A 55,714-nucleotide genomic window follows, 5' to 3' on the forward strand; every position below is an offset into this window, starting at 1 on the left:
CCATGCGCTGATCGGGCCGAACGGCGCGGGCAAGTCGACGCTGTTCGGCGTGATCGCGGGCGCGACGCGGCCGACGCGCGGGCGCGTCGTGCTGCACGGCGTGGAGCTGCGCGGACGCGGGCCCGTCGCCGCGAGTCGCCTCGGCGTCGGCCGTAGCTTCCAGCAGACCAGCGTGTTCGCTCGCCTCACCGTATTCGACAACCTGCGCTGCGCGGCGCTGCATGCGCCGGCCGAGCGACGGCGCTGGTGGAACCGGCTGCGCGAATCGGCGTCGGTCGATGCCGCGGCCGCGCGCGTGTTGCGCGAGATCGGCCTCGACGCGTGGCGCGACAAGCCGGCCGGCGAGCTGAGCTATGCGGAGCAGCGCGCGCTCGACCTCGGGATCGCGCTCGCGAGCGGCGCGCGCACGCTGCTGCTCGACGAGCCGACGGCCGGCATGAACCGCGAGCAGGCGGCGCGGATGATCGACCTGATCCGCGCAACCACGCAAGGCCGCACGGTGCTGATGATCGAGCACGACATGGACACGGTGTTCGGCTTCGCGGAGCGGATCACGGTGCTGGTGCGCGGCGCGGTGATCGCGACCGGCGCGCCCGATGCGATCCGCGCCGACGCCGCCGTGCGAGCCGCGTATCTCGGCGAAGGGTTCGCATGAGCGCGCTGCTCGAGATCCGCGGCCTGCGCGCGGGGTACGGGATGCAGCCCGTGCTCGACGGCGTCGATCTCGCGCTCGCGCCGGGCGAGACGCTCGCGCTGCTCGGCCGCAACGGCTCGGGGCGCTCGACGCTCGCGAAGGCCGTGACGGGGCTGGTGCGCACGGCCGGCTCGGTGCGCATTGCCGGGGTCGAATGCGCGGGCGCGCGCCCCTTCGAGATCGCGCGGCGCGGCGTGGCGTACGTCGCCGAGAGCCGCGACGTGTTTCCGTTGCTCACCGTGCGCGACAACCTGCGGCTCGGCCTGCGCGGCGCCAGTGGCGCGGCCGAACGTGCGGCGCTCGAACGGCTGCTGGAACGCTTTCCGCTGCTGGCCGCGCGCGCGGACGTGAAGGCCGGGCGGCTGTCGGGCGGCGAGCAGCAGGTGCTTGCGCTCGTGCGCGCGCTCGCCGGCAAGCCGCGCGTGCTGATCGTCGACGAGCCCGCGGAAGGGCTCGCGCCGCTCGCGGTCGACGAGGTCGGCGCGTGTCTTGCCGGGCTGCAGGCCGACGGCGTCGCGATCGTGCTGATCGAGCAGCGGCTGCAGCTCGCGCCGCGCTTGACGCGGCGCGCGGCGGTGATGGGGCGGGGCAGGATCGTCTACGACGGGACGCTCGACGGCCTGGGCGGCGCGGTCGCGCAGGCGTGGCTGAGCGCCGGGTGATGACCGGGGCCGGCGCCCCGAGGTTGCCCGCTTCCGCCGCGTCGAAACCGGGGACGGGCTGCGCGTCGCGATTGTTCGGCTGCTCCCGCCACTCAATTCGTCTCGTGCCGCTTTATCGACGCCGCCCAAGCGTCTAGATTTCCTCAATCGCCGGCCGCTCGCTTCACGACGACGGCTGGTCCGACCCTGGTGTGATTCTGGACTGAGGAAAGCAATCATGAGCAAGCTTGCGGGCAAGGTAGCGATCGTAACGGGCGGTTCCAAGGGCATCGGCGCCGGGATTGCCAAGGCGCTGGCCGCCGAGGGCGCGTCGGTCGTCGTCAACTATGCGAGCAGCAAGGCGGGCGCGGATGCGGTCGTCGGTGCGATCACCGCCGCCGGCGGCCGCGCGGTTGCCGTCGGCGGCGACGTGTCGAAGGCGGACGACGTGCAACGCATCGTCGACACGGCCATCGAGACGTACGGCCGCCTCGACGTACTCGTCAACAATTCCGGCATCTACGAGTTCGCGCCGATCGAGGAGATCACGGAAGCCCATTTCCGCAGGCACTTCGATACGAACGTGCTCGGCGTGCTGCTCACGACGCAGGCGGCCGTGAAGCACCTCGGCGAGGGCGCGAGCATCATCAACATCAGCTCGGTGGTGACGAGCATCACGCCGCCGGCGACCGCCGTCTACAGCGGCACGAAAGGCGCGGTCGACGCGATCACGGGCGTGCTCGCACGCGAGCTCGGCCCGAGGAAGATTCGCGTCAATGCGATCAACCCGGGCGTGGTGGTCACCGAGGGCACGCACAGCGCGGGCGTCATCGGTTCCGACTTCGAAACGGGGGCGCTCAGCCAGACGCCGCTGGGCCGTCTCGGGCAGCCGGACGACATCGCCGCGATCGCGGTGTTCCTCGCGTCGGACGAGGCGCGCTGGCTGACGGGCGAGCGCATCGTCGCGAGCGGCGGCATGCGCTGAGCCAAGGGGCCGGCTCGCGCGCATCCCGCTATTTCTGCTCGAGCATCCACTCGTGCGCGGGATCGTTCTTGAAGTGCCACGCGCGCGTCGGCCCGGCCATCACGTTCAGGTAATACGACTCGTACCCGTAGGGCACGACGACCGGGTGATAGCCGCGCGGCACCAGCACGACGTCGTGATCGCACGCGGCCATTGATTCGTCGAGGTCGCGCTCGTCCGTGTACACGCGCTGGAACACGAAGCCTTGCGGCGGATGCACGCGATGGTAGTAGGTCTCCTCGAGCGAGCTCTCGAACGGCACGTCGTCGGTATCGTGCTTGTGCGGCGGATAGCTCGACGAATGCCCGGACGGCGTGCGCACTTCGACGACGAGCAGCGACTCGGCGGGCTCCGTCTGCGGAAGGATGTCGCACACGTAGCGCGTATTCGCGCCGGTGCCGCGCACCGAGCGCTTCATCTGCGACGGCCTGATCACGCGCGCCGGATATTTCCCGGTCGCGGGCGCGGTCGCGACGCCGAGCTCGGCCGCGCGCGCCGCCGCGACCGTGACGCGCACGCTCGGCGGCAGATACAGCGCATATGGCGCGACGCCGTCGAACACGCTGTCGCGCGAGCCGAGATCGGTCCAGCGCGTGCCGTCTGCCGCGGTGATGTCGACGCTGCCGGTCAGCACGACGATGCACGTTTCGCGCGCGGTCTCGTGCAGTTCGACCGTTTCGCCGGCCGCGAGCCGGTGCGCGGCGAAGCCGACGTGCCGCCAGTGCGCGGATTCGGGCGTGACGCGCGCGATCGTCGGTCCGTCCGCTGCGCCTTTGACGAGCAGGCTCATGCCGCCTCCTTGTGCGAATCGAGCGGCGCGTCGACGAGCGCGCGCAGCGTGCGGTAGCCCTTTTGCGCGTACGCGTAGCTCGGCGCGACGACCGGGTCCTGTTCCGCCTCGACGACGAGCCAGCCGCGATAGCCGTGCCGCTTCAGCATGTCGATCAGCGTCGCGAAGTCGACCGAGCCGTCGCCCGGCACGGTGAACGCGCCGTTGATCACCGCGTCGAGAAAGCTCCAGTTGCGGTTGCGCGCAAGCCGGATCACGGCCGGCCGCACGTCCTTGCAGTGCACGTGGCACACGCGCGCGATGTGGCGCTTCAGCACCTCGGCCGGATCGCCGCCCGCGAACGTGATGTGGCCCGCGTCGAACAGCAGGCCGACCGCGTCGCTCGTCACGGCCATCAGCCGGTCGACGTCGGCGGGCGTTTCGACGTATGCGCCCATGTGATGGTGATACGCGACGCGCACGCCGCGGCTCAGCGTGTAGCGCGCGAACGCGTCGAGCCGTTCGGCATAGCCGTCCCATTGCGCGTCGGTCGTGAAGCGCGGCCGCTGATACAGCGGCACGGGCGCGCCCTGGATCGTGTCGGCGACTTCGCCGTAGACCATCACGGTCGCGCCGTTCTGCGCGAGCAGGTCGAGATGCGGGCCGACCGCGGCGATTTCCTCGTCGACGCCGCGCTGCGCGAGCCGGCCCGAGTACCAGCCGGACACGAGCGACAGCCCGTACTCGCCGAGCAGCGCCTTCAGCGCCTGCGGCTCGCGCGGGAACTTGTTGCCGAGCTCGAAGCCGGCGTAGCCGATGTCGCGGCCTTCGGTCAGCGCGACGGCGAGCGGCGTCTCGCCGCCGAGCGACGGCAGGTCGTCGTTCATCCACGACAGCGGATTGATGCCGATGCGGAATTCGAATTGACTCATGTCGGAGTTCCTGAACGGGAGAGGGCGGGCGCGCCGCCCGCGCGGGCGGCGACCTGCTTGTCGTATGCGCTGCGCGCGTCGCGCACCGCTTCGCGCGACGACACTTCGGGCACCGCGACTTCCCACCACCAGCCGCCTTCGGCCGTGGTGCGCGCGGGATCGGTGTCGATGCAGATCACATAGGTGCGGTCCGCGGCGCGCGCGCGTTGCAGCGCGGCGTCGAGCGCCGCGACGTCGGCGACGTGCTCCGCTTGCGCGCCGAGCGCGCGCGCATGCGCGGCGAAGTCGATCGCCGGCGCGCCGGGCGGCCCTTGCAGGCAATCGTCGAGCAGGTTGTTGAACGGCGCGCCGCCGCATGCCTGCTGCAGCCGGTTGATGCAGCCGTAGCCGCGGTTGTCGAGCACGACGACGATCAGCTTCGCGCCGAGCATCACCGACGTCGCGATCTCGCTGTTCATCATCAGGTAGCTGCCGTCGCCGACCATCACGATCACGTCGCGCTCGGGCCGCGCGAGCTTCGCGCCGAGGCCGCCGGCGATCTCGTAGCCCATGCACGAGTAGCCGTATTCGACGTGGTACGCGCCCGGCCGCCCCGCGCGCCACAGCTTGTGCAGCTCGGCGGGCAGCGTGCCGGCCGCGCACACGACGATGTCGGCGTCCGGTGACGCGCGATGCGAGCGCTGCACCGCGCCGATCACGTCGGCGTCGTACGGCAGCGCGCCCGCGCGCGGCGGCGCGTGGGTGATGCGCGACACCGCATCGCGCCACCCGGCCGCAAGTTCATGCGCGCGCGCGGTCCACGCGCGTTCGGCGGACCAGTCGTCGAGCAGCGCATCGAGCGCGTCGAGCGCCGCGCACGCGTCGGCTTCGACCGCGCACGCGTGATGCTTGAGCGCGTCGAACGCGTTCGCGTTGATGCCGATCACCGTCGCGTCCTTCGCGAACAGCGTATTCGAGCCGGTCGTGAAATCCTGCAGCCGCGTGCCGATCGCGAGCACGCAGTCGGCGTCGGCCGCGAGCGCGTTCGCGGCGGGCGAGCCCGTCACGCCGAGCGCGCCCGCGTTGAGCGGATGATCCCAGCGCAGCGCGCCCTTGCCGGCCTGCGTCTCGCCGACCGGGATGCCGCGCTGTTTCGCGAACGCGGCGAGCGCGTGCGTGGCGCCTTCGCTGTACAGCACGCCGCCGCCGGCGACGATGAACGGCCGGCGCGCGGCGCGCAGCGTCGCGAGCGCGGCTTCGAGTTCGGCGGGCACGGGCGCGGGCGCATGGAACGACACGGTGCGCGGCGCGAAGAACGCGGCCGGATAGTCGTAGGCCATCGCCTGCACGTCCTGCGGCAGCGCGAGCGTGACGGGGCCGCACTGCGCGGCGTCGGTCAGCACGCGCAGCGCGCGCGGCAGCGCGGTCAGCAATTGCGCGGGATGGACGATGCGGTCGAAGTAGCGCGACACGGGCCTGAGCGTGTCGTTCGCCGACACGCCGCCGTCGTGGCCGTCCTCGACCTGCTGCAGCACCGGGTCCGGCGCGCGCGACACGAACACGTCGCCGGGCAGCAGCAAGAGCGGCAGGCGGTTCACGTGCGCGAGCGCGGCGGCCGTCACGAGGTTGGTCGCGCCGGGGCCGATCGACGTCGTCACGGCCATCATCCGGCGGCGGAAGTGCGCCTTCGCATACGCGATCGCGCTGTGCGCCATCGCCTGCTCGTTGTGCGCGCGATAGGTCGGCAGCACGTCGCGGTGCTGGTACAGCGCCTCGCCGAGCGCGGCGACGTTGCCGTGGCCGAAGATCGCGAATACGCCGCCGAACAGCGGCTCGGTGGCGCCGCTGCGGTCACCTGTCTCGACCCGTTGCGCGGCGAGGTAGCGCACGAGCGCCTGCGCGGCGCTCAGGCGGATCGTGCCGTTGGAGGATGCGTTCACGATAGGCTCCTGAAGGGAGACGCGGGAGGGCACGGGATGATGCATCGGGCCTCCTTACGCGACGCGGCGCGCGGCCGGCATGCCGTGACGCGCGGCGCGCCATGCGCCGATCAGCGTCTCGAACGTCGCGCGCACGCGGGTGACCAGCGCCGCGTTGTCGATCTCGCCCGCGAGCCACGCGCGGCTCGGCTCGTGGAAGATCGTGCGGCCGACCGTGAAGCCGCGGCAGCTCGCCGACGCCGCGGCGGCCGGAAAGCCGCGCGTCAATTCGTCGACGGGCGCGGACAGCCCGAGCAGCACGACGCCGCGGCAATGCGGGTCGCGCTCGGCGATCAGCGCGTCGATCGCGCGCCATTGCGCGGCGTCGAGCGGCGCGAGCTTCCACCATTCGGGGCAGATGCCGAGGTTGTACAGGCGCTTCAACGCGCGGCATACGACGTCGGGCCCTTGCGGCAGGTCCGGGCGGCGCGGCGGGATCACTTCGAGCAGCAGTTCGTGGCCGCTCGCCTGCACCGCGTCGTACAGCGTGCGCAGCTGCGTTTCCTGCTCGATGCGCTGCTCGACCGGCTCGTCCGGGTGGAATTGCACGAGGCATTTCGCGACATGCTCCTGCGGCCAGCTTGCGAGCGTCGTGCCGACCGAGCGGCCGTGGTCGAATTCGAGCGGCACCGAGCCGGGCAGCTCGACCGGCCGGCCGATCCACCAGCCGCGCCCGGTGGCGACGTTCAGCGCGTCCTGGCCGTAGCGGTCGTCGATCAGCACGCCGATCCGGCCTGCGAGGCCGAGCTGCGCTTCGGTCTGCGCGACCGCGTCGACGAACAGGCGCTTCAGCGCATCGATGCGTGCGAGCGGCGCGCCGGTCTGCTGCGCGAGCTCGAAGAACTGGTTGCGATGGTCGAACGCGAAGCCGAGCACCTCGTCGCGCGGCACGCGCGGCGGCGTCACGCGGTGCAGCCGCGCGAGCGTCTTGTCGAGATCGGGACGGCGCATCTTCACGGGGTCGCGCCGCGCTTCGTCCAGGAAGTACCCGAGCTCGGCCGGCGTCGGCATCGCCGGCGAGCAGCCGTGGCGCGACACGACGAGCGCGCCGCACGCGTTCGCGGTGCGCGCGGCGTCCTCGAGCGAGCGGCCGCGCAGCCATTGCGACAGGAAGCCGGACGCGAACGCGTCGCCCGCGCCGAGCACGTTCATCACGTCGACCTCGACGCCGCCGACGATCGCCAGCGCGTCGAGCGACGCCGGCACCTGGCCTTCGACGATCGAGCAGCCGAGCGGCCCGCGCTTCACGACGAGCGTCGCGCTCGTGACCGCGCGCACCATCGCGAGCGCGTCGAGCAGCGTGTCCTTGCCGCCGGCGATGCGGAATTCCTCCTCGGTGCCGATGATCAGGTCGAAGAGGGGCAGGATGCGCTGCAGGTGCGCGGTCACGCCTTCGTTCGCGATGAAGCGGGTCTCGCCGTCGGCCTTGCCGGTCAGCCCCCACAGCACGGGCCGGTAGTCGATGTCGAGCACCGTGCGCACCTGGTTGCGGCGCGCGTAGTCGAGCGCGCGGCGGCTCGCGCGGTTCACCTGCTCGGTCGAGAAGTGGGTGCCGGTGATCAGCAGCGCCTTCGCGGACGCGATGAACGCCTCGTCGAAGTCGCCTTCGTCGAGCGCCATGTCCGCGCAGTTCTCGCGATGGAAGATCAGCGGGAACGTGTCGCGATCCTTGAGACCGAGCAGCACCAGCGCGGTCAGCCGGTCCGGGTCGGTGCGCAGGTGGCTCGTGTCGCAGCCTTCGCGCTCGAGCGTCTCGATCAGGAAGCGCCCCATGTGGTCGTGGCCGACGCGCGACAGCATCGACGCTTTGAGGCCGAGCCGCGCGCAGCCGAACGCGATGTTGCCCGACGAGCCGCCGAGGTATTTCGCGAAGCTCGACACGTCCTCGAGGCGCGCGCCGACCTGCTGCGCATAGAGGTCGACCGCGACGCGCCCGATGCAGATCACGTCGAGCGGCCGGTTCTGCGCAAAGGTGTGGGAAGTCAGTGCCATGGAAAATCCTCGGTTAGATCACCGCGCCGTCGAGCTCGCTGATCATCTTCTGCATTTCGGCGCCGCCGGCCATCATGTCGAGCACTTCATCCTTGCTGATCGTCTCTTTCGTGAAGGTGCCGAGCGAGCGGCCGCGGTTCAGCAGCGTGAACGAATCGCCGATCGGGTACGCGTGATGCACGTTGTGCGTGATGAAGATCACCGAGATGCCTTTCGCGCGCGCGGTGTGGATCAGCTTCAGCACGTTGAAGCTCTGCTTCACGCCGAGCGCGGCGGTCGGCTCGTCGAGGATCAGCACGCGCGCGCCGAAGTGGATCGCGCGGGCGATCGCGAGGCATTGCCGCTCGCCGCCCGACATCGTGCCGATCGGCTGGTGCGGGTCGCGCACGTGGATGCCCATCTCGGCGAGCTTCGCGCGGGCGATCTCGGCGCTCGAATCGAGGTCCATCACGTTGAGGAAGCCGAACAGCTTCTTCTGCGGCTCGCGGCCCATGAAGAAATTGCGCGCGACGGACAGGAGCGGCACGAGCGCGAGATCCTGGTAGACGGTCGCGATGCCGAGGTCGAGCGCGTCCTTCGGCGACTCGAAATGCACGGGCTGGCCGTCGACCAGATACTGGCCCTCCGACGGCGCATGCACGCCCGCGAGCGTCTTGATCAGCGTCGACTTGCCGGCGCCGTTGTCGCCGAGCAGGCAGTGCACCTCGCCGCGCTTCAGGCGCAGCGTCACGTTCGACAGCGCGATCACCTTGCCGAAATACTTGCTGACGTTCTCGAGCGCGAGGATCGTGTCGTCGCCGGTCTGTACAGTGGACATGGCAAGCCTCCCGTTACGATTGCGACACGCGCCGGCGCACGTAGTGATTGAACAGCACCGCGATCAGCAGCATCACGCCGAGGAACACGCGGAACCAGTCGGAGCTGATGTTGGTGTACGTGATGCCGATCTGCACGACGCCGAAGATCAGCGCGCCGAACGCGGCGCCGACGACCGAGCCGTAGCCGCCCGTGAGCAGCGTGCCGCCGATCACGGCCGCGATGATCGCCTCGAACTCCTTCTGCAGCCCGCGGTCCGCGGCGGCCGAGCCGATGTCGGCGACCTGCAGCACCGCGAACAGGCACGCGCAGAACGCGGTCAGCACGAACAGCGAGATCTTCACGCGGCGCACGGGTACGCCGACGTTCTTCGCGGCGTTCGCGTCGCCGCCGACCGCGAGGATCCAGTTGCCGTAGCGCGTCTTCGCGAGCACGAACGCGCCGATCGCGGTGACGGCGAGCCACCACAGGATCACCTTCGGCACGCCCGGCACCAGCGGCTCGCCGGTGTCGAGCGTGCGGCCGAGGCCGTGCTGCGCGAGCCAGCGGAACAGGTCGTGGAACGCGACGCCCTGGAACAGCGTGTGCGCGAGCCAGTCCTCGCGCGCGATGTCGCCGAGCCCCGAGATGATCGTGCGGTCCGCGAACATGATCGACAGCGCGAGCGTGAGGCCGCGCAGGATGAACAGGAACGCGAGCGTGACGATGAACGACGGCAGCCGCGTGCGCATCACGAGGTAGCCGTTCAGCGCGCCGAGCGCCATCGAGCCCGCGAACGCGAAGATCACCGACGCCCAGATCGGCCAGTGGAAGTACGCGGTCGGGATCGCGACCATCATGCCCGCGAAGCCGATCATCGAGCCGATCGACAGGTCGAATTCGCCCGCGACCATCAGCAGGCATGCGCCGACCGCGAGGATGCCGAGGTAGGCCGCGACCTGCGACCAGTTCATGATGCCGTCGAGGTTGAACATGCCCGAACCGCCCGCGCCGAGCGCGAACACCGCGAACACGAGCACGGCGCCGGAAATCGCGGCGAATTCGGGACGGTTGAGGAAGCGCTGGAACCACGCTTCGTTGCGCACGCGCTCGTCGGCGCGCGCCTGCGGCTCTCGCGCATGCGCAGGCAGAGGCTTACCGGCTACACCCATGATGTCTCCTTGATGCCCGGCGGGCGGGGCGGGGGGGCCAGCGTCGCCGGTGAAGCGCGCGGCGCTCGGCCGCGCGACGAATGGATCGGCCGAGCGTCAGCGATACTGGCCCGCGTACTTCACGACCTTGTCGAGGTTGTCCTTCGTGATGAAGCCGGGGCCCGAGCGGATGTTCTTCGGGCCGTACGAAGGCTGCAGGCCGTAGGTCGACATGCGCGCCTGGAACTTCGGGTTCGCCTCGAGGAGCTGGCGGATCTTCGCCGGGTCGGTCGTCTTGTTCTTCTTCACGATCGCGAGCACGGCGACCGGGATGTAGCCCTGCAGGTACGGCTGCTGGTCGATCGCGAACTGGATCGTGCCCGCGCGGATCGCCTTCGCGATGTCGTCCGAGAAATCGAACGTCGCGAAGTAAAGCTTGCCGCCGAGCCCCATCTGCTGGACCGCCTTCAGCGATGCCGCGGCGGGCACCGGGCCGAGCGTGAGGAGCGCCTGCGTGCCCGGGTGGTTGCGCAGGTAAGCGCTGACCTTCGACTGGATCTCGGTCGGGTCCTGGCCCGAATCGATCGTCGAGGACCTGTAGTCGGCGCCGATCGCGTCCGCGAAGCCGCGGCAGCGGTCGAACGACACACTGTTGGTCGCGAGGTGGTTCACGCACAGGAACGACTTCACGCCCGCGGCCTTCGCCTTCTCGCCGGCCGCGCGGCCCGCGAAGTATTCGGGCTGGCCGACGTGCATGATCGCGCCGAGCTGCGCGCTCTGTTCCTCGGTGCCCGAGTTGATCGTGACGAGCGGGATCTTCTTCGCGGTGACCTTGCCGAGCGAGCTCTTCAGCACGTCGTAGTCGGCGATCGTCGTGATCACGCCGTCGTAGTCGCGCGCGGCCGACTGCTCGATCAGACGCGCCATGTCCGCGATGTCGCCGTTCGGCGGATTGCGGTAGTCGGTCTTCACGTCGAAGTCCTCGTCGGCCTGCTTGATCGCGTTCTTGATCGTGTTCCACCACGAATCGGAATCGGGCGCGTGGCTCACCAGCGCGAAATGGCCGTCGGCCTGCGCCGCCGGCGCGGCGAGCCCGGCCGCCGCCACGACGGCGAACGTTGCAGCGATGGCCCGGACGGCAGCCTTGCCCAAGCAAAGTCTCATGTCTCCACCTTTCTCTGTCTGTCGTTCTTGGATCGACGCGGCGCGGTGATGCGCGGTGATGCAAAGCCGCCGCGTTCACGAGCAAGCGTAGGTCAAGTCGACAGCGAATGCAAAGAAAATTTTATTTATAGATTTGATGGAAAATTTGTTCCATTTCGAGGGGCGCGTGTCTATACTCGGTTCATGAAGGAGACGACACAACCCGGCGCGGGCGGCCCGCCGCGCCTTGCGAGCCGACCATCCCATGCAAGACGATTCCACTCCCGCCGCCGCCGACGCGCCCGGCGTCGACGCACTGCTGCGGCGCATCACCGACGCATACGATTCGCTGCCGCGGCAATTGAAGAGCATCGCGTCGTACATCGACGAGCACCGGGCGAGCGTGATGATGGACCGCACGAGCGATATCGCCGAGCGCTGCGGCGTGCATCCGTCCGCGGTCGTGCGCTTCGCGCAGCGCTTCGGCTTTTCCGGCTTCTCCGACCTGCAGGCGGTGTTCAGGGACGCGTACACGGGCCAGAACCCGACCGCGCAGAGCTACCAGCAGCGCATCCGCCGGCTGATCGACGAGACGGCCGGCCCGCTGTCGGGCGGCTCGGTCGCGCGCGAGTTCATCGACGCGTCGCGCGCGGGGCTCGACGAGCTGGCGGCCGGCCTCGACGACAGCCAGTTCGACGCGGCGGTGACGATGCTCGAGCGCGCCGAGAACATCTACGTGATCGGCGTGCGCCGCTCGTTTCCGGTCGCGAGCTACATCGTGTATGCACTGCAACATACGGCCAAGCGCGTGCATCTCGTGTCCGGCCTCGGCGGGATGTATCGCGAGCAGATCCGCAGCGTGCGCAAGGGCGACGTCGTGATCGCGATCAGCTTCGCGCCGTACGGCAAGGAAACCCAGTACTGCCTGCGGGCGGCGCGCCACAACCATGCGGAAACGCTGGTGATCACCGACAGCCGCCTGTCGCCGCTCGTGCGCGACGCGGGCGCCCATTTGCTGGTGAAGGAGGGGAGCGCGTTCGCGTTCCGTTCACTGACCAGCACGATCTGCCTGTGCCAGGCGCTGTTCATCGCGCTCGCGTACCGGCTGGAATTGAACGTCGAAGAAGCGAAAGAGACTGGAGGATACGATGACTGACCAACGGGCGACCCTCGACGTCGCCGTGTTCGGCGCGGGCCGGATCGGCCGCATTCACGCAGGCAACCTCGCGCGCCAGCCGGGCGTGCGGCTCAAGTACGTCGTCGACGTGAACCGGGCGGCCGCCGAGGCGCTCGCCGCGCAGCACGGCGCGCGCGCGGTCGATCGCGACGCGGCGCTCGGCGACTCGATGGTCGGCGCGAGCGTCGTCTGCTCGAGCACCGACACGCACGCGGACCTGATCCTGCAGTCGGCCGCGGCAGGCAAGCATGTGTTCTGCGAGAAGCCGGTCGACCTGAGCGTCGAGCGGGCCCGCGCGTGCGAGCGGGCGGTTGCGCAGGCGGGCGTCGTCTGCATGATCGGTTTCCAGCGCCGCTTCGATCCGACCTTCGAGGCGGTCAAGGCGCGCATCGACGCGGGCGAGATCGGCACGCCCGAAATGCTGGTGGTCACGAGCCGCGACCCGGGCGCGCCGCCCGTCGACTACATCAGGCATTCGGGTGGCATCTTCAAAGACATGCTGATCCACGATTTCGACATCTTCCGCTGGATCCTCGACGACGACGCCGACACGATCCACGCGACCGGCAGCTGCCTGTCCGACCCGGCGATCGCCGATGCGGGCGACCTCGATTCCACCGCGGTGACGATCCGCACGAAGCGCGGCCGGCTGTGCCAGATCAACACCGCGCGCCGCGCCGCATACGGCTACGACCAGCGCTTCGAGGTGCTTGGCAGCGACGGGATGCTGCAGGCCGGCAACGTGCGGCCGACGGAAGTGACGGGCTATTCGGCGCGCGCGGTGTCGACCGATCTGCCGGAGGCGTTCTTCCTCGAGCGCTATCGGGTGGCCTATGCGCGCGAGATCGAGCACTTCTTCGCGGCGGTCGCGCGCGGCGAGCCGGTGCGCACGACGGTCGCCGACGGCGTGAAGGCGCTCGAGCTCGCGGAGGCCGCGACCCGTTCGTGGCGCGAAGGGCGTGCGATCCGGCTCGGCGGCGCCGACTGACCCGGGGAGGGCGAGCTGATGACTTCATCGACCCGACCCGCGCCGGTGCGCATCGGCATCGCCGGCCTCGGCCGGCTCGGCCGCCGCCACGCGGAAAACCTCGCGCGCCGCGTGCCGGGCGCGGTGCTCGCGGCCGCGTGCAGCCCGGTCGCCGACGAATGCGCATGGGCGCGCGACGCGCTCGGCGTGCCGCGCGTGTATGAGGATTTCGCGTCGTTCGTCGCCGATCCCGACCTGGACGCGGTGTGGCTCGTCACGCCGTCGGCGCTGCACGCGGACCAGATCGTCGCCGCGCTCGCCGCGGGCAAGCACGTGTTCTGCGAGAAGCCGCTGTCGCTCGATCTCGCCGAGTGCGAGCGGGTGCTCGCGGAAGCCGCCGCGCGGCCGCACCTGCAGGCGACGATCGGCTTCATGCGCCGCTTCGATCCGAGCTATCGGGATGCTTACGAGCGGGTCGCGGCCGGGCAGATCGGCCGGCCGTTCCTGGTGCGCTCGCAGACCTGCGACCGGAACGACCCCGACGGCTTCTTCGTGCGTTTCGCGCCGACGTCCGGCGGGATCTTCCTCGACTGCACGGTGCACGACATCGACGTCGCGCGCTGGCTGCTCGGCGGGCCGCGCGCGAAGCGCGTGTTCGCGGCCGGCACGATCGCGCTGCACGACGGGCTGCGCGCGTGCGGCGACGTCGACAACGGCGTCGCGATCTGCGAGTTCGACGACGGGCGCCTCGCGATGTTCTACGCGTCACGCACGATGGCGCACGGCAACGACACGCACTCGGACGTGATCGGCACGGCCGGCGCGCTGACGATCGGCGCGAATCCGCGTGCGAGCCGCGTCGAGATCTACGATAAGTTCGGCATCCGCAATACGTGCACGCCGACCTTCTTCGAACGCTTCGAGGAGGCGTTCCTGCTCGAGGCGCAGGCGTTCGTCGCGGCGGTCAACGGTGTGCGCGACACCGGCGCGGCGACGCTCGCCGACGCGCTCGAGGCGACGCGGATCGGCCACGCGCTGCGCGCGGCGCTCGAAACCGGTCGGTCGGTCGACCTGTAGCGGGGAGCGCGGCTGGAGAGCGTGCTGCCCGGGGCCCCGACATCCCCGGCGGCACTGCGGTAAAATCGCCGCTTCCTCCAGCGCCGCATGCGGCGCGCCATTCGAAGGTCGAAAGCCGATGCAGATTCACAAGGAAGTGGATGCGCGCGGGCTCAATTGCCCGCTGCCGATCCTGCGCGCGAAAAAAGCGCTCGCGGACATGGAAAGCGGGCAGATCCTCAAGGTGCTTGCGACCGATCCCGGCTCGCAGCGCGATTTCGCCGCGTTCGCGAAACAGACGGGCAACGAGATCGTCGAATCGACGACCCAGGACAAGACCTTCGTGTTCCTGATGCGCCGCCGCTGACAGGCGCCGCCCGGGTTCCGGCCGCGCCCGCCCGGGCGCGGCCCTGTTTCTGACAATTCTTAAACCTCGCTGTGCCGCGCGCTGCGTATACTGACCCGGCCGGTCGTCCGCACTCAACGGATGCATCGGCTGCGGTACGTCGATTCGAGGCGGGCACGGGGGCCATGCCTGACGCTGCCGTCGTACACGGGGAGAGGACATGCCCTTCAGACCGGGGACCAGTCGAAGTCCGTCGGAAGCGAAACACACCGCGCCTGCGTGCGCAACCGGGTCGTGCCGAGTCGAGCTCGACCCGCGGCACGACCGTCATGCGCGCGCCGCGCTGGAAGCCTATGCGGATTCGGTCGCGGCGGAGATGCCGTGGCTGGCCGAATGGCTGCGCGACGCGCTGCCGGACGGGGAAGCCGGCGTCACGCAGTGCGCGGCGACCGTCGAACGCGTGTTCGACCTGGCCCATGCGTGGGCGGCAAGTCAGCCCGATTACGCCGCCGCGGCATGGGAGCGGGTGCGCGGGCAGTTGCTCGGGTTGCTGCGGCAGCCGTCGCAGCGGCAGCCTGCGCCGCAGGCCGACGTACCGGTCGATGAGCCGGACGACTGTGCGGCACGGGTCGAATAGGCGCGCCGATTGCGTTTCGGGAAGGATTATTCGAAGAAAGGGCGGCCTGCCGCGCAAATCCTTGGCGAATTTCATACTACTATGGTGGAATCGCCGGCTCGTCCGCGCCCCGTTTTTGAGATATTGGCCGGGTTCGTCCGCTTGTGCGCATGGCGCGCGCTGCGGGAACGCGGCCCGTCGCCGGGCCCGGCGCCAGCCACCGGCGGCGCGGTGAGCGCGAGGAGCCGAACTGGATTTCGTTTTGCGGGGTGCTATGAGAATTGCTGTACTGGATGACGACCCGGCCCAGACGGATTTCGTCAGTCAAACGCTGACGGCCGTGGGCCATACCTGCTACGCCTTCAAGGAAGGCAAGGCGCTGAAGAAGCGCTTGCAGCGCGAAACCTTCGATCTGCTCGTGCTCGACTGGAACGTGCCCGACATGTCCGGCGAAGAGGTGCTGAAGTGGGTGCGCGCCAATCAGACCGAGCACAGTCTGCCGATCATCTTCATGACGAGCCGCGACGACGAGGCGGGAATCACGCAGATTCTCAACGCCGGCGCGGACGATTACGTCGTCAAGCCGGTGTCCGGCCCGATCCTGCGCGCGCGCATCGGCTCGCTGCTGCGCCGCGCGTATCCGGTCAACGTCGAGGCGGCGGTGCGCGAATTCGACCAGTTCCGCTTCGACGTGAACCTGAAGCAGGCCTACGTCGGCGACAAGCCGGTGAGCCTCACGCAGAAGGAATTCGAGCTCGCGCTGCTGCTGTTCCAGCACCTGGACCGGCCGCTGTCGCGCGCGCACATTCTCGACCTCGTCTGGAAACAGGCGACCGACATCCCGTCGCGCACGATGGACACGCACATCTCGATGCTGCGCACGAAGCTCGGCCTGCGCCCGGAGAACGGCTACCGCCTCGCGCCGATCTACGGCTACGGCTACCGGCTCGAGCGGGTCGGCCAAGGGGAAACGGAGTGATCATGGGGAGCGCCCAACGCACGTCAGGCGTGCCGAGCCTGCGCGGGGCGCGTTTGCGCGCCGTGGCCCTCGGCGCGGCGTGCCTGCTCGCGGCGGCCGTCGCGGTCCAGCCGGCGGCCGCGCAGTCGCGGGCCCGCGCGGCCGGCAAGACGGTCGTCTATACGACGCGCGCCGGCGACACGCTGTATGACGTCGCCGAGCGCTACCTGCAGGGCCCGGACGACTGGCAGGTGCTCGCGCAGATGAACGGCGTGCCCGCGCCGAAGCGCCTGCAGCCCGGCATTGCGCTGAGGCTGCCGGTCGCGCGGCTGCGCAAGGAGCAGCTGTCCGCCCGCGTCGTCGCGGTGCAAGGGGGCGCCGAGCGCGCGTCCGGCGGCGCTTTCGCGCCGCTTGCGGTCGATGCGACGCTGACCGAAGGCGACCGCGTGCGCACCGGCGCGAACGGCTTCGTGACGCTCGAGCTCGCCGACGGCACGCATCTGAGCCTGCCGCCCGACAGCCAGCTCGACCTGAAGACGCTGCGCCGCACCGTGCTGACGGGCACCCTCGACCGCGAATTCGAACTGACGCGCGGCACCGTCGACAGCGAAGTCACCCACCTGAAGAAGCGCGACGACCGCTTCCAGATCCGCTCGCCGTCGGTCGTGGCCGGCGTGCGCGGCACGCGCTTCCGGGTCAACTACGACACCGCCGGCAACGCGACGACGCGCGTCGAGGTGCTCGACGGCGCGGTGGGCGTCGCGCGCAGCCAGCGTCCGGCGGACGCGACGCTCGTGCCCGCGAACTACGGCAGCGTCGCGACGTCGTCGGGCGCGATCGGCGCCCCGGTCCAGCTGCTGCCCGCGCCGGCGCTTGCGGCGCCGGCCAAGGTGCAGGACGAGCCCGACGTCGCGTTCGAGCTCGCGCCGCTTGCCCGCGCCCGCGCGTATCACGTGCAGCTCGCGCATGACGCCGGGCTGCTCGACCTGTTCAGCCAGACCCGCACGGATACGCCGCGCGCGGTGTTCCGCAACGTGCCGGACGGCACGTATTTCGTGCGGATCTCGGCGATCGACGAGAACGGTCTCGAAGGGGCGCCGCGCACCTATGCGTTCGAGCGGCGCCTGATGGGGCTCGACGCGACCGCGACGCCCGGCCCCGGCGGCTACGAGTTCCGCTGGTCGTCGAACGGCGGGGCCGCGAACGCGCGCTACCGGTTCGTGCTGTCGAGGTCGAAGGACCTGAGCGCGCCGGTCGTCGACGAGGTCGGCCTGCAGGCGCGGCAGATCATCGTCGCGCATCTGCCGCCCGGCGAGTATTTCTGGGCGGTGATCGTCGAGGAATTCGACGGCGGCCGCTTCTACGAGAAGACGAGTCCGGTCGGCGCGTTCACGCTGTCGCGCTGACCCGCGGCGCATGAAACCCGACTCCGTTTCCCCGCGGCGGCGGCTTGGCCGCCGCTTCCTCTTCGAATGGATCGCGATCGGCTGCCTCGGGATCGCGGTGATCCTCGCGTGCGCGCCCGGGCGCGCGTCGACGAGCGTCGACGGCCTGATCTACGACCGCCTGCTGATGCTGCGCAGCCTGCCGCTGTCGCCCGACATCGTGGTGGTCGACATCGACAACCAGAGCGTCGCGGCGCTCGGCCGCTGGCCGTGGCCGCGCGACGTGCATGCGCGGCTGCTCGACGCGCTCGCGCGCGCGAAGCCGGCCGCCGTGGTCTACGACGTGCTGTTCACGGAGCCGTCGGCGGACGATCGCGCGTTCGCGGACGGGCTCGGCCGGGTGCCGACCTTCCTGCCGATCCTGCTGAGCCCCGAGCGCGCGGACGGCACGCGCACCGTCGATCCGCCGGTGCCGGCGCTCGCGGCGCGCGCAGCAGGCCTCGGCCACATCAATCTCGAAGTCGATCCCGACGGCATCGTGCGCAGTGTCGCGCTGTTCGAAAGCGACGGCCGCATGCGCTGGCCGCAGCTGATGGTGCCCGTGTTCGACGCGCTCGGGGCCGGCAGGCTGCACCCTGCAAGCGGCGCGCCGCTCGCGCGCGCGCACGACCTGTCGCGCGACGCGCGCGGCGAGGGCCGCTACCTGATCCCGTTCAGCCGCAACACGCCCGCGTATCCGACGCTGTCGTTCGACGACGTGCTTCACGCTCGCGTGCCGCCGGACGCGCTGCGCGGCAAGATCGTCGTCGTCGGCGTGACCGCGTCGGGCCTGTACGACCGTTTCGCGACGCCCGTGTCCGGCGACTTCGGGCCGCTCGCGGGGGTCTACATCCATGCCGGTGTGCTCGACATGCTGACGACCGGCCGGGCGATCTCGCCGGTGTCGCGCGTGGGGCTGTTCGTCGCGTCGCTGCTGCCGCTCGCCGTGCTGCTGGCCGGCTTCCTGATGCTGTCGCCGTGGCGCGCGCTGCTGCTGACGCTGAGTCTCGCGGGGCTGGCCGTCATCGCGAGCGCGGCGCTGCTGTACGAAGGGCGGCTCTGGCTGTCGCCCGCGCCGGCGATCTTCGGGCTGATTGCCGTGTATCCGATCTGGAACTGGCGGCGGCTCGAGATGACGATGTCATACCTGCGCCGCGAGCTGCAGCGGCTGGCCGACGAACCGCACCTGCTGCCGGAGGCGCCGCGCACGCAAAGCGTCGGCGGCGACGTGCTGGAGCGGCAGATGGCGCTGATGGCGCAGGCCGCGCAGCGCGTGCAGGACATGAAGCGGTTCGTATGGGACAGCCTCGACAGCATGCCCGAGCCGATCTTCGTCACCGACCTGGCCGGCACCGTGCTGATCGCGAACCACGCGGCCAAGCGCTACGGGGCGCGGCTCGCGCTGCCGCTGCCGGAGGGGCGGCCGCTGCGCGCCGCGCTCGGCGAGCTGGCGTTCGTCAAGACGGTCGACGGCAACGCCGGGCACGACGCAGCGATCAGCCAGCGCTGGCCGGCCGCGCTCGATCCGACGCTCGAGGCGGACAACGATGCGATGGAGCGGGGCATCGAGGTGCGCGATCGCGACGGTCTCGATCATCTGCTACGCTACGCGCCGTGCACGAACGCGCAGGGGCGCGTGACCGGCTGGATCGCCGGCCTCGTCGACGTGACCGAGCTGCATGCGGCCGAGCGCCAGCGCGAAGAAGCGCTGCACCTGCTGTCGCACGACATGCGCTCGCCGCAATCGTCGATCCTCGCGCTCGTCGAGATCGAGCGGCAGCGCATCGAGTCCGACGACATGCGCGGGCTGCTCGCGCGGATCGAGCGTTATGCGCACCGCGCGCTGTCGCTCGCCGACGAGTTCGTGCAGCTCGCGCGCGCGGAATCGCAGGCATACCAGCTCGAGGCGACGAATTTCGTCGACGTGCTGATCGACGCGAGCGACGAGGTGTGGCCGCAGGCGCAGGCCAAGCGCATCCGCATCGACACGGACGTCGGCGGCGAGATGTGCTGGGTGCGCGCGGACCGATCGCTGATCACGCGCGCGTTCGTCAACCTGCTGAACAATGCGGTCAAGTACAGTCCGACGGACACCGTGATCGCGTGTACGCTGTCGATCGGGCACGCGTCGAAGCGGGTGTTCTGTACGATTCGCGATCAGGGGTACGGCATTGCGCCGGAAGACCAGCGGCATCTGTTCGAACGTTTCAAGCGGTTCCATGCCGGCGAGCGGCCCGAGATTTCGGGTTCCGGGCTCGGCATGGCATTCGTGAAGACGGTCGTCACGCGCCACGGCGGCAGCGTGACGGTCGAAAGCGAAGTGGGCGTCGGCACCGCGGTGACGGTGGCGCTGCCCACGATCGACGAGCCGTCCGCCTGACAGGGCCGGGCGCGGCGGCAAGCAATGGGGAAAGTCATGAAACACGAATGGGCGGCGGCCGCGCTGGCGGCGGCGCTGTTGACGGGTTGCGCCGGCGTGACCACCGGCGTGAGCGCGGTCGGGCGGCCGGACGCATTCGCGTCGGGCGCGCACGGCTATGGTTTCGTGCGCACCGACGCGCAGGCGGGCGATGAGCAATACGCGCAGATCGAAGCGCTCGTGCACGACGAGCTCGCGCGTCGCGGGTTCGATGTGCAGCCGCTCAGGGACGCGCGCTACCGGCTGTCGATCGCCTACGCGACGCAGCCTGCGGCGGTCGCGGCCACGGCCGAGCGGTGCGGCGGCGCGAGCAGCGCGTGCGTCGCGGTCGACGGGCCGGCGCCATTCGGGCTGCCGTTCGCCGGCAAGGTCTATCGCCACGTGCTGACGCTGCGGTTCGTCGATGCGAAGTCGGGCGCGGACGTTTACCGCGTGTCGGCCGCGCTGCGCGATCGCGAGCCGGGCGCGCAGCATGCCGCGCCGGCGCTCGTGAAGAGCGCGCTCGCGAAGCTGCCATTCGAGGCGGGCACAGGCTGGCTCGTCGAAACCGAAACGAAAAAAGACGACGCGGGCGGCATGCCGGGCGTCGTCTCGGTGAAGCCGGCCGCCGCGCGCTGAGCGCGCCGGCAGCCGCTGTGTCAGGTTGCGGGGCCCGCGGTGCCGCGGGCCCGTGCCGCAGTTACGCGGCGGGCTGCGTCACGCCGCGCGTGCGCAGATACTCGTCGAACTCCGTGCCGACTTCCGGGTGGCGCAGCGCGAATTCGACGGTCGCCTTCAGGTAGCCGAGCTTGCTGCCGCAGTCATAGCGGGTGCCCTGGTACTTGTACGCCAGCACCTGCTCGTCGGCGAGCAGCGCCTCGATCGCGTCGGTCAGCTGCAATTCGCCGCCCGCGCCCGGCTTCAGCGCGCGCAGGTGCTCGAAGATCCGCGGCTTCAGGATGTAGCGGCCGACCACGCCGAGGTTCGACGGCGCGACTTCCGGCGCCGGCTTCTCGACGATCGCCGACATCTTGATGATCGACTCTTCCCATTCCTTGCCGTCGACGATGCCGTACGACTTCGTCTCCGACGGCGGGATCTCTTCGACGCCGATCACCGAGCTGTGGTAGTGGTCGAACACGTCGACCATCTGCTTCATCACGGGCGGGGTGCCGTCGAGCAGGTCGTCGGCGAGGATCACCGCGAACGGGTTGTCCGCGACGAGCTTCTCCGCGCACAGCACCGCGTGGCCGAGGCCGAGCGCTTCCGGCTGGCGCACGTAGAAGCAGTCGACGTGGCTCGGCTTGATGCTGCGCACCAGCTCCAGCAGCTTTTCCTTGCCGCGCGCCTCGAGCTCCGCCTCGATTTCGTATGACTTGTCGAAATGGTCCTCGATCGCGCGCTTGCTGCGACCGGTGACGAAGATCATTTCCGTGATGCCGGCGGCGATCGCTTCCTCGACCGCGTACTGGATCAGCGGCTTGTCGACGACCGGCAGCATCTCCTTCGGGCTGGCCTTCGTCGCGGGCAGGAAGCGTGTTCCGAGGCCGGCGACCGGAAATACTGCCTTGGTGACTTTCAACATGATCGGACCTTTGTTCCTGTAATCGACACTGCGGGTTATGTTCGCGCCCGCATTATAGTGAGCGCAAACAGCCTTACGGATTGTTACGCCGGCAGCCGCTCGAGCTGCGCGCTGAGTTTCGCGAGCGTGCTCTGGAATTCGGCGAGGCGCTTCTGCTCCTGCTCGACGACCGCGGGCGGCGCTTTCGCGACGAACGCCTCGTTGCCGAGCTTTGCATTGCACTTCGTGATCTCGCCCGTCAGGCGCGCGACTTCCTTCGACAGGCGCTCGCGTTCCGCGGCGACGTCGATTTCCACCTTCAGCACCAGCTTGTTCTGGCCGACGATCGCGATCGGCGCGCCGTGCGCTTGCTGGTCGAGCGCCGCTTCGTCCGCGAGGATCTGCACGTCGGACAGGCGGGCGAGGGCCTGCACGTACGGTGCGAACGCACGCAGGCGCTCAGCTTCGCCCGCCGCGAGCAGCGGCACCTTGGTCGCCGGCGACAGGCTCATCTCGCCGCGCAGGTTGCGGCACGCGTCGATGATCGCCTTCAGGTCGGCCGCCCATTGCTCGGACGCCTCGTCGATCTTCGACAGGTCGGCGAGCGGGTACGCCTGCGTCATCAGCGATGCCTCGCCCTCGGCCTTGCCTTGCGGATAGCGGCCCGCGAGCGGCGCAACCTTCTGCCACAGCGCTTCCGTGATGAACGGGATGATCGGGTGCGCGAGGCGCAGCACCGTTTCCAGCACGCGCAGCAGCGTGCGGCGCGTCGCGCGCTGCTGCGCGGGCGTGCCGGTCTGGATCTGCACCTTCGCGAGTTCGAGATACCAGTCGCAGTACTCGTCCCAGACGAACTTGTAGATGCCGTTCGCGATGTTGTCGAAGCGGTAGTCCGCGAAGCCCTTCGCGATGTCGGCCTCGGTGCGCTGCAGCAGCGACACGATCCAGCGGTCGGCCGCCGAGAAGTCGAGATAGCCGCCCGGGCCGCAGTCGCCCGCGCCGCAGACTTCCGGCTTGTCGAGCCCGCAGTCGTGGCCTTCGCAGTTCATCAGCACGAAGCGCGTCGCGTTCCACAGCTTGTTGCAGAAGTTGCGGTAGCCTTCGCAGCGCGCGAGGTCGAAGTTCACGTTGCGGCCGAGCGTCGCCATCGACGCCATCGTGAAGCGCAGCGCGTCGGTGCCGAACGCGGCGATGCCGTCCGGGAACTCCTTGCGCGTCTTCTTCTCGATCGTCGCGGCCTGCTTCGGGTTCATCAGGCCGGTCGTGCGCTTCGCGACCAGCGTCTCGAGGTCGATGCCGTCGACGATGTCGATCGGGTCGAGCGTGTTGCCCTTGCTCTTCGACATCTTCTGGCCTTCCGCGTCACGCACGAGGCCGTGCACGTAGACGGTGTGGAACGGCACCTTGCCGGTGAAGTGGGTCGTCATCATCACCATCCGGGCGACCCAGAAGAAGATGATGTCGAAGCCGGTGACGAGCACCGACGACGGCAGGAAGTGCGAAAGCTCGGGCGTTTCGTTCGGCCAGCCGAGCGACGAGAACGGCACGAGCGCCGACGAGAACCACGTGTCGAGCACGTCGGCGTCGCGCTTCAGCGCGCCCGCGTAGCCCTTCGCGGCGGCCTGCGCGCGCGCGTCTTCCTCGCTGCGCGCGACGAACACCTCGCCGTTCTCGCCGTACCACGCGGGGATCTGGTGGCCCCACCACAGCTGGCGCGAGATGCACCAGTCCTGGATGTTCTCGAGCCACTGGTAGTAGGTGGTCGTCCAGTTTTCCGGGACGAACTTGATCTGGCCGTTGCGCACGACGTCGAGCGACGTCTCGGTGATCGACTTGCCCGGGTGGAACGTGCCTTCCGGCGCCGGCTTCGTCATCGCGACGAACCACTGGTCGGTCAGCATCGGCTCGATCACGACGCCCGTGCGGTCGCCGCGCGGCACCATCAGCTTGTGCGGCTTCACGGATTCGAGGAAGCCCTGCGCGTCGAGGTCGGCGACGATCGCCTTGCGTGCGTCGAAGCGGTCGAGGCCGCGGTATTGCTCGGGGCCGTTGTCGTTGATCTTCGCGTCGAGCGTCAGGATCTCGATCGGCGCGAGCTGGTGGCGCAGGCCGACCTGGTAGTCGTTGAAGTCGTGCGCGGGCGTGACCTTCACGACGCCGGTGCCGAATTCGAGGTCGACGTAGTCGTCGGCGATCACCGGGATCTCGCGATCGGTCAGCGGCAGCTTCACGAGCTGGCCGATCAGGTGCTTGTAGCGCTCGTCCTCCGGATGGACCATCAGCGCGACGTCGCCGAGCATTGTCTCGGGGCGGGTGGTCGCGACGGTCAGCGTGCCCGAGCCGTCGACGAGCGGGTAGCGGATGTGCCACAGGTGGCCGTTCTCTTCCTCGCTCGCGACCTCGAGGTCGGACACCGCGGTCAGCAGCACCGGATCCCAGTTGACGAGGCGCTTGCCGCGGTAGATCAGGCCCTGTTCATAGAGCGTGACGAACACGTCGCGCACGGCGGCCGACATCTTGTCGTCCATCGTGAAGTATTCGCGCGACCAGTCGGGCGACGCGCCGAGGCGGCGCACCTGGCCCGTGATCGTCGAACCCGATTGTTCCTTCCATTCCCACACGCGCTCGACGAACTTTTCGCGGCCGAGGTCGTGGCGTGACACGCCCTGCGCGTCGAGCTGGCGCTCGACGACGATCTGGGTCGCGATCCCCGCGTGGTCGGTGCCCGGCACCCACAGCGTGTTCTCGCCGAGCATCCGGTGGTAGCGGGTGAGGCCGTCCATGATCGTCTGGTTGAACGCGTGCCCCATGTGCAGCGTGCCCGTGACGTTCGGCGGCGGCAGCTGGATCGAGAAATCGGGCCGGTCCGGATCGAACGCCGGGGCGGCGTAGCCGCGTTTTTCCCACTCCGGCCCCCATTGGGACTCGATGGTGTGGGGTTCGAAACTCTTCGCCAGCGTGCTGTCGCTCATGGTCGGAAATCTGCTGAAAATTGCGTGAATTGGATACGTAAACCGTGAATTATAAATGGTTGCGCATCGGCCGGTCACCGCCTGGCGCGCCGACGGGTCGCGCGGCGCCGATCCCGGCAAGTCGCGCGGCGGATTTATAATGTCGGGCCTACGTTCCACCGCACGCCCGTTGCCACTCCATGCCCGATCTGCTCGCCAACCTCAACCCTGAACAATATGCGGCCGTCACGTTGCCGAACGAACCGGCGCTGATCCTCGCGGGGGCGGGCAGCGGCAAGACGCGGGTGCTGATCACGCGGATCGCGTGGCTGATCCGGCAGGGCTACGCGTCGCCCGCGACCGTGCTCGCCGTCACCTTCACGAACAAGGCCGCGCGCGAGATGATGGCGCGCCTGTCGGCGATGATGCCGATCGATACGCGCGGGATGTGGATCGGCACGTTCCACGGCCTGTGCAACCGGATGCTGCGCGCGCACTACCGCGACGCGGGCCTGCCGCAGACCTTCCAGATCCTCGACACGTCCGACCAGCTGTCCGCGATCAAGCGGCTGATGAAAGGCGCGAACATCGACGACGAGAAATACCCGCCGAAGAACGTCCAGTACTTCATCAACAACGCGAAGGAGCAGGGGCTGCGGCCGGACAAGGTCGACGCGACCGACAGCTTCAACCGCAAGTTCGTCGAGATCTACCAGGCGTACGACCAGCAATGCCAGCGCGAGGGCGTCGTCGACTTCCCCGAGCTGCTGCTGCGCTGCTACGAGCTGCTCGCGCACAACCCGCCGCTGCGCGCGCATTACCAGGCGCGCTTCAAGCACATCCTCGTCGACGAGTTCCAGGATACGAACAAGCTGCAGTACGCGTGGCTCAAGCTGCTCGCGGGCGGCCAGAACGCGATCTTCGCGGTCGGCGACGACGACCAGTCGATCTACGCGTTCCGCGGCGCGAACGTCGGCAACATGCGCGACTTCGAGGACGAGTTCCGCGTGCGCAACCTGATCAAGCTCGAGCAGAACTACCGGTCGCACGGCAACATCCTCGACGCGGCGAACCACCTGATCTCGAACAACGCGCACCGCCTCGGCAAGAACCTGCGCACCGACGCCGGCCACGGCGAGCCCGTGCGCGTGTACGAGGCGACGACCGATTCGCAGGAAGCCGGCTGGATCGTCGAGGAGGTCCGCTCGCTGATCAATACCGGGATGGCGCGCAGCGAGGTCGCGATCCTGTATCGCAGCAACGCGCAGTCGCGCGCGATCGAGCACACGCTGATGACGGCCGGCATCCCGTACCGCGTGTACGGCGGCCTGCGCTTCTTCGAGCGTCAGGAAATCAAGCACGCGCTCGCGTATCTGCGCCTGATCGACAACCCGAACGACGACACCGCGTTCGCGCGCGTCGTGAACTTCCCGACCCGCGGCATCGGCGCGCGCTCGATCGAGCAGCTCGCCGACGCGGCGCGCCTGTACGGCTGCGCGATGGCCGCGGCGATCCCGTACGTGACCGGCAAGGCCGGCTCGAGCCTCGGCGCGTTCGCGAACCTGATCGCGAAGATGCGCGCCGACACGCAGCAGATGAGCCTGCCGGAGACGGTCGAATACGTCGTGCGCGCGAGCGGCCTCGCCGATTTCTACCAGGGCGAGCGCGAAGGCCAGGACCGCCTCGAGAACTTGCAGGAACTCGTCAACGCGGCGACCGCGTTCGTCGGCGAGGAAGGCTACGGGCTCGACACGCCGGCCCGCTCGATCCCGCTGCGCGCGGGCGCGATTGCCGCGCCGGAACTCGGCGCGGAGCCGGATGGCGCTATCGTCGACGTGCTCGATCCGGCCTCCCCGGGCGACCCCGCGCAGAACCCCGACACGATGACGCCGCTCGCGGGCTTCCTGTCGCACGCGTCGCTCGAGGCCGGCGACAACCAGGCGCAGGCCGGGCAGGACGCGGTGCAGCTGATGACGGTGCATGCGGCGAAGGGCCTCGAATTCGCGGCGGTGTTCATCACCGGCCTCGAGGAGGGGCTGTTCCCGCACGAGAACAGCGTGCTCGAATCCGACGGCCTCGAGGAGGAGCGCCGCCTGATGTATGTCGCGATCACGCGCGCGAAGGAGCGGCTCTACCTGTCGTTCGCGCAGAGCCGGATGCTGCATGGGCAGACGCGCTACAACGTGCGCTCGCGCTTCTTCGACGAGTTGCCGCAGCACGTGCTGAAGTGGCTGACGCCGAAGGTCGAGGCGGGCGCGCGCTGGGGCGGCGGCCGCAGCGACAACGCGGGCTGGGGCCGCGACTGGTTCGCGCGGCCGGGCGCCGGGCGCGAGCAGGTCGTCGACGCGGCCGTGTCGGCGCCGCTGCCCGCGTTCGCGAACCAGCAGCGCGCGGCCGACACCGGCTTCCGGGTCGGCCAGCAGGTGTTCCACACCAAATTCGGCGAAGGCACCGTCACCGCGCTCGAAGGCAACGGCGCGGACGCGAAGGCCCAGGTGAAATTCAAGCGGCACGGCGAGAAATGGCTCGCGCTCGCGGTCGCGAAACTGCAGGCGGTGGAATGAGCATGGATATCAAGGCTTCGTCGCCGGGCAAGCCGCTCGGCATTCTCGCCGCGCTGCCCGAGGAGCTCGGCGACCTGATCGCCGCGATGCGCGCCGAAGGCGCGGTCGACACGGTCACGCTCGGCCGCCGCGACTATCACGTCGGCACCGTGCACGGCGCGGCGTGCGTCGTCACGCTCGCGCGGATCGGCAAGGTGGCGGCCGCCGCGACGGTCAGCGCGCTGATCCACGTGTTCGGCGTCGCGGGCGTCGTGTTTACGGGCGTCGCGGGCGGCGTCGCCCGCGCGGTGCGGGTCGGCGACGTCGTCGTCGCGGATACGCTGCTGCAGCACGATCTCGACGCGTCGCCGCTGTTCCCGCGCTACGAGGTGCCGCTGCTCGGCGCCACGCATTTCGACACCGACGCCGAGCTGTCCGCGCGGCTCAAGGCCGCGTGCGCGCAGTTCATCGCGGAAGAGGGCGGCGCGCTCGCCGAACGCTTCCGGCTGGCCGGCGCGCAGCTGCGCAACGGGCTCGTGATCAGCGGCGACCGCTTCGTGTCGAGCGAGCGCGAGGTCGTCGCGCTGCGCGACGCGCTGCCGGACGCGCTCGCGGTCGAGATGGAAGGGGCCGCGATCGCGCAGGTATGCGTCGAGCACGGCGTGCCGTTCGCGCTCGTGCGCACGATCTCGGACACCGCCGACGATCACGCGACCCAGTCGTTCTCGCATTTCCTGTCGGAAATCGCGAGCAGCTATTCGTCCGGCATCCTCAAGCGTTTCCTGACGCTGCATGCGGCGACGGCGGCCTGAGCGCCGCCGTCGTCCTGTCTCCCGCGAACCCGGCGCGCATCGCCGCGCGCCGGGTTCGCGCATGTGGCCTCACGCCTGCTACGCGCGCCGGCTGCCTTCGAGGTTCGGCAGGAACACCGTCAGCACGCCGATGAGCGGCAGGAACGAGCACACCTTGTAGACGAACGCGATGCTCGTCGCGTCGGCGAGCTGGCCGAGCACCGCGGCGCCCACGCCGCCGAGCCCGAACGCGAGGCCGAAGAACAGCCCCGCGACCATGCCGACCTTGCCGGGCATCAGCTCCGTCGCGTACACGATGATCGCGGCGAACGCGGACGCGAGCACGACCCCGATGATCACCGTCAGCACGCTCGTCCAGAACAGGTTCGCGTACGGCAGCAGCAGCGTGAACGGCGTGACGCCGAGGATCGACACCCAGATCACGTACTTGCGGCCGATGCGGTCGCCGACCGGCCCGCCGATCAGCGTGCCGGCGGCCACGGCCGCGAGGAACACGAACAGGTGGAACTGCGCGGCCTGCACCGACAGGTGGAACTTGTCGATCAGGTAGAACGTGAAATAGCTGTTGATGCTCGCGAGATAGAAGTACTTCGAGAACACGAGCAGCACCAGCACGCCGGTCGCGAGCATCACGCGGCTGCGCGGCAGCGTCGCGTGCGCGGCTGCCGCGCCCTTCTTGCGCATCGACGGATGCCGCTTGTACCAGTGGCCGATCCGCGTAAGCACGACCATCGCGACGAGCGCGGCGGCCGAGAACCACGCGATGCTCGGCTGGCCGTGCGGGATCACGACCAGCGCGGCGAGCAGCGGCCCGAGCGCGGAGCCCGCGTTGCCGCCGACCTGGAACACCGACTGCGCGAGCCCGTGCTGGCCGCCCGATGCCATCCGCGCGACGCGCGACGATTCCGGATGGAACACCGACGACCCGCAGCCGACGAGCGCCGCGGCGACCAGCAGCACGCCGAAGCTCGGCGCGACCGACATCAGCAGCAGCCCCGCCAGCGTGAAGCCCATGCCGACCGGCAGCGAGTACGGCTGCGGGCGCTTGTCGGTATAGAGGCCGATGAGCGGCTGCAGCAGCGACGCGGTGATCTGGTAGGTCAGCGTGATCAGGCCGATCTGCGCGAACGACAGCGCGAATTGGCTCTTGAGCATCGGATAGATCGCGACGATCAGCGACTGGATCATGTCGTTGAGCAGGTGCGAGAAGCTGATCGCGCCGAGCACCGGATAGACGGTGCGGGCGGCTGGCGCGGCAGGCGCCGCGTGCGGCTGGGGAGCGGCCGGCGCGGCCTGGCCGGCGGCGCGCGTGTCGAGGCTGGTTTCCATGTGAGCTGAGCGGGTTGGGGTAGCGGGACGCGCTCGATGCGGGACGGCGCGTTTGGGTCGTTGCAGCGTCAAGCGAGTGTAATGTGGCGGATTGTGAATGTCCGGCCAAGTTTTGTCGCAAATCAGACATTGAGGGGCACATCGCCGGTCGCGCGCCTTTTTGGCCGGGTATAACGCTCGCGGTGTGCGCCGTGTCGGGCTGCGTCGCGCCGGATGCGCGTTTTACCGGACTCAAGGAATGCCGCCGGCTGCCGTAGAACCGACGAAATAACCAGACGGGCGCGCCGCCCCGGACGCCGGCCACGAGCCGCGCCGGGGCGGACGCGCGGGCGCGACAGCCATCGCGGTGACGCCGGGACCGACCTTTCCGGCAGCGTGATCAATATGGGGACTCTATCGATGAATGCAGCTTCACTGCGTCCGCAGGCGGGCGCTCCTGTCGACGCGCCGGGCGACGGCGCCAAGCGTGCCGCCCGGCGCGCGCGTCAACCCTGGAGCGTCAAGGCGACGCTGCGCGCCGCGTTCGCGGTGCTGCTGGCCGGCACGCTCGCGATCGGGGTGTTTTCGCTCGCGCAGATCAGCCGCCTGAACGGCTCGATCTCGTCGGTCTACGAGCAGGGGCACGTCGCGAGCCGCGCGGCGCAGGAAGTGCGGGCCGAAGTGCTGCGCGCGAGCCGCGCGCAGAAGATGCTGCTGACCGCGACGACCGCGAAGGAGCGCGACGAGCTCGGCGCCGAGATCGACGCGGGGCTCGCGTCGATCGGCAAGGCGCTCGGCGCGCTGCAGCGCTATGCGGATCCGGCGGATGCGGACGATTCGGCGCGGCTGCGCGCGTTCGCGTCGGCAGTCGGCGGCTGGAGCGGCCATCTGCGCGATTTCGTCACGCTGGTGCGCGCGCAGCCGCTCGACCTGTCGCAGATGAACTGGCAGGTCGGCACGCAGGACGTGTCGCTGCTCGTCGAGACGGGCAAGCTCGAAAAGCTCGTCGCGGAGCTCGTGAAGACGCGCGGCGCGAAATCGAAGGCGACGCTCGATGCGTCGTCGACGATCTTCTCGTCGTCGTTCGCGATGATCGCGGCGTCGACCGTCGCGCTGATCGTGCTCGCGATCGTGATCGCCGAGCGGGTCGTGCGCCGCCTCGTCGCGCAGCTCGGCGGCGAGCCCGCGTATGCGAAGGCGATTGCCGCGGACATCGCGCGAGGCGACCTGACGCAGTCGATCGCGCTCGGCAGGCGCGACCGCGACAGCATGGTCCGCGCGCTGTCCGACATGCAGGCCGGGCTCGCGACGACGGTCTCCGAGATCGCCGTCAGCGCCGAGGCGATCGCGGCCGCGTCCGGCGAGATCTCGATGGGCAACCTCGACCTGTCGCAGCGCACCGAGCAGCAGGCGGTCGCGCTCGAGAAGACCGCGGCCAGCATGGAGCAGCTGACGTCGACGGTGCGCCAGAACGCCGAGAACGCGCGGCAGGCGAGCGCGCTCGCGGAGAACGCGTCGACGGTCGCGGAGGCGGGCGGCGAGGTGGTCGACCGGGTCGTCGCGACGATGAGCGAGATCGACGAGAGCGCGAAGAGCATCCGCGACATCATCGGCGTGATCGAGGGCATCGCGTTCCAGACCAATATCCTCGCGCTCAACGCGGCGGTCGAGGCGGCGCGTGCCGGCGAGCAGGGGCGCGGCTTCTCGGTGGTGGCGGGCGAGGTGCGCTCGCTCGCGCAGCGTGCGGCGACCGCGGCGAAGGAAATCCGCGCGCTGATCGGCGCGTCGGTCGAGCGCGTCGCGAACGGCGCGGCGCTTGCGCACGACGCGGGCCGCACGATGGGCGACGTGGTGCGCGCGGTGAAGCGCGTGACCGACATCATCGGCGAGATCTCGGCTGCGTCGAGCGAGCAGAGCGCGGGCATCGACGAGATCGGCCGCGCGGTCACGCAGATGGACGCCGGCACCCAGCAGAACGCGGCGCTCGTCGAGCAGGCGGCTGCCGCGGCGCGCGCGCTCGACGATCAGGCGCAGGCGCTGAAGGCGCTGGTCGGGCGCTTCCGGTTCACGGCGCCTGCCGGCGCGTGACGCGCGCGGCAGGCGCCGGCAGGGTATTGCGGCGGCCCGGCGGGCCGCCGCGCGTTACGACTTCTTCTTCTGCTTGTCCGGATCGATGATGACCGTGCAGGTCGTGCCGGCCGACAGCAGCACGCCGTCGGGCACCTCGTCGATCTTGATCCGCACCGGCACGCGCTGCGCGAGGCGCACCCAGTTGAAGGTCGGGTTCACGTCGGCGACGAGGTCGCGGCTTTGCGGATTGTCGCGGTCGAAGATGCCGCGCGAGATGCTCTCGACGTGGCCCTTCAGCACGCCGCCGCTCATCAGCCGCATTTCGGCCGGCGCCCCGACGGTCACGCGCGGCAGCTTGGTTTCCTCGAAATAGCCGTAGACCCAGAACGACTGGCTGTCGACGATCGCGAGCTTGGCCTGGCCGGCCACCGCGTAGTTGCCCTTGAACGTCTGCAGGTTCGTGATGTAGCCGTCGACCGGCGCGACGACGCGGGTGCGCTCGAGATTGAGCTTCGCGGCGTCGAGCGCGGCGAGCGCCTGCTGGTACTGCGCGTCGGCGCTCGTCGCGCTGTGCGCGGCGTTCTCGCGGTTTTCCTTCGACACGACGAGCGCGTCGAGGTCCGCTCGGCGGGCCGCGTCGTCGCGGCGCATCTGCAGTTCCGCGCGGCGGGCGGCGACGGCCGCCTGCGCCTGTTCGACCGCGATCTGGTAGTGCGACGGGTCGATCTGCATGATCAGGTCGCCTTTCTTCACGAGCTGGTTGTCGTGCACCGGCAGCTCGACGATCGCGCCCGACACGTCCGGCGCGACGTTGACGATCTCGGCGCGCACGCGCCCGTCGCGCGTCCACGGATCATCCATGTAGTGCACCCACAATGAGCGCCCGATCAGTATCGCGACGATGAGGATGACGGCCGTCGCGACGAAGCCGAAGAGTTTTCGCAGGATCATGATGGTGGTGGTTCAACGGTAAACGGCGAGGCTCAGCCCGCCGCAGATGCAGACGAGAAGGCAGGCCCGGAACAGCGACGGGTGCCAGACGAGACGGTAGAGCCCGGTGTAGGCGAGCAGCCGGTCGACGGCCCACGTCGCCAGCGCGCCGATGACGAACATCAGCACCACCGTGGGCATGTAGGCATCGAGGATGGCGAGTTCACGCGGCATCATGACGAGGTTCCTTGTTGGGGGGCGCGGCCGCGGTTCAGCGACGCGAGCGGCGATTCGGGATCGAGCAGCGCGGTGCGCACGAAGTGCAGGTGGCTCAGGATGCGCTGCAGCCGGTGGCGTTCGTCGCGCGGCGGCGCGAGCGCGATAAGCGCGACAAGCGCCTGCCGGGTCGCGTCGATCGCCGCGTTGGTGGCCTCGAGCGTCGCGTCGAAGCGGTCCGCGGCCGGTTTCTCGAACAGCGCGGAGAGGGCGCCGCGCATTGTGTCGGTCGCGCGGCGCCACGGCGTTTCCGGCGCGTAGTGCGGGTCGGCCGGCAGCGCCGCGAGTTCGTCGCGCAGGTCGATCGCTGCATTGCCGGCCTCGAGCACCGCGAACATCCAGCGCAGCGCGTCGCGCTGCACGTCCGGCTGATCGGCCGACAGCGTGTGCGCCTGGTGCATCAGGTCGCGCGCGCCGCTCTCGAAGCGGGTGCGCAGGCCGGCGAGGCGCGCATGGCAGGCCGCGACCGCCTGGTGACGCAAGTCCGCGAACAGGCGCTTCTTCAGCCACGGCGCGGTCGGCGGGAACAGCACCGCGAACGCGATCGCCGACACGAGCATCGACAGCACGAGCGCGAGCGCGTCGTTCATGAACCCGCTCGGGTCGTAGTGAATCAGGTTTTCCGGGCCGGCGAGCGTGCAGAAGAAGATGCAGTAGCCGACGCCGTAGCCGGCGGTCTTCGGTTTCATCGACAGGTACAGCCCGAGCGCGAGGAACGGCGCAAGCCCGACGCACAGCATCACGAAGCCGTCGACGCGCGGATAGACGCCGAACATCGCGATCAGTCCCATGAACGACGCGAGCACGGTGCCGAGCGCCATCTGGTAGGCCATCGTGGTCGGCCGCGGCATCGACGACGCGAGCGCGCAGATCGCGGCCGCGTTCAGCACCATCGTCACGCCGTTCGGCCAGGCGGTCTGGATCCAGAACCAGCTGAGCACGAGCATCACCGTCGCGGTGCGGATGCCGGCGATCAGCGCGGCGGTCAGGTTGGTGCGCGGCTCGTAGCGCTCGATCCAGCGCTCCCGCTCGTGGTTCGCGGTCGCGAGCGACGCATAGGTCGCCGCATACGCATGCAGGTCGGTGATGAAGCGGTACAGCAGTTCCGAGGCGGTGTCGAAGTCGAGCAGCGGGCAGTCCCGTTGCGTTTCGAGTTCGGCGCGCGTCGCGCGGATGCGGCGCGGCAGCGCGTCGCGCCACGCGAGCAGCTGCTCGGCCGCCTGTGCCGCATCGGCCGACGAGCGCACCGGTTCGCCGCCGCGCGTGAGCAGCGGGGCGATCTCGCGGAAATACGGTTCGATCGCGTTGATCGCGGCGCTCGCACCGGCCGCGTGCAGCCGGTTCATCAGCTGGTGCAGCGCATGGAAGCGGCTCGATGCGCTCATGAACTCGCTGTTCAGGCGCGCGAGGCGTCCGCTCCTCATCCGTGTGTCGGGGTCCTCGAACACGGCCATGCTGCGTGCGGCCTCGAAGCCGACCACGTCGGCGACGAAACGGGTGTGCACGCTTTCGATGTGCGCGCGGTCGAGGTGGCCGGACAGCGCCGACGCGACGTAGTCGACGAACGCGCCGAAGCGCCGGCGCACCGTCGTGCGCATCTGCTCGCCGGTGGTCTGCGGAAACACCAGCGCGCTGACGACGCCGGCCGACACGATCCCGACCACGATCTCGGCGGCGCGGGTCATCGCGGTCATGAACGCGCCGTCCGGGTGCTGCGACGCGGGCAGGCCGATCAGCGCAGCCGTGTAGCCGGCGAGCAGGAAGCCGTAGCTGCGGAAGTTGCGGTTGCGCGCGGCGCCGGCCGTGCACATCGCGACCCACAGCGCGACCGCCAGCAGGAACGGCAGCGGCTGCTGCGGGAACAGGCCGACGAACGCGAGTGTCGCGATCAGCCCGAAGAAGGTGCCGGCAAGCCGGTAGAAGCTCTTCGCGAACACGGCGCCGCTTTGCGGCTGCATCACGATGAACACGGTCGTCATCGCGGTCTTCGGCGCCGGCAGGTCGAGGCGCATCGACACGCCGAGCGCGATGAACGCCGCGAGCAGCGCCTTGGCGAGATAGAGCCAGGCGACGCCGTCGGTGCGGGCCCAGTCGCCGATCGCGGCGAGCCACGCCGATGGCGGATTGCCGGCGGGCGGGGAGGCGGAGGAGGTGGCTGGCATGACGAGCGCTCCGCGTTACCGGGCCGCCGGCGCGCGGGCCGAGTCGGCGCGCGCGAGCGGCGCGGTGCCCGTGGCTTTCGGATTCGACGCAGCGGCAGCCGGCGCCTTGGCGGCCGACGCAGCGGCGCCCGGCACATCCTCACCCGTCTCGACGCCGCCGCCGAGCGCGGCCATCAGCGCCGCGTGCGCGGACAGGCGCTCCGCGTCGATCCGCGCGGCCGTTTCCTGCGCACGCAGCAGCTGCTGCTGCGCGACCAGCACGTTCACGTAATCGGTCAGGCCGCGGCGGAAGCCTTCGCGCGACAGCTGATAGCTGCGGTCGTTCGCGGCCACCGAGCGCGCGGCATCCTTCTTCTGCGTATCGAGCGAGCGGATCCGCACGACCTGGTCGGCGATGTCCTTGAGCGCGCCGACGATCGTCTGGTTGTAGTGCTCGACCGCCTGGTCGTAGCCGGCCGACGCCGCGCCGAGCTGCGCGCGCAGCCGGCCGCCTTCGAAGATCGGCAGCGACAGCGCCGGGCCGGCAGTCCAGCCGCCGTTCATCGCGCGCAGGAAGTCGGCGAACGGCGCGGTCACGCCGAAGCCGCCGACGGTCGCGAGCAGGTCGATGTTCGGATAGAACGCGGCCTTCGCGACGTCGATGCCGCGCGCCTGCGCGTCGACCGTCCAGCGCGCCGCGACGACGTCCGGCCGGCGGCCGAGCAAATCGGCCGGCAGCGCGGACGGCAGGCCGGCCGGCGCGTCGAGCGCGAGCTTCGGCCGCGCGATCGAATCGCCGGCGCCCGGCCCCTTGCCGGCGAGGGCGGCGAGCTGGTGGCGGGCGAGCTGGATCGCTTCCTCGTACGTATCGATCTGGCGTTCGTAGTCGGGCAGCGTCGATTCCGCCTGGCTGACCTCGAGCTGCGTGCCGAGGCCGGCCTGCAGCCGCTTGCGCGCGAGATCCGCGAGCGCGTGCTGGCGTTCGAACGTGTCGTGCGCGAGGTCGAGCAGCGCGTAGTTCATCGACAGTTCGACATAGGCGCGCACGACGTTGACCTCGAGCTCGAGCCGCGCCGCGCGGGCGTCGGCCGCGCTCGCGTGCGCGACGTCGAGCGCGCGCTCGGTCGCGTTCTTGTCCTTGCCCCACAGGTCGAGGTGATACGACAGGCCGAGCGTGCCGGTGTTGTTCCAGGTGTCGGCGTTCGCGAGCGGTCCCGGGCCGTAGAACACGTTGTCCGGCCAGTGCTGCCGCATCAGCGACAGGTTGCCGTTGATCTGCGGCAGTTCGGCCGAGCGGGCGACGCGGGCCATCGCCTGCGCCTCGCGCACGCGCGCTTGCGCGGCGGCGAGCGTCGGGTTGCCGGCCTGCGCGGCGGCGATCCACGCGTCGAGCTGCGGATCGCGGTACGCGCGCCACCAGTCGGCCGCGGGCCAGCCCGCGTCGCGGTCGGCCGCGCGGATGGCCGCCCCGGCGTCGAGCGCGCCCGGGTCGACCTGCGTGGACTGCGGCTTGTTGTCGCCCATGCTCGCGCATCCGGTCATTATTAATGAGACTGCAAGAACCGCGACTGCGAGCGTCCCTTTTATTGCCGGAGACTGCACGATTTTCTCCCTTTCGGATATAGATGAGCCGACTGGGATTATATTTTTAGGCAATTGCTGAATATACGGACAACGGTGCAAGTCATTTTTACAAAAGCTGAGATAATATTTGTTGGTGAGCGTGTAACAATCCTCCCCGATTCTCACGGGTAATGGCATGGATACGTTACAAAACATGCGGGTATTCATGCGCGTGGTCGACGCGGGCAGTTTCACCGCGGCCGCGCAGCAGATGAACTCGACGACCGCCTATACGTCGCGCGCCGTTTCGGACCTGGAGGCGCACCTGCGCACGCGGCTCCTGAACCGGACCACGCGCCGCATCGCGCTGACCGAGGCCGGCGAACGTTATCTGCAGCGCTGCGAACAGATCCTCGCGTATGTCGACCAGGCCGAAGCGGAGGCGAGCGATGCGCATGCGCGTCCGTCGGGCAAGCTGAAGGTGCACTGCGTCACGAGCCTCGGCCAGCACTATACGGTGCCGGCCGTGTCGCGCTATCGCGAGCGCTATCCGGACGTGCACGTCGACCTGACGCTCGCGCAGCGGATGCCGGACCTGCTCGACGAGGGCTACGACGTCGCAATCGTCGTCGGCCGCGATCTGCCGGATTCCGGCCTCGTGTCGCAGCGGCTCGGCGAATCCTACAGCGTCGTCTGCGCGTCGCCGCGCTACCTCGAGCAGCACGGCGTGCCGCAGCAGCCGCAGGATCTCGCGCGTCACACCTGTCTCGGCATGGTTGCGCCGGGCCTTCACTACGACGACTGGACGCTGTCCGGGCCGAACGGCGACGAGCACGTCGCGCTGTCGGCGCCGCCGTTCCGCGTGAACGTCGCCGAGGCGCTCGCGGTGGCGGTGCGGGAAGGGATGGGCATCGGCGTGCTGCCGATCTACTCGGCGATCGCCGGCCTGCGCAACGGCCATTTCGTGCGCGTGATGCCCGAATACCGGTCGCACGTGATGAACATCTACGCGTTGTATCCGTCCCGTCAGTATCTCGACGCGAAAATCCGGACCTGGGTCGATTTCCTGCGCGACGAGCTGCCGGCGACGCTCGACGCCGACGAGGCCGCGCTGGAGCAGTTCACGCGCGCGACATGACGTCGCGGGGGCGCGAAATCTGACGAGATTTGTCGTTCGCGCAACACTTTTTTACGGTCGTCCGGCGGACAGTTTGATACTGTCTGGCTCAGAGTGATCTGCAGCAATACGGAGAAGCAATGGATACGCACCTGATGATCGGCCTTGGAATCCTGTTCGGCGTGATCGGCGCCGTCGCGTCGCGCGACCTGCTGCGCGCAATGAAGGCGCGGCTGCAGCCGGCGCCGGTCCGGGTGCGGTCGGCGTCGGAAGCCGCGCGCCGCCTCGGGCGCTGAAGCGCCGGGGCGGCAGGGCCGTCTAGCAGGCGGCCGCCTCGCGGTTGGCCGCCCCGTCAAGCACCACGACCTTGTCCCACGCGAACGCGGTGTTTTCCAGTTCGCCGGTGCGCCGGCGAATGTAGCCGCGCGGATTGCAGACGACGCGCGTGCCGCCCTCCGTCACGTAATCGAATGAAGTATGCGTGTGGCCGTGCGCCCAGAGGGCGACCGGCGCGCGCACCAGCCCCGCCAGATCGTTGACGAACCCGGCCGAGACCGGATCCTGCGCATAGCGCTCGGCGAGCGAGCGCCGGTGCGGCGCATGATGGGTCACCACGATCGTCCTGCCGGCGAACGGCACAGCCAGCTGCGCCTCGAGCCACGCCCGCGAGCGGCGGTGCAGCGCAAGTGCATCGGCCGGCGTGAAATCGCGCTCCGGCGCGTCGCCGCCCGCATGGACCGCCGCGTCGTGCGGCCACGTCACCTGGATCAGTCCCTTGAAATCGAGCATCACGCGCGACGCCGCGTCGATCGCGCGCGCGACGCTCGCGTCATCCGCGCCGAACAGCGCGAAGTCGGTCCACAGCGTCGTGCCGAGCACCCGGAAGCGCCCGGCCGGATCGACGTAAACGTCGTTGTTCAGGTAATGCACGTTGTCGAGCGCGCGCGCCGCGTCGCGCATCGCCGCCTCGAGCGCGCCGAACTCGCCGTCGTAGTACTCGTGGTTGCCGGGAACGTAGATCACCGGCACCTCCGGGTCGAACGTCTCGGCGGCCCAGCGCAGGCCCTCCGCGCGGTTGTGGATGTCGCCGGCCAGCACGACGAGATCCGCGTCGGCATGGGGAATCACGTCGGGCAGGTTGCTTTCGAGATGCAGGTCGGACAGCACGCGGATCTTCACGAACGTCGCTCCGAAAGAACTGGCTTCAGCGTAGCACTTTGCCGGGGTTCATCAGGCCACGCGGATCGAGCGCGGCCTTCAGCGCGCGCATCAGCCCGATCTCGACCGGCGACTTGTAGCGCTGCGCATCGTCGATCTTCAGCTGGCCGATCCCGTGTTCCGCGCTGATCGTGCCGTGATGGCGGTGCACGTTGTCGTAGACGATCCGGTTGACCGGCGCCTGGTATTCGGCGAGGAACGCCTTCGGGTCGCCGCCGGCGGGCGTCTGCACGTTGTAGTGGAGGTTGCCGTCGCCGAGATGGCCGAACGTCACCATCCGCGCGCCCGGCGCCGCCTGCTGGATCGCCGCGTCGGTTTCGTCGATGAAGCGCGCGATCGACGAGATCGGCACCGCGATGTCGTGCTTGATGTTGAGCCCTTCGTCGGCCTGCGCGAGCGGGATGTGTTCGCGCAGATCCCAGAACGCGCGCGACTGCGCGAGGTTCTCCGCGACCACCGCGTCGACGACGATGCCGGCCTCGAACGCGTCCTCCATCAGCTTCTCGAACAGCGCGCGCGCGTGCGCTTCGCTCTCGTTGTCCGACAGTTCGAGCAGCACCGTTTGCGGGTGCGTGCGATCGAACGGGTAGCGCAACTGCGGATAGTGCTTGCCGACGAGCTGCATGCAGAAATCCGACATCAGTTCGAAGCCCGTCAGCAGCGGCCCGGCCGCGCGCTGCGCAAGCGCGAGGAAGTCGAGCGCCGCATGCGGCGATTCGAGCGCGGCGAGCGCCGTGACCTGCGCGGCGGGCTGCGGATGCAGCTTCATCACGGCGGCGGTGATGATGCCGAGCGTGCCTTCGGCGCCGATGAACAGGTCGCGCAGGTCGTAGCCGGTGTTGTCCTTGCGCAGCCCGCGCAGGCCGTCCCAGATCTCGCCCTGCGGCGTCACGACCTCGAGCCCGAGGCACAGCTCGCGCGCGTTGCCGTAGCGCAGCACCGCGGTGCCGCCGGCGTTGGTCGCGAGGTTGCCGCCGATCGTGCAGCTGCCCTCGGCCGCGAGGCTCAGCGCGAACAGCCGGCCGGCGTCGCGCGCGCGGGCCTGCACGTCGGCGAGGATCACGCCGGCCTCGACGGTGATCGTGTTGTTGTGCGGATCGAGCGCGCGCACGCGATTGACGCGCACGAGGCTCAGCACCGCCTGGCCGCCGCTCGCGTCGGGCGTCGCGCCGCCGGCGAGGCCCGTATTGCCGCCTTGCGGCACGAGCGCGACGCCGTGCGCGTTCGCGAGCTTCACGAGCGCCGCGACTTCGGCGGTGTCCGCCGGTTTCAGCACCGCGCACGCGGTGCCTTTGTAGCGGCGGCGCCAGTCGGTCAGGAACGGCTCGGTGTCGTGCGCGTCGGTCAACACGTAGTCCGCGCCGATCGCGTCGCGGCAGGCGGAAACGAAAGCTTCGGAAGAATTCATGGCGGTCGGTCGCGTAAGGATCAGGGCGCGGCGCGCGATTTTTTCGCCGCGCGTTTGAACGGCGCGACGTACGCAAGCGCCGCCGCGAAGAAGCCGACGGCAAGCGCGGTCTCGCACCAGCCGAGCGTCGCGGACAGGCCGCGATCCGACATGCCGCGCACGACGCCTTCGGCGAGATAGACGAGGATCAGCATGCTCGCCCATTGCATCGTATAGATGTTACGCCGCCAGACGCCGGGCAGCGCGAGCGCGAGCGGCACCGCCTTGAGCATCAGCGCGGACCCGCCGGGCCGCAGCGGCGCGAGCCGCAGCTCCCACGCGAGCGACAGCGCGATCAGCGCGACGAGGCAAGCGGCGGCGGCCAGTGCGTAGCGCGGCCGTGCGGCCGGAGCGGGACGGGCGGGCTCGGGCGGATTCATGCGGCGGCCTGCGCGTCGGCGAGGGCGGCGGCCGCGCGGGCCAGCCGGGCGCCGAGCGCGGCGGCGAGCGCCTTTTCGTCGGCGGACAGCCCGCCGGGCGCGGCGCGCTCGTGCCGCGACACGTGCGACGCGCCGTACGGCGTGCCGCCCGTCTGCGTCGTGCTGAGCGCGGATTCGGTGTACGGGATGCCGACGATCATCATCCCGTGATGGAGCAGCGGAAGCATCATCGACAGCAGCGTCGATTCCTGGCCGCCGTGCAGGCTGCCGGTCGACGTGAACACGCACGCGGGCTTGCCGGTCAGCGCGCCGGACAGCCATTGCGGCGTCGTGCCGTCGAGGAAATACTTGAGCGACGCGGCCATGTTGCCGAAGCGGGTCGGCGAGCCGAGCGCGAGGCCCGCGCATTCCTCGAGATCGCGCAGTTCGGCGTACGGCGGGCCGTCGTCCGGGATCTCGGGCGCGGTCGCCTCGCATACGGCCGACACGGGCGGCACGGTGCGGATGCGCGCCTGCATGCCCGGCACGCTGTCGATGCCGTGCGCGATCGCGAGCGCGAGATCGCGCGTCGCGCCGTGACGGCTGTAATAAAGCACGAGGATGTCTTTCATGGGCAAAGGGGCGTTCTCGCGGCGGCGCATGTGCGCGCCGTGCGCGAACCGCCCCTGCCGGATTGAGCGGCTATTATAGGGGCTGAAGCCGTCGTGCGAAGCGACGGTGCGCGCCGCGTGGCGCAGCGGACGTCGAAGGAGGAAACCGTTTGTCGAAGTTGAGCGTCGATCTCGACACCATCAAGCGCCTCGCGCGCTTCGCCGCGAAACGCAGCGCCGAGGACCGCATCCCGCAGGTGGCGGGCAGTCTCACGTTCACGACGATGCTGGCGCTCGTGCCGCTCGTGACGGTGGCGTTCGCGCTGTTTACCGCGTTCCCGATGTTCGCATCGTTCCAGATCTCGCTGCAGGGGTTCCTCGCCGATCACCTGATGCCGGCGCAGTTCAACATCCAGATATTCAAGTACCTGAACCAGTTCGCGTCGAAGGCGAAGGGCCTGACGACGGCGGGCCTGATCGTGCTCGTCGTCACGTCCGTGATGACGATGATGACGATCGAGTCCGCGTTCAACCTGATCTGGCGCGTGCGCAAGCCGCGGCCGTTCGCGCAGCGGGTGCTCGCGTACTGGGCGCTGATCACGCTCGGGCCGCTGCTGTTCGGCGTGAGCCTGTCGATCTCGTCGTTCCTGTTCACCGAGTCGCTCGCGTTCACGGGCGCGGCGCCGACGACGTCGGTCGTCGAATGGCTGCTGACCTTCGCGTCGCTGCCGCTGACGGTGCTTGCATTCACGCTTCTTTACGTTTATCTGCCCAATTGCACGGTCGCGTGGCGCGACGCGGTGGTCGGCGGCCTGTTCGCGGCGATCGCGTTCGAGCTCGCGAAGCGCGGCTTCGGCTACTACGTGCGGCGGATCCCGACCTACACCGCGGTGTATGGCGCGTTCGCCGCGCTGCCGGTGTTCCTGCTGTGGGTGTACCTGAGCTGGTTCATTGCGCTGCTCGGCGGGATGGTGACGTCGGCGTTGCCGGCGATCCGGGTCGGCCAGTTCCATCGCGTCCACTATCCGGGCAGCGACCTGCTCGACGGGCTGGAGCTGCTCGCGCGGCTCGCCGAAGCCCGCGAGGCCGGCAAGTCCGGCTATTCGGCGATGCGGCTCGCGGCGATGCTGCGCTGCGACATGGAAACTGCGCAGCGGCTGCTGGCGCTGATGGAGGAGCACGAGTGGGTCGCGCGGCTGGATGGCGGCAACGGTGCGCAGCGCTACGTGCTGCTCGCGAACCCCGAGCAGCTGACGCTCGCGCAGCTGTTCGACGTGCTGGTGATCGACCGGACCGAGCTGACCTACCAGCTGCAGCGGCGCCGCACCCATGTCGACGGCGCGGCCTTGCTCGCGGTGCTGTCGAGCGACCGCTTCGACGTGTCGCTCGCGTCGCTGATCGCCACACACCGGCACGCGGGCGCGCATCCGGCCGCCGCGGCGATCGCGCCCGCGCCGGGGAGTGCGGACCCGCACGCGCGGCCGCCCCGCACCGCGTGAGCCGCCGTCACAGCGGGATCTTGCCGGTGCAGATGTCCCTGAACATCACCCAGTCGCCCATCAGGCTGTAGATCGGGTGGCGGAAGGTGGCGGGGCGGTTCTTCTCGAAGAAGAAGTGCCCGACCCACGCGAACGCATAGCCGCACACGACGGCGGCCGGCAGCCAAAGCCAGTCGCCGGTCGCGATCGCCATCGCGACACAGCCGATCACGCCGAGCGAGCCGATGAAGTGCAGCCGCCGCGACGTCAGGTTCTGGTGTTCGTTCAGGTAGTACGGGTAGAAGTCAGCGAAGCTGGCGAAATGCTCCGTATGCGAATGCGCCATGGCCGTCTCCTCGGGCCGCTGTCCATGAAGTCATTGTGCGGCGAGCGGCGGGCGGCCGCAAGCGGGCGCTGGAGCGGGTTCCCGACGTCCGCGCCGAATGCCCGGGGCTGTTGCCCGCGGCATGGCCGGCAGCCCGCCGGAGGCGTGCCCGGCCGGCCTCCGCTTTCCTTTTGACAGGCTTTCCGATAGGATCGAAAGCCGGTTTTGCATATATGCATGAGGGGACTACGATGCGCGTCAGCGATATTCTGAAAGTCAAGGGCAACACGCTGTTCACGGTGACGCCCGATACGCCGCTGCGCGAAGCGGTTGATACGATGGCCGAACACGACATCGGCTCGCTCGTCGTGATGGAGTACGGCGATCTCGTCGGGATGCTGACGTTCCGCGAGATCATCCTGCGCCTGCGCGAAAACGGCGGCGCGATCGGCGAGGTCCAGGTCCGCAAGGTGATGGACGAGCCGCTCACGTGCACGCCCGAAACGGACGTCAACGAAGTGCGCCGGATGATGCTCGAGCGTCACGCGCGCTACATGCCGGTGCTCGACAAGAAGGTGCTGATGGGCGTCATTTCGTTCTACGACGTCGCGAAGACGGTCGTCGAGGCGCAGAGCTTCGAGAACCGGATGCTGAAGGCGTACATCCGCGACTGGCCGGAGCCGGAATCCGAAGCCCGCAAGCCGGTCGCCGGCTGAACGCCGCGCCCGCGCCGCCCCATCCGGCGCGGGTGCATCCGTCCAGCGCGGCGGCGCGGGCCAGGCCTGCGCCTGCGGCGCTGCCTTTCCTCCGATAACCAGGGCCCGCGCAGCTTCGCCGAGACGACGCGCGCGTATTCCGCATGAGCGATCACACGTCAGTCTCGTCAGAGCGCCGCAGCGAACGGCGCGCGCACGCCTCCCAGTTCGACCTGCTGCGCGAACGCCGCTTCGCGCCGTTCTTCACGACCCAGTTTCTCGGCGCGCTGAACGACAACGTCTTCAAGATCGGCTTCACGTCGCTCGTCACCTATCACACCGCGCGGTTTTCCGGCGTCGATGCGAAGACCGCCGCGTTCCTGATCTCCGCGATCTTCATCCTGCCGTTCGTGCTGTTCTCGGCGACGTCCGGGCAGATCGCCGACAAGTACGACAAGGCGCGCCTCACGCGCTTCGTGAAGTCCTTCGAGATCGTGCTGATGCTCGTCGGCGCCGCCGGCTTCGTCACGCACAGCGCGGCGCTGCTGTACCTGTGCACGTTCATGATGGGGATGCATTCGACGCTGTTCGGGCCGGTCAAGTATTCGTACCTGCCGCAGCACCTGGGCGAGCACGAGCTGGTCGGCGGCAACGGCCTCGTCGAGATGGGCACCTTCATCGCGATCCTGATCGGCACGATCATCGGCGGCGCGGCCGCGGGGCTGGCCGGCCGCGGCGAGCTCGTGCTCGCGGTGAGCTGCGTCGCGATCGCGCTCGCGGGGCGCATCGCCGCGCAGCGCGTGCCGCCGACGCCCGCCCCGCAGCCCGATCTCGTGATCAACTGGAACCCGGTCAGCGAAACGTGGCGCAACCTCGGGCTCGCGCGCCAGAACCGCACCGTGTTCCTGAGCCTGCTCGGCATCTCGTGGCTGTGGTTCGTCGGCGCGACGTTCCTCACGTCGTTCTTCAATTTTGCAAAGGACGTGCTGTCCGCGAGCCCCGACGTCGTCACGATCCTGCTCGCGACGTTCTCGGTCGGGATCGGCATCGGCTCGCTGCTGTGCGAGCGGCTGTCGCAGCGGCGCGTCGAGATCGGCCTCGTGCCGCTCGGCTCGATCGGCATCAGCGCGTTCGCGATCGAGCTGTATTTCGCGAGCCATGCGCTGCCCGCGCCCGGACACCTGCTGTCGGTCGGCGAATTCCTGGCCGGCGCACGCCACTGGCGCATCCTTGCCGACCTGTTCCTGCTCGCGATGTTCGGCGGCTTCTACAGCGTGCCGCTGTACGCGCTGATCCAGAGCCGCAGCGCGCCGACGCACCGCGCGCGGATCATCGCCGCGAACAACATCCTCAACGCGCTGTTCATGATCGTGTCGGCGGTGATGGCGATGGCGCTGACCAAGGCGGGCGTCAGCATTCCGGGCATCTTCCTCGTCACCGCGCTGCTCAACGTCGTGGTCGCGGCCTACATCTACCTGCTCGTGCCCGAATTCCTGCTGCGCTTCGTCGCGTGGGTGCTCGTGCATACGTTCTACCGGATCCGGCTCGTGCACGCGGAGCGGATTCCGGAAGAAGGGGCGGCGGTGCTCGTCTGCAATCACGTCAGCTATGTCGACGCGCTGGTGCTCGCGGCCGCGAGCCCGCGTCCGATCCGCTTCGTGATGGATCACCGGATCTTCAGGACGCCGTTCGCAAGCTGGGTGTTCCGGCACGCGAAGGCGATCCCGATCGCGCCGCGTCACGAGGATCCCGAGATGCTCGCGCGCGCGTACGACGCGTGCGTGGCCGCGCTGCAGGAAGGTGAGCTGGTATGCATCTTCCCCGAGGGCAAGCTGACGAAGACGGGCGACATCAACACGTTCCATCACGGCGTGACGGAGATCCTGAGCCGTACGTCGGCACCGGTAATTCCGATGGCGCTGCGCGGCCTGTGGGGCAGCGTATTCTCGCGGCACGCGGACGCGCGCTGGCCGCGGCCCGTGACGCGCGGCGTGATGAGCCGGCTGACGCTTGCGGTCGGCGAGCCGTTGCCGGCGGCGCTCGCGACGCCGGAGGCGCTGCAGGCTGCGGTGGCCGAATTGCGCGGCGCGCGCAAGTAGCGGCGGGCACGGCGGGGCCGCATCGCGCGGCCCGCGCTGCCGGGACGGCTGGCATAATAGCGGCTTGGCTAAACCTTTCGACCGGCGAACGATCGATCTACCCGCGTGTCGGCGGGCGGCGCATCGCTTTGCCTATCTCTCTTTGGGCGGTTCCACCATGTCCGGCAATACCCTCGGCACGCTTTTCACTGTCACGACCTTCGGCGAGTCGCACGGTCCCGCGATCGGCTGCGTGATCGACGGCTGCCCGCCGGGCATGGGGCTGACCGAGGCCGACATCCAGCAGGAGCTCGACCGCCGCAAGCCCGGCACGTCGCGGCATGTCACGCAGCGGCAGGAGGCCGACGAGGTCGAGATCCTGTCGGGCGTGTTCGAAGGCGTCACGACCGGCGCGCCGATCGCGCTCCTGATCCGCAACACCGACCAGCGCAGCAAGGACTACGGCAACATCGTCGAGACGTTCCGGCCCGGTCATGCCGACTACACGTACTGGCAGAAATACGGTGTCCGCGACTATCGCGGCGGCGGCCGCTCGTCCGCGCGCCTGACCGCGCCGATCGTCGGCGCGGGCGCGGTCGCGAAGAAGTGGCTGCGCGAGCGGTTCGGCGTCGAAGTGCGCGGCTGCATGAGCGCGCTCGGCGAGGTCGACGTGCCGTTCGTCGACTGGTCGCACGTGAGCGAGAACCCGTTCTTCGCGCCGAACGCCGACGTCGTGCCGCAGCTCGAGGCATACATGGACGCGCTGCGCAAGGACGGCGACTCGATCGGCGCGCGCATCGACGTCGTCGCATCCGGCGTGCCGGTCGGCTGGGGCGAGCCGGTGTTCGACCGGCTCGACGCGGACATCGCGAAGGCGATGATGAGCATCAACGCGGTGAAGGGCGTCGAAATCGGCGCGGGCTTCGCGAGCGTCGCGCAGCGCGGTTCCGTGCACGGCGACGAGCTGACGCCGGACGGTTTCGTCGGCAATCACGCGGGCGGCGTGCTCGGCGGCATCTCGACCGGGCAGGACATCACTGTGTCGATCGCGATCAAGCCGACGTCGAGCATCCGCACGCCGCGCCGGTCGATCACGAAGGCAGGCGAGCCCGCGACGGTGGAAACGTTCGGGCGTCATGATCCGTGCGTCGGCATCCGCGCGACGCCGATCGCGGAATCGATGCTCGCGCTGGTGCTGATCGATCACGCGCTGCGCCATCGCGCGCAATGCGGCGACGTCGAAACGCAAACGCCGAAGATCGCCGGCAGCGCGACCTGATATGGCCTGGGACCTGGGCGCCGCTGTGTAGAAGGCCGGCCGTCGAATCCATGTAAAACGGGGTGTTGCGTCGAGCAGCACCCCGTTTCGTTTGGGCGGCGAAAAAAAACGCCGCTCGAGGCGGCGCTTTCCGGCGCATTACATATTCGGGTAGTTCGGTCCGCCGCCGCCTTCCGGCGTGACCCACACGATGTTCTGCGTCGGGTCCTTGATGTCGCAGGTCTTGCAGTGCACGCAGTTCTGCGCGTTGATCACCAGCCGGTCGCTGCCGTCGTCGTTCTTCACGAATTCATACACCGCCGCCGGGCAGAACCGGCCTTCCGGCCCCGCGTACGTGCGCAGGTTCACGTCCACCGGCACGTTCGCATCCTTCAGCGTCAGGTGCGCCGGCTGGTTTTCCTCGTGGTTCGTGTTCGAGATGAACACCGACGACAGCCGGTCGAACGTCAGCTTGCCGTCCGGCTTCGGATACTCGATCGGCTCGCACTGCGACGCCGGCTTCAGCATCTCGTGGTCCGCGTGCTTGTGATGCAGCGTCCACGGCACGTTGCCGCCCATCACCTTCTGCTCAAGGCCGACCATCAGCGTGCCGAGGTACAGCCCCTTCGCCATCCACTGCTTGAAGTTGCGCGCGCGGTACAGCTCCGTGTACAGCCACGATTGCTTGAACGCATCCGGATACGCGTTGAGCTCGTCGCTCTGACGGCCGGCCTGCACCGCGTCGAACGCCGCGTCGGCCGCCAGCATGCCGGTCTTGATCGCCGCGTGGCTGCCCTTGATCCGCGACGCGTTCAGGAAGCCCGCGTCGTCGCCGATCAGCGCGCCGCCCGGGAACACCGTCTTCGGCAGCGACAGCAGCCCGCCCGCGGTGATCGCGCGCGCGCCGTACGATACGCGCTTGCCGCCTTCGAGGAACGCGCGGATCGACGGGTGCGTCTTGTAGCGCTGGAATTCCTCGAACGGCGACAGGTACGGGTTCGTATAGCCGAGGCCGACCACGAAGCCGACCACGACCTGGTTGTTGTCCATGTGGTACAGGAACGAGCCGCCGTAGGTATCGGACTTCAGCGGCCAGCCGGCGGTGTGGATCACGAGGCCCGGCTTGTGCTTGGCCGGATCGATTTCCCACAGTTCCTTGATGCCGATCCCGTACGCCTGCGGATCGGCGTTCGCGTCCAGCTTGAACTTCGAGATCAGCTGGCGGCCGAGATGGCCGCGGCAGCCTTCCGCGAACAGCGTGTACTTCGCGTGCAGCTCCATGCCGAGCTGGAAGTTCTCGGTCGGCTCGCCGTCCTTGCCGATGCCCATGTTGCCGGTCGCGACGCCCTTCACGGAGCCGTCGTCGTTGTACAGGATCTCGGCGGCCGGAAAGCCCGGGAAGATCTCGACGCCCAGCGCCTCGGCCTGTGCCCCCAGCCAGCGCGTGACGTTGCCGAGCGAGATCACGTAGTTGCCGTGATTCTTGAAGTTGTCCGGCAGCGCCCAGTTCGGCGTCTGCATCGCGCTCTTCTCGGACAGGAACAGGAAGCGGTCTTCGGTCACCTCGACGGTGAGCGGCGCGCCCTGTTCCTTCCAGTCGGGGAACAGCTCGCTGATCGCGCGCGGGTCCATCACCGCGCCCGACAGGATGTGCGCGCCGATTTCCGAGCCCTTCTCGAGCACGCAGACGCCGATCTCGGCGCCTTTTTCAGCGGCGAGCTGCTTGAGCCGGATCGCCGCGGACAGCCCGGCAGGGCCGCCGCCGACGATCACGACGTCGTATTCCATCGATTCGCGCGGGCCGTATTGCGCGATGAGGCTTGCGGGGGTCATTGGCGTTCCTCTAACCGTTAGAATGCTTTTATTCGGGAGCGTATTGTCTGCGAAACGAAACGCTTGCCGCAACAGCATGCGGATAGATTAGCACGATCGTTCTATTTTTGTGCTAGGGTTATGCCGCATGGGCCAGGCCGTCCGCGGCGGAGAAACGACATCGAAAGGGGTGTGCAATGGGTCGGTCGATCAATCTGGAAGGCAAGGTCGCGTTGGTGACGGGCGCTTCGAGCGGGCTCGGCCAGCGCTTTGCGCAGGTGCTGTCGCAGGCGGGCGCGAAGGTCGTGCTCGCGAGCCGGCGTGTCGAGCGGCTCAAGGAGCTGCGCGCGGAGATCGAGGCGGCGGGCGGCGCGGCGCACGTGGTGTCGCTCGACGTCACCGATGTCCAGAGCATCAAGGCGGCCGTCGCGCATGCCGAAACGGAAGCCGGCACCATCGATATCCTCGTCAACAATTCGGGCGTGTCGACGATGCAGAAGCTCGTCGACGTGACACCCAGCGAATTCGAGTTCGTGTTCGACACGAATACGCGCGGCGCGTTTTTCGTCGCGCAGGAAGTCGCGAAGCGGATGATGATGCGCACCAACGGCAACGGCAAGCCGCCTTACAGGATCATCAACATCGCATCGGTGGCCGGCCTGCGCGTGTTCTCGCAGATCGGCCTGTACGCGATGAGCAAGGCCGCGGTCGTGCACATGACGCGCGCGATGGCGCTCGAATGGGGACGTCACGGCATCAACGTCAATGCGATCTGCCCGGGTTATATCGATACGGAAATCAATCACTATCTGTGGGAAACCGAGCAGGGCCAGAAGCTGCAGTCGATGCTGCCGCGCCGGCGCGTCGGCAAGCCGCAGGATCTCGACGGGCTGTTGCTGCTGCTCGCGGCCGACGAGTCGCAGTTCATCAACGGCTCGATCATCTCCGCCGACGACGGCTTCGGCCTCGCGTGACCGGACGATTCACAGCAACAGCAACACTCAGCAACACAGATGACTGCAATGAGCGATTACTCCCCTGTTTTCGAGATGTCGATGCCGATCCGCTGGGGCGACATGGACGCGTTCGGACACGTGAACAACACGGTCTATTTCCGCTACATGGAACAGGCGCGGATTTCCTGGTTCGAGACGCTCGGCGTCGCCGGCGGCAACGGCGAAGGGCAGGGGCCGGTCATCGTGACCGCGTCGATGGAGTTCCTCAAGCAGTTGCACTACCCGGGCGACGTGATCGCGAAGATGTCGGCCGCGAAGCCGGGGCGCAGCAGCTTCGATACCGGCTTCGAGCTGACCCGCGCCGATGATCCGCACCACGCCTACGCGCGCGGCAGCGCGCGCTGCGTGTGGGTCGACTATGCGCTCGGCAAGTCGGTGCCGTTGCCGCAACTGCTGCGCGACACGATCGAGCGCGCGCTCGCCGCAAAGATCGGCTGAAGTCCGGGCGCGACGGCCTGCCGTCGCGCCGCTCAATGGCCGAGCAGGCGCTGCAGCAGTTCGGCCGTATTCCCCGTCCCGTATTTGCGCATCAGCCGTGCACGATAGATGTCGACCGTGCGCGAGCTGATGTCGAGCACCCGGCCGATCTGCTTGCTCGTCTTGCCGGTCGCGAGTTGCGCGGCGATCTCGCGCTCGCGCGGCGTCAGCTCGACGGCGACCAAACGGGTCGCGCTCAGGTCCTCGAACGTCCAGACGCCGGCCGCGAGCGGCGCGGTGCGATCCAGCGCGCGGCCCGTCACGTGGCACCAGAACAACTCGCCATCGGCGCGCTTCATGATCCGGTCGTCCGCATAGCTGCCGTTCACGACCATCACCCGCGAAATGCGCTCGCCGATCCGCTGGAATTCGTCCGACGACGGGTAGAGCACCTCGTACGATTTCCCGATCAGGTCGGCGCGCGTGCAGCGGAAGATCGCCGCGACCGCGTCGTTGCAATCCTCGATCACGCGGTCGCGCGACATGACGAGGCCGATCGGCGCGAGATGGAAGGCGGTCTGGTAGTCGAGGGCGGGCATGGAAGCGGGCGAGCGATGGCAAATGCTTATGTATTTTTGCGTATTGTGCCGCATCCGCGCCGCATCGTACCCTTTCAGGCATCTCGCGGCGCTTGCCGCGGCATAAGAAGAAGCGCGTCGTCACGGCAGGCTTGGCCGTGCATGCATAGAATGATGCGGCGGGCTCGTGAGCCACGCCGGCGCGCGCACCCAGTTTCGCTGGTTTCCATAGAGGAAGGGACATACAGATGAATAAAGTCTATCCAAGCGCGGCGGCCGCGCTGGAAGGGATCGTCCAGGACGGACAGACCTTCGCGGTGGGCGGCTTCGGCCTGTGCGGCATTCCCGAGGCGCTGATCGGCGCGTTGCGCGATTCGGGCGTCAAGGGCATCACCTGCATCAGCAACAACGCGGGCGTCGACGGCTTCGGTCTCGGCCTGCTGCTCGAAACGCGCCAGATCAGGAAGATGATCTCGTCGTATGTCGGCGAGAACAAGGAGTTCGAGCGCCAGTACCTGGCGGGCGAGCTGGAGCTGGAATTCACGCCGCAGGGCACGCTCGCCGAGAAGCTGCGCGCGGGCGGCGCCGGCATCCCCGCGTTCTTCACCAATACCGGCTACGGCACCGTGATCGCGGAAGGCAAGGAAACGCGCCAGTTCGGCGATCGCCACTACGTGCTCGAGCCGTCGCTGACGGCCGACGTCGCGCTCGTGAAGGCGTGGAAGGCCGACAAGTCGGGCAACCTGATCTTTCGCCGCACCGCGCGCAACTTCAATCCGATGTGCGCGATGGCGGGCCGGATCACGGTCGCCGAGGTCGAGGAGATCGTCGAGAACGGCGAGCTCGATCCGGACCAGATCCACACGCCGGGGATCTTCGTGCAGCGGCTCGTGCTGAACGCGACGCCCGAGAAACGCATCGAACAACGCGTCGTGCGCGCGAAAGGAGACTGACATGGCTTGGAATCGTGACCAGATGGCCGCGCGCGCGGCGAAGGAACTGCAGGACGGCTTCTACGTGAACCTCGGCATCGGCCTGCCGACGCTCGTCGCGAACCACGTGCCGGAAGGCGTCGAAGTATGGCTGCAGTCGGAGAACGGCCTGCTCGGCATCGGCCCGTCGCCGACCGAGGACGAAGTCGACGCCGACCTGATCAACGCCGGCAAGCAGACCGTCACGACGCTGCCGGGCTCGTCGATCTTCTCGTCCGCCGATTCGTTCGCGATGATCCGCGGCGGCCACATCAACCTCGCGATCCTCGGCGCGATGCAGGTCAGCAAGCAGGGCGACCTCGCGAACTGGATGATCCCGGGCAAGATGATCAAGGGGATGGGCGGCGCGATGGACCTCGTCGCCGGCGTGAAGCGCGTCGTCGTGCTGATGGAGCACGTCGCGAAGGGCGACCAGCACAAGATCCTCGAGGAATGCAACCTGCCGCTGACGGGCGTCGGCGTGGTCGACCTGATCATCACCGATCTCGGCGTGATCGAAGTGACGCCGGCTGGCCTCAAGGTGATCGAACTCGCCGACGGCGTCAGCGTTGACGAGATCCAGGCGAAGACCGGCGCACCGCTCGACGTGAGCGCGGTCGCGTAAGCCCCGCGCGCGCATCCGGCGCACCCTTCGGCGCCCCGCATTCCCGACGGAATGCGGGGCGCTCGTCATTCGGGCGCACCGAATGAGCTGCCGCGGTCGTGGCACGGCTGACGGCGCGCGTCACGCAATCGTGCCGCCGCCGTCGACCAGCACGGTCGAGCCGGTTGCGTAGGGCGTCGTCGCCAGATAGACGATCGCGTTCGCGACGTCTTCCGGCCGGCCGACGCGGCGGGCGGGCAGGCGTTGCGCGGCGTTCGCAAACAGTGCGTCGCGCGCGTCGGGGGCGAGCTTGTCCCACATCGGCGTCGCGATCAGGCCCGGCGACACGGTATTCACGCGCACCGGCGCCAGTTCGAGCGCGAGGCCGCGGGCGAGCGCCTCGAGCGCCGCGTTGATCGCGCCCTGCAGCACGGACGACGCGCTCGGCCTCGCGCTAAGGAAACCCGACACGAACGTCAGCGAGCCGCCCGGCGCGATGTCGATTGCGCGTGCAATGCGATACGCGCCCCAGAACTTGCTGTTCATCGCGGCTTGCGCGTCGTCGAACGGCAGCGATCGGACCGGGCCGGCGGCCGTCCGGGCGGCGGAGATCACGACGTGGTCGAACTGGCCGGCCCGCGCGCAGAACGCGTCGACGGCCGCGGTATCGGTGACGTCCAGGGTTTCGCGGCGCACCGGGCTGCCGGGTGAAGCGGCGACGGCGGTCGCCTTGCGCGGGTCGCGCGATGCGATCGTCACGGTTGCGCCGCGTTGCGCGAAGGCTTGCGCGGCGGCGGCGCCGATGCCGGAGCTGCCGCCGACGACAAGGACTATCCTGCCATTGAGTGAATCGTTCATGATGGTCGGTTCGGATGAGAATGGGCGCGTTCGCTCAGATGGTTTCGGTTTCGCGCAGCGTCGACGGGCTGCCCAGCGCGTAGCGCGCGATGTGGTCCTTGCGCATGAAGGCCACGCCCGGATGGGAACGGGCGTAGCGCAGGAACGCGTCCCACGCGCGCACCATCTGCGGCGTGCCGCTGATCCGGTCGTGCGCGCTGATCGACATCAGCCTGCGCCGTTGCCCGGCTTCCGCGTATAGCTGGTCGAAATCGAGCTTGATCTGTTCGAGAAACATCGACGGCGAATAATTGCGGCCCTCGATCAGCAGGATGTCGTTGTTGCGCAGCGTGTACGGCACGACCACGAAGTCGCGCCCGTTGACCGCCTCGATGAACGGTTCGTCGCGGCTGACGTCGTCGATGTGATAGACGTAGCCGAGTTCCTGCAGCAGCGACAGCGTGTTCGGGCCGCGCCGCAGCCAGTTGCAGTTGTAGCCGATCGGCCGCTGGCCGGTCGCGGCTTCCACCATGTCGCAGGCGTCGAGCAGGAAGCGCCGCTCGTCGTCGCGGCTCATCGCGAATTGCGAGCGCCAGCTCGGCCCGTGCGCCGATGCCTCGTGACCGCGCGCGACGATCTCGCGCGCCAGCTCGGGGCGATGCCGCACCGCTTCGCCGATCATGTGCGACGTGACCTTGACGTCGTGCCGGTCCCACAGGTCGAGCAGTCGCGGGATGCCTTCGCGGTAGCCATACGCGAACCAGGTGCCGGACGCGAGGTCGGCGGGCACGGACGGCGGGAACGCGACGGGCGGAAACGGGCTGTCCGCGCCCTTGGGCGGCTGGCCGCCTGCTTCGAACTGCATCGAGATCGAGATCGCGAGGCGGATGCCGTCGGGCCAGAACGGTCCCGCGCCGAGCGGCGTGGCAGGGGTGGCGCCGGCGGTCGCGGCGCCGGCCGGCGTGGTGGTCGCGCCGAGCGCGAGGCCGGCGGCCAGTCCCGCGCCGGCGCCTGCCTGCGCGAGAAACGTGCGCCGGCCGGGGCGCATGGAGGGATCGATGGGCGTCATCGCGGCATCCTCAGTTGGCGAGGCCAAGCTGGCGCATCAGCGTCAGGTTGGCCTCGATGTGCCAGTTGTCGGCGATGCGGCCGTCCGCGATCCGGTAGATGTCGGTCGTGATGAAGTCGACCGGCTGGCCGTGCCCGGCGGTGCCGTTGAAGGTCCCCGTGAAGTGCCCGCGAAAGTGCAGGTGAACGACGACGCGATCGCCGGCCACGATCATCTGCTCGATCTCGCAACGCAGGTCCGGCACCGCCGCGCGCATCGTGCGGGAGGCGGCGAGCGGCCCCGGCAGACCCTGGGCGCGTCCGGCAGGCAGCGTGCGGTCGGTGAAGTCGGGCGCGAGCGCCGCGCGGGCGAGCGCCGTGTCGCCGGTGTCCCAGAACGTGCCGTAGCGGCGCGCGGCGAGAACCTGCGCGCTTGCCTGCGCGGCGGGCAGGCCGGCGGCGACCGTCAGCTCGCGTGGCGTGACGAGATCGTCGGCTTGCGCGGCCGTGGGCGGCAGCGCGGCCGCAACCAGCGCGGCGGCGAGCAGGCGGGCGGTGAGGCGGCCGGCCGGACGGAAAAGGGCGGACATCGGATTCTCCTGTTTGTGAAGAGGCGTCGGGTCAACGCGTGATGACCATGGTAAGTTTCCGTTTTAGATGTAAATACGGGGCGATTTCGAATGGATTATTCGAAAATTGGAAAGGGTGGCGAAGCGCGAGGGCCGCGTTGCTGATCGACGACCTGCCGGCGCTCGAAACCTTCGCGCGCATCGTGTCGGCGGGCAGCCTGTCGGCGGCCGCGCGAGAACTCGACCTGTCGCTGTCGGTGGTCAGCAAGCGGCTCGCGCACCTCGAGTCGCGGCTCGGCGTGCGCCTGCTGCACCGGACGACGCGGCAGCAGACGCTGACCGACGAAGGCGCGCAGTTCCACGCGCAGGTGCTGCGCATCCTGGCCGAACTCGAGCAGGCCGAAGCGCTGATGCAGGATCGGCGCGGCACGGTGAGCGGCCTGCTGCGCGTGACGGCGCCGGGCGAGCTCGGCCGCTTGCGGCTTGCGCCGCTCGTCGCCGAGTTTCAGCGGCAGCATCCGCAGGTCACGGTGCAGCTGATGCTGACCGATTCGGTCATCGACCTGCTTGCGCACGAGATCGACGTCGCCGTGCGGATCGGCAGCCTGGCCGACTCGTCGATGATCGCGCGCGAGCTCGCGCCGAACCGCCGCGTGCTGTGCGCAGCGCCTGCGTACCTTGCCGAGCACGGCGAACCGGCGCATCCGGGCGAACTGTGCCGGCATCGCTGCATCGTGATGGGCGAGCAGACGCGCGCCGGGTGGCGGTTCGATGGCGACGGCGGCGCGGTCGAGGTCGAGGTGACGGCGGCGCTGCTGACGAACGACGGCGGCGCGGCGCGCACGCTGGCGCTGTCGGGCGCAGGCATCGCGCTGAAGTCGATCTGGGATGTTGGTCCCGATCTCGAGGCGGGCCGGCTCGTCCGCGTACTGCCTGCGTATGCGGCGCCGGCCGCGCCGTTGCACGCCGTGTATCCGGGCGGGCGGCATCTTGCGTTGCGCGTGCGCGCGTTCGTCGATTTCGTGCGGGAGCGGTTGCAGGCCGAGTGGTGCTGGGACGAAGGCTGATGCGTTGCAGG

General features: G+C 69.1%; 50 protein-coding genes (1 of these 50 only partly in view). 26 read left to right on the forward strand and 24 right to left on the reverse strand.

Features of this window, described 5'->3' with window-relative positions; genetic code table 11:
* The 3 genes from ACFIMZ_RS07555 to ACFIMZ_RS07565 form a co-directional block, all read left to right on the forward strand.
* Positions 1-655, forward strand: the 3' portion of a protein-coding gene (locus ACFIMZ_RS07555) for an ABC transporter ATP-binding protein (protein WP_431822082.1). Its footprint begins 98 nt before the window's first position; only the last 655 of its 753 coding nucleotides appear in the window; its start codon lies off the left edge, out of view; the stop codon is at positions 653-655.
* Complete coding sequence (locus ACFIMZ_RS07560) at positions 652-1,356, forward strand: ABC transporter ATP-binding protein (RefSeq protein WP_431822083.1); 705 nt, start codon at positions 652-654, stop codon at positions 1,354-1,356. The genes ACFIMZ_RS07555 and ACFIMZ_RS07560 overlap by 4 nt, the downstream gene beginning before the upstream one ends.
* Positions 1,357-1,573: 217 nt before the next feature.
* On the forward strand, positions 1,574-2,320 hold the full coding sequence (locus ACFIMZ_RS07565; protein ID WP_431822084.1) for a glucose 1-dehydrogenase: 747 nt from the start codon (positions 1,574-1,576) through the stop codon (positions 2,318-2,320).
* Positions 2,321-2,348: 28 nt separating this feature from the next.
* Here ACFIMZ_RS07565 and iolB read toward each other — a convergent pair whose 3' ends face one another.
* The 7 genes from iolB to ACFIMZ_RS07600 all read right to left on the reverse strand — a co-directional run bounded on the left by iolB (position 2,349) and on the right by ACFIMZ_RS07600 (position 11,120).
* Positions 2,349-3,149: a 5-deoxy-glucuronate isomerase gene (gene iolB / locus ACFIMZ_RS07570; protein WP_431822085.1), complete on the reverse strand. Its 801-nt coding sequence runs from the start codon at positions 3,147-3,149 to the stop codon at positions 2,349-2,351.
* Positions 3,146-4,060, reverse strand: a complete 915-nt coding sequence (gene iolE, locus ACFIMZ_RS07575) for a myo-inosose-2 dehydratase (RefSeq protein WP_431822086.1) — start codon at positions 4,058-4,060, stop codon at positions 3,146-3,148. The genes iolB and iolE overlap by 4 nt, the downstream gene beginning before the upstream one ends.
* Positions 4,057-6,024 carry a 3D-(3,5/4)-trihydroxycyclohexane-1,2-dione acylhydrolase (decyclizing) gene (gene iolD, locus ACFIMZ_RS07580; RefSeq protein WP_431822087.1) on the reverse strand — a complete coding sequence of 656 codons (1,968 nt, stop codon included), beginning with the start codon at positions 6,022-6,024 and terminating at the stop codon, positions 4,057-4,059. The genes iolE and iolD overlap by 4 nt, the downstream gene beginning before the upstream one ends.
* Before the next feature lie 9 nt (positions 6,025-6,033).
* Positions 6,034-8,004 carry a bifunctional 5-dehydro-2-deoxygluconokinase/5-dehydro-2-deoxyphosphogluconate aldolase gene (locus tag ACFIMZ_RS07585; RefSeq protein ID WP_431822447.1) on the reverse strand — a complete coding sequence of 657 codons (1,971 nt, stop codon included), beginning with the start codon at positions 8,002-8,004 and terminating at the stop codon, positions 6,034-6,036.
* 19 nt (positions 8,005-8,023) lie between these two features.
* Entirely contained in the window at positions 8,024-8,827 is an 804-nt protein-coding gene (locus ACFIMZ_RS07590; RefSeq protein ID WP_431822088.1) for an ATP-binding cassette domain-containing protein, read from the reverse strand.
* 13 nt (positions 8,828-8,840) lie between these two features.
* Positions 8,841-9,977: an ABC transporter permease gene (locus ACFIMZ_RS07595; protein WP_431822089.1), complete on the reverse strand. Its 1,137-nt coding sequence runs from the start codon at positions 9,975-9,977 to the stop codon at positions 8,841-8,843.
* A 96-nt stretch (positions 9,978-10,073) separates the two neighbouring features.
* Positions 10,074-11,120 carry a sugar ABC transporter substrate-binding protein gene (locus ACFIMZ_RS07600; RefSeq protein WP_431822090.1) on the reverse strand — a complete coding sequence of 349 codons (1,047 nt, stop codon included), beginning with the start codon at positions 11,118-11,120 and terminating at the stop codon, positions 10,074-10,076.
* A 244-nt stretch (positions 11,121-11,364) separates the two neighbouring features.
* On the opposite strand from ACFIMZ_RS07600, the gene ACFIMZ_RS07605 reads away from it, so the two are divergent.
* The 9 genes from ACFIMZ_RS07605 to ACFIMZ_RS07645 all read left to right on the forward strand — a co-directional run bounded on the left by ACFIMZ_RS07605 (position 11,365) and on the right by ACFIMZ_RS07645 (position 20,680).
* Positions 11,365-12,255, forward strand: a complete 891-nt coding sequence (locus ACFIMZ_RS07605) for a MurR/RpiR family transcriptional regulator (protein WP_431822091.1) — start codon at positions 11,365-11,367, stop codon at positions 12,253-12,255.
* On the forward strand, positions 12,248-13,264 hold the full coding sequence (gene iolG / locus ACFIMZ_RS07610; RefSeq protein WP_431822092.1) for an inositol 2-dehydrogenase: 1,017 nt from the start codon (positions 12,248-12,250) through the stop codon (positions 13,262-13,264). Before ACFIMZ_RS07605 ends, iolG begins: the two co-directional genes overlap by 8 nt.
* An 18-nt stretch (positions 13,265-13,282) precedes the next feature.
* Positions 13,283-14,320 carry a Gfo/Idh/MocA family oxidoreductase gene (locus ACFIMZ_RS07615; RefSeq protein ID WP_431822093.1) on the forward strand — a complete coding sequence of 346 codons (1,038 nt, stop codon included), beginning with the start codon at positions 13,283-13,285 and terminating at the stop codon, positions 14,318-14,320.
* Between the two features lie 118 nt (positions 14,321-14,438).
* A complete protein-coding gene (locus ACFIMZ_RS07620) occupies positions 14,439-14,666 on the forward strand; it encodes a sulfurtransferase TusA family protein (RefSeq protein WP_006402122.1) in 228 nt (75 codons plus the stop codon).
* A gap of 199 nt (positions 14,667-14,865) precedes the next feature.
* Positions 14,866-15,282 (forward strand): hypothetical protein, encoded by a 417-nt coding sequence (locus tag ACFIMZ_RS07625; RefSeq protein WP_431822094.1) that lies wholly within the window; start codon positions 14,866-14,868, stop codon positions 15,280-15,282.
* 253 nt (positions 15,283-15,535) lie between these two features.
* Positions 15,536-16,240, forward strand: a complete 705-nt coding sequence (locus ACFIMZ_RS07630) for a response regulator transcription factor (protein ID WP_431822095.1) — start codon at positions 15,536-15,538, stop codon at positions 16,238-16,240.
* A gap of 2 nt (positions 16,241-16,242) precedes the next feature.
* Complete coding sequence (locus tag ACFIMZ_RS07635; RefSeq protein WP_431822096.1) at positions 16,243-17,625, forward strand: FecR domain-containing protein; 1,383 nt, start codon at positions 16,243-16,245, stop codon at positions 17,623-17,625.
* Positions 17,626-17,635: 10 nt separating this feature from the next.
* On the forward strand, positions 17,636-20,023 hold the full coding sequence (locus ACFIMZ_RS07640; protein WP_431822097.1) for a CHASE2 domain-containing protein: 2,388 nt from the start codon (positions 17,636-17,638) through the stop codon (positions 20,021-20,023).
* A 36-nt stretch (positions 20,024-20,059) separates the two neighbouring features.
* Positions 20,060-20,680: a DUF4136 domain-containing protein gene (locus ACFIMZ_RS07645; protein ID WP_431822098.1), complete on the forward strand. Its 621-nt coding sequence runs from the start codon at positions 20,060-20,062 to the stop codon at positions 20,678-20,680.
* 61 nt (positions 20,681-20,741) lie between these two features.
* On the opposite strand, the gene galU is transcribed toward ACFIMZ_RS07645, so the two are convergent.
* Complete coding sequence (gene galU, locus ACFIMZ_RS07650; RefSeq protein ID WP_431822099.1) at positions 20,742-21,626, reverse strand: UTP--glucose-1-phosphate uridylyltransferase GalU; 885 nt, start codon at positions 21,624-21,626, stop codon at positions 20,742-20,744.
* Positions 21,627-21,709: 83 nt separating this feature from the next.
* Complete coding sequence (locus ACFIMZ_RS07655; RefSeq protein WP_431822100.1) at positions 21,710-24,577, reverse strand: valine--tRNA ligase; 2,868 nt, start codon at positions 24,575-24,577, stop codon at positions 21,710-21,712.
* 179 nt (positions 24,578-24,756) lie between these two features.
* Between ACFIMZ_RS07655 and ACFIMZ_RS07660 the strand changes: the two genes are divergently transcribed.
* Both ACFIMZ_RS07660 and ACFIMZ_RS07665 read left to right on the forward strand, forming a co-directional pair.
* Positions 24,757-27,120, forward strand: a complete 2,364-nt coding sequence (locus tag ACFIMZ_RS07660; RefSeq protein WP_431822101.1) for a UvrD-helicase domain-containing protein — start codon at positions 24,757-24,759, stop codon at positions 27,118-27,120.
* Between the two features lie 2 nt (positions 27,121-27,122).
* On the forward strand, positions 27,123-27,911 hold the full coding sequence (locus ACFIMZ_RS07665; protein WP_431822102.1) for a 5'-methylthioadenosine/adenosylhomocysteine nucleosidase: 789 nt from the start codon (positions 27,123-27,125) through the stop codon (positions 27,909-27,911).
* Positions 27,912-27,989: 78 nt separating this feature from the next.
* On the opposite strand, the gene ACFIMZ_RS07670 is transcribed toward ACFIMZ_RS07665, so the two are convergent.
* Positions 27,990-29,240, reverse strand: a complete 1,251-nt coding sequence (locus tag ACFIMZ_RS07670) for an MFS transporter (protein ID WP_431822103.1) — start codon at positions 29,238-29,240, stop codon at positions 27,990-27,992.
* A 399-nt stretch (positions 29,241-29,639) separates the two neighbouring features.
* Here ACFIMZ_RS07670 and ACFIMZ_RS07675 point away from each other — a divergent pair, with 399 nt between their 5' ends.
* Entirely contained in the window at positions 29,640-31,307 is a 1,668-nt protein-coding gene (locus tag ACFIMZ_RS07675; protein ID WP_431822104.1) for a methyl-accepting chemotaxis protein, read from the forward strand.
* Positions 31,308-31,361: 54 nt separating this feature from the next.
* Here the strand turns inward: ACFIMZ_RS07675 and ACFIMZ_RS07680 are convergent, their stop codons facing one another.
* Genes ACFIMZ_RS07680 through ACFIMZ_RS07695 form a run of 4 tightly spaced genes read right to left on the reverse strand, consistent with a single transcriptional unit; the run spans position 31,362 to position 36,238 of the window.
* Positions 31,362-32,240, reverse strand: a complete 879-nt coding sequence (locus tag ACFIMZ_RS07680; protein WP_059483608.1) for an efflux RND transporter periplasmic adaptor subunit — start codon at positions 32,238-32,240, stop codon at positions 31,362-31,364.
* 12 nt (positions 32,241-32,252) lie between these two features.
* A complete protein-coding gene (locus ACFIMZ_RS07685) occupies positions 32,253-32,456 on the reverse strand; it encodes a DUF1656 domain-containing protein (protein ID WP_010092591.1) in 204 nt (67 codons plus the stop codon).
* Positions 32,453-34,657, reverse strand: coding sequence for an FUSC family protein (locus ACFIMZ_RS07690; RefSeq protein ID WP_431822105.1), 2,205 nt, complete (start codon positions 34,655-34,657; stop codon positions 32,453-32,455). Before ACFIMZ_RS07690 ends, ACFIMZ_RS07685 begins: the two co-directional genes overlap by 4 nt.
* A gap of 15 nt (positions 34,658-34,672) precedes the next feature.
* Positions 34,673-36,238: an efflux transporter outer membrane subunit gene (locus ACFIMZ_RS07695; protein ID WP_431822106.1), complete on the reverse strand. Its 1,566-nt coding sequence runs from the start codon at positions 36,236-36,238 to the stop codon at positions 34,673-34,675.
* 157 nt (positions 36,239-36,395) lie between these two features.
* Between ACFIMZ_RS07695 and ACFIMZ_RS07700 the strand changes: the two genes are divergently transcribed.
* On the forward strand, positions 36,396-37,337 hold the full coding sequence (locus tag ACFIMZ_RS07700) for a LysR family transcriptional regulator (RefSeq protein ID WP_431822107.1): 942 nt from the start codon (positions 36,396-36,398) through the stop codon (positions 37,335-37,337).
* Positions 37,338-37,456: 119 nt separating this feature from the next.
* Positions 37,457-37,612 (forward strand): hypothetical protein, encoded by a 156-nt coding sequence (locus tag ACFIMZ_RS07705; protein WP_010092586.1) that lies wholly within the window; start codon positions 37,457-37,459, stop codon positions 37,610-37,612.
* A 22-nt stretch (positions 37,613-37,634) separates the two neighbouring features.
* Here ACFIMZ_RS07705 and ACFIMZ_RS07710 read toward each other — a convergent pair whose 3' ends face one another.
* From ACFIMZ_RS07710 to wrbA, 4 genes are read right to left on the reverse strand one after another with little or no spacing between them, the layout of a single operon-like run.
* Positions 37,635-38,495 (reverse strand): metallophosphoesterase, encoded by an 861-nt coding sequence (locus tag ACFIMZ_RS07710; RefSeq protein WP_431822108.1) that lies wholly within the window; start codon positions 38,493-38,495, stop codon positions 37,635-37,637.
* Between the two features lie 25 nt (positions 38,496-38,520).
* The gene (locus ACFIMZ_RS07715) at positions 38,521-39,942 is read right to left on the reverse strand and encodes an FAD-binding oxidoreductase (RefSeq protein ID WP_431822109.1); all 1,422 of its coding nucleotides are present in this window, start codon (positions 39,940-39,942) and stop codon (positions 38,521-38,523) included.
* Positions 39,943-39,962: 20 nt separating this feature from the next.
* Positions 39,963-40,361: a DUF2069 domain-containing protein gene (locus ACFIMZ_RS07720; RefSeq protein WP_431822110.1), complete on the reverse strand. Its 399-nt coding sequence runs from the start codon at positions 40,359-40,361 to the stop codon at positions 39,963-39,965.
* Positions 40,358-40,972, reverse strand: coding sequence for an NAD(P)H:quinone oxidoreductase (gene wrbA, locus ACFIMZ_RS07725; RefSeq protein WP_431822111.1), 615 nt, complete (start codon positions 40,970-40,972; stop codon positions 40,358-40,360). The genes ACFIMZ_RS07720 and wrbA overlap by 4 nt, the downstream gene beginning before the upstream one ends.
* A 149-nt stretch (positions 40,973-41,121) precedes the next feature.
* Between wrbA and ACFIMZ_RS07730 the strand changes: the two genes are divergently transcribed.
* Entirely contained in the window at positions 41,122-42,450 is a 1,329-nt protein-coding gene (locus ACFIMZ_RS07730) for a YihY family inner membrane protein (RefSeq protein ID WP_431822112.1), read from the forward strand.
* 7 nt (positions 42,451-42,457) lie between these two features.
* Here ACFIMZ_RS07730 and ACFIMZ_RS07735 read toward each other — a convergent pair whose 3' ends face one another.
* Positions 42,458-42,775, reverse strand: coding sequence for an Mpo1-like protein (locus ACFIMZ_RS07735; RefSeq protein ID WP_010092579.1), 318 nt, complete (start codon positions 42,773-42,775; stop codon positions 42,458-42,460).
* Positions 42,776-43,005: 230 nt separating this feature from the next.
* Between ACFIMZ_RS07735 and ACFIMZ_RS07740 the strand changes: the two genes are divergently transcribed.
* The 3 genes from ACFIMZ_RS07740 to aroC all read left to right on the forward strand — a co-directional run bounded on the left by ACFIMZ_RS07740 (position 43,006) and on the right by aroC (position 46,806).
* Entirely contained in the window at positions 43,006-43,470 is a 465-nt protein-coding gene (locus tag ACFIMZ_RS07740) for a CBS domain-containing protein (RefSeq protein WP_010092578.1), read from the forward strand.
* A gap of 143 nt (positions 43,471-43,613) precedes the next feature.
* Positions 43,614-45,548 (forward strand): MFS transporter, encoded by a 1,935-nt coding sequence (locus ACFIMZ_RS07745; RefSeq protein WP_431822113.1) that lies wholly within the window; start codon positions 43,614-43,616, stop codon positions 45,546-45,548.
* Positions 45,549-45,705: 157 nt separating this feature from the next.
* Positions 45,706-46,806 (forward strand): chorismate synthase, encoded by a 1,101-nt coding sequence (gene aroC / locus ACFIMZ_RS07750; RefSeq protein WP_431822114.1) that lies wholly within the window; start codon positions 45,706-45,708, stop codon positions 46,804-46,806.
* Positions 46,807-46,944: 138 nt separating this feature from the next.
* On the opposite strand, the gene ACFIMZ_RS07755 is transcribed toward aroC, so the two are convergent.
* Positions 46,945-48,618, reverse strand: coding sequence for an electron transfer flavoprotein-ubiquinone oxidoreductase (locus tag ACFIMZ_RS07755; RefSeq protein WP_431822115.1), 1,674 nt, complete (start codon positions 48,616-48,618; stop codon positions 46,945-46,947).
* A gap of 176 nt (positions 48,619-48,794) precedes the next feature.
* On the opposite strand from ACFIMZ_RS07755, the gene ACFIMZ_RS07760 reads away from it, so the two are divergent.
* Both ACFIMZ_RS07760 and ACFIMZ_RS07765 read left to right on the forward strand, forming a co-directional pair.
* Complete coding sequence (locus ACFIMZ_RS07760) at positions 48,795-49,571, forward strand: SDR family oxidoreductase (RefSeq protein ID WP_042583788.1); 777 nt, start codon at positions 48,795-48,797, stop codon at positions 49,569-49,571.
* A 48-nt stretch (positions 49,572-49,619) separates the two neighbouring features.
* The gene (locus ACFIMZ_RS07765) at positions 49,620-50,051 is read left to right on the forward strand and encodes an acyl-CoA thioesterase (protein WP_431822116.1); all 432 of its coding nucleotides are present in this window, start codon (positions 49,620-49,622) and stop codon (positions 50,049-50,051) included.
* A 32-nt stretch (positions 50,052-50,083) separates the two neighbouring features.
* Here ACFIMZ_RS07765 and ACFIMZ_RS07770 read toward each other — a convergent pair whose 3' ends face one another.
* The gene (locus ACFIMZ_RS07770; protein WP_431822117.1) at positions 50,084-50,629 is read right to left on the reverse strand and encodes a LuxR C-terminal-related transcriptional regulator; all 546 of its coding nucleotides are present in this window, start codon (positions 50,627-50,629) and stop codon (positions 50,084-50,086) included.
* Between the two features lie 227 nt (positions 50,630-50,856).
* On the opposite strand from ACFIMZ_RS07770, the gene ACFIMZ_RS07775 reads away from it, so the two are divergent.
* Together ACFIMZ_RS07775 and ACFIMZ_RS07780 are read left to right on the forward strand one after the other, a co-directional pair.
* A complete protein-coding gene (locus tag ACFIMZ_RS07775; protein WP_059617121.1) occupies positions 50,857-51,561 on the forward strand; it encodes a CoA transferase subunit A in 705 nt (234 codons plus the stop codon).
* A gap of 1 nt (position 51,562) precedes the next feature.
* Positions 51,563-52,204: a CoA transferase subunit B gene (locus ACFIMZ_RS07780; protein ID WP_076476091.1), complete on the forward strand. Its 642-nt coding sequence runs from the start codon at positions 51,563-51,565 to the stop codon at positions 52,202-52,204.
* A gap of 120 nt (positions 52,205-52,324) precedes the next feature.
* On the opposite strand, the gene ACFIMZ_RS07785 is transcribed toward ACFIMZ_RS07780, so the two are convergent.
* The 3 genes from ACFIMZ_RS07785 to ACFIMZ_RS07795 are packed head-to-tail and all read right to left on the reverse strand — an operon-like array spanning position 52,325 to position 54,657.
* Complete coding sequence (locus tag ACFIMZ_RS07785) at positions 52,325-53,041, reverse strand: SDR family oxidoreductase (protein WP_431822118.1); 717 nt, start codon at positions 53,039-53,041, stop codon at positions 52,325-52,327.
* 34 nt (positions 53,042-53,075) lie between these two features.
* Complete coding sequence (locus ACFIMZ_RS07790) at positions 53,076-54,116, reverse strand: polysaccharide deacetylase family protein (RefSeq protein WP_431822119.1); 1,041 nt, start codon at positions 54,114-54,116, stop codon at positions 53,076-53,078.
* Positions 54,100-54,657: an ester cyclase gene (locus ACFIMZ_RS07795; RefSeq protein ID WP_431822120.1), complete on the reverse strand. Its 558-nt coding sequence runs from the start codon at positions 54,655-54,657 to the stop codon at positions 54,100-54,102. The genes ACFIMZ_RS07790 and ACFIMZ_RS07795 overlap by 17 nt, the downstream gene beginning before the upstream one ends.
* A gap of 137 nt (positions 54,658-54,794) precedes the next feature.
* Between ACFIMZ_RS07795 and ACFIMZ_RS07800 the strand changes: the two genes are divergently transcribed.
* Positions 54,795-55,703, forward strand: coding sequence for a LysR family transcriptional regulator (locus ACFIMZ_RS07800; protein WP_431822121.1), 909 nt, complete (start codon positions 54,795-54,797; stop codon positions 55,701-55,703).
* Positions 55,704-55,714 lie beyond the last annotated feature (11 nt).

This window comes from Burkholderia sp. F1, assembly GCF_050813845.1.
GTDB lineage: Bacteria > Pseudomonadota > Gammaproteobacteria > Burkholderiales > Burkholderiaceae > Burkholderia > Burkholderia ubonensis.

Excerpts from the sequence above, each read along its gene's own strand:
- ACFIMZ_RS07565 (WP_431822084.1), top strand. The coding sequence starts at position 1,574 with ATGAGCAAGCTTGCGGGCAAGGTAGCGATCGTAACGGGCGGTTCCAAG.
- iolB (WP_431822085.1), bottom strand. The coding sequence starts at position 3,149 with ATGAGCCTGCTCGTCAAAGGCGCAGCGGACGGACCGACGATCGCGCGC.
- ACFIMZ_RS07605 (WP_431822091.1), top strand. The coding sequence starts at position 11,365 with ATGCAAGACGATTCCACTCCCGCCGCCGCCGACGCGCCCGGCGTCGAC.
- aroC (WP_431822114.1), top strand. The coding sequence starts at position 45,706 with ATGTCCGGCAATACCCTCGGCACGCTTTTCACTGTCACGACCTTCGGC.
- ACFIMZ_RS07625 (WP_431822094.1), top strand. The coding sequence starts at position 14,866 with ATGCCCTTCAGACCGGGGACCAGTCGAAGTCCGTCGGAAGCGAAACAC.
- ACFIMZ_RS07640 (WP_431822097.1), top strand. The coding sequence starts at position 17,636 with ATGAAACCCGACTCCGTTTCCCCGCGGCGGCGGCTTGGCCGCCGCTTC.
- ACFIMZ_RS07680 (WP_059483608.1), bottom strand. The coding sequence starts at position 32,240 with ATGATCCTGCGAAAACTCTTCGGCTTCGTCGCGACGGCCGTCATCCTC.
- ACFIMZ_RS07675 (WP_431822104.1), top strand. The coding sequence starts at position 29,640 with ATGAATGCAGCTTCACTGCGTCCGCAGGCGGGCGCTCCTGTCGACGCG.
- ACFIMZ_RS07780 (WP_076476091.1), top strand. The coding sequence starts at position 51,563 with ATGGCTTGGAATCGTGACCAGATGGCCGCGCGCGCGGCGAAGGAACTG.
- ACFIMZ_RS07720 (WP_431822110.1), bottom strand. The coding sequence starts at position 40,361 with ATGAATCCGCCCGAGCCCGCCCGTCCCGCTCCGGCCGCACGGCCGCGC.
- ACFIMZ_RS07755 (WP_431822115.1), bottom strand. The coding sequence starts at position 48,618 with ATGACCCCCGCAAGCCTCATCGCGCAATACGGCCCGCGCGAATCGATG.
- ACFIMZ_RS07765 (WP_431822116.1), top strand. The coding sequence starts at position 49,620 with ATGAGCGATTACTCCCCTGTTTTCGAGATGTCGATGCCGATCCGCTGG.
- ACFIMZ_RS07760 (WP_042583788.1), top strand. The coding sequence starts at position 48,795 with ATGGGTCGGTCGATCAATCTGGAAGGCAAGGTCGCGTTGGTGACGGGC.
- ACFIMZ_RS07705 (WP_010092586.1), top strand. The coding sequence starts at position 37,457 with ATGGATACGCACCTGATGATCGGCCTTGGAATCCTGTTCGGCGTGATC.
- ACFIMZ_RS07560 (WP_431822083.1), top strand. The coding sequence starts at position 652 with ATGAGCGCGCTGCTCGAGATCCGCGGCCTGCGCGCGGGGTACGGGATG.
- ACFIMZ_RS07600 (WP_431822090.1), bottom strand. The coding sequence starts at position 11,120 with ATGAGACTTTGCTTGGGCAAGGCTGCCGTCCGGGCCATCGCTGCAACG.
- iolG (WP_431822092.1), top strand. The coding sequence starts at position 12,248 with ATGACTGACCAACGGGCGACCCTCGACGTCGCCGTGTTCGGCGCGGGC.
- iolE (WP_431822086.1), bottom strand. The coding sequence starts at position 4,060 with ATGAGTCAATTCGAATTCCGCATCGGCATCAATCCGCTGTCGTGGATG.
- ACFIMZ_RS07655 (WP_431822100.1), bottom strand. The coding sequence starts at position 24,577 with ATGAGCGACAGCACGCTGGCGAAGAGTTTCGAACCCCACACCATCGAG.
- ACFIMZ_RS07665 (WP_431822102.1), top strand. The coding sequence starts at position 27,123 with ATGGATATCAAGGCTTCGTCGCCGGGCAAGCCGCTCGGCATTCTCGCC.
- iolD (WP_431822087.1), bottom strand. The coding sequence starts at position 6,024 with ATGCATCATCCCGTGCCCTCCCGCGTCTCCCTTCAGGAGCCTATCGTG.
- ACFIMZ_RS07715 (WP_431822109.1), bottom strand. The coding sequence starts at position 39,942 with ATGAATTCTTCCGAAGCTTTCGTTTCCGCCTGCCGCGACGCGATCGGC.
- ACFIMZ_RS07595 (WP_431822089.1), bottom strand. The coding sequence starts at position 9,977 with ATGGGTGTAGCCGGTAAGCCTCTGCCTGCGCATGCGCGAGAGCCGCAG.
- ACFIMZ_RS07630 (WP_431822095.1), top strand. The coding sequence starts at position 15,536 with ATGAGAATTGCTGTACTGGATGACGACCCGGCCCAGACGGATTTCGTC.
- ACFIMZ_RS07685 (WP_010092591.1), bottom strand. The coding sequence starts at position 32,456 with ATGATGCCGCGTGAACTCGCCATCCTCGATGCCTACATGCCCACGGTG.
- ACFIMZ_RS07740 (WP_010092578.1), top strand. The coding sequence starts at position 43,006 with ATGCGCGTCAGCGATATTCTGAAAGTCAAGGGCAACACGCTGTTCACG.
- ACFIMZ_RS07700 (WP_431822107.1), top strand. The coding sequence starts at position 36,396 with ATGGATACGTTACAAAACATGCGGGTATTCATGCGCGTGGTCGACGCG.
- galU (WP_431822099.1), bottom strand. The coding sequence starts at position 21,626 with ATGTTGAAAGTCACCAAGGCAGTATTTCCGGTCGCCGGCCTCGGAACA.
- ACFIMZ_RS07785 (WP_431822118.1), bottom strand. The coding sequence starts at position 53,041 with ATGAACGATTCACTCAATGGCAGGATAGTCCTTGTCGTCGGCGGCAGC.
- wrbA (WP_431822111.1), bottom strand. The coding sequence starts at position 40,972 with ATGAAAGACATCCTCGTGCTTTATTACAGCCGTCACGGCGCGACGCGC.
- ACFIMZ_RS07645 (WP_431822098.1), top strand. The coding sequence starts at position 20,060 with ATGAAACACGAATGGGCGGCGGCCGCGCTGGCGGCGGCGCTGTTGACG.
- ACFIMZ_RS07795 (WP_431822120.1), bottom strand. The coding sequence starts at position 54,657 with ATGTCCGCCCTTTTCCGTCCGGCCGGCCGCCTCACCGCCCGCCTGCTC.
- ACFIMZ_RS07635 (WP_431822096.1), top strand. The coding sequence starts at position 16,243 with ATGGGGAGCGCCCAACGCACGTCAGGCGTGCCGAGCCTGCGCGGGGCG.
- ACFIMZ_RS07745 (WP_431822113.1), top strand. The coding sequence starts at position 43,614 with ATGAGCGATCACACGTCAGTCTCGTCAGAGCGCCGCAGCGAACGGCGC.
- ACFIMZ_RS07775 (WP_059617121.1), top strand. The coding sequence starts at position 50,857 with ATGAATAAAGTCTATCCAAGCGCGGCGGCCGCGCTGGAAGGGATCGTC.
- ACFIMZ_RS07670 (WP_431822103.1), bottom strand. The coding sequence starts at position 29,240 with ATGGAAACCAGCCTCGACACGCGCGCCGCCGGCCAGGCCGCGCCGGCC.
- ACFIMZ_RS07690 (WP_431822105.1), bottom strand. The coding sequence starts at position 34,657 with ATGCCAGCCACCTCCTCCGCCTCCCCGCCCGCCGGCAATCCGCCATCG.
- ACFIMZ_RS07620 (WP_006402122.1), top strand. The coding sequence starts at position 14,439 with ATGCAGATTCACAAGGAAGTGGATGCGCGCGGGCTCAATTGCCCGCTG.
- ACFIMZ_RS07735 (WP_010092579.1), bottom strand. The coding sequence starts at position 42,775 with ATGGCGCATTCGCATACGGAGCATTTCGCCAGCTTCGCTGACTTCTAC.
- ACFIMZ_RS07615 (WP_431822093.1), top strand. The coding sequence starts at position 13,283 with ATGACTTCATCGACCCGACCCGCGCCGGTGCGCATCGGCATCGCCGGC.
- ACFIMZ_RS07770 (WP_431822117.1), bottom strand. The coding sequence starts at position 50,629 with ATGCCCGCCCTCGACTACCAGACCGCCTTCCATCTCGCGCCGATCGGC.
- ACFIMZ_RS07590 (WP_431822088.1), bottom strand. The coding sequence starts at position 8,827 with ATGTCCACTGTACAGACCGGCGACGACACGATCCTCGCGCTCGAGAAC.
- ACFIMZ_RS07660 (WP_431822101.1), top strand. The coding sequence starts at position 24,757 with ATGCCCGATCTGCTCGCCAACCTCAACCCTGAACAATATGCGGCCGTC.